This is a genomic window from Pseudomonas sp. I8001, assembly GCF_013385345.1.
Taxonomy (GTDB): Bacteria; Pseudomonadota; Gammaproteobacteria; order Pseudomonadales; family Pseudomonadaceae; genus Aquipseudomonas.
On sequence record NZ_JACAQC010000001.1, the window covers coordinates 1 to 56,426 of the forward strand.

At 61.4% G+C, this 56,426-nt stretch carries 55 protein-coding genes and 2 pseudogenes (1 of these 57 running past the window's edge); 33 read left to right on the forward strand and 24 right to left on the reverse strand.

Annotated features, from left to right (window positions below; all coding sequences use genetic code 11):
• Positions 1–36: 36 nt before the first annotated feature.
• A pseudogene (gene potE, locus HX839_RS00005) lies at positions 37–1,348 on the reverse strand (putrescine-ornithine antiporter).
• Between the two features lie 49 nt (positions 1,349–1,397).
• Positions 1,398–2,294 carry an AraC family transcriptional regulator gene (locus tag HX839_RS00010; RefSeq protein WP_177008274.1) on the reverse strand — a complete coding sequence of 299 codons (897 nt, stop codon included), beginning with the start codon at positions 2,292–2,294 and terminating at the stop codon, positions 1,398–1,400.
• 139 nt (positions 2,295–2,433) lie between these two features.
• Here HX839_RS00010 and HX839_RS00015 point away from each other — a divergent pair, with 139 nt between their 5' ends.
• Entirely contained in the window at positions 2,434–3,177 is a 744-nt protein-coding gene (locus HX839_RS00015; RefSeq protein WP_177066562.1) for an SDR family NAD(P)-dependent oxidoreductase, read from the forward strand.
• Between the two features lie 16 nt (positions 3,178–3,193).
• Positions 3,194–3,592, forward strand: coding sequence for a VOC family protein (locus HX839_RS00020; RefSeq protein WP_177066563.1), 399 nt, complete (start codon positions 3,194–3,196; stop codon positions 3,590–3,592).
• Between the two features lie 16 nt (positions 3,593–3,608).
• Here the strand turns inward: HX839_RS00020 and HX839_RS00025 are convergent, their stop codons facing one another.
• Entirely contained in the window at positions 3,609–4,040 is a 432-nt protein-coding gene (locus HX839_RS00025; protein ID WP_177066564.1) for a hypothetical protein, read from the reverse strand.
• Positions 4,041–4,188: 148 nt separating this feature from the next.
• Here HX839_RS00025 and HX839_RS00030 point away from each other — a divergent pair, with 148 nt between their 5' ends.
• Positions 4,189–4,581, forward strand: a complete 393-nt coding sequence (locus HX839_RS00030) for a RidA family protein (protein ID WP_003207956.1) — start codon at positions 4,189–4,191, stop codon at positions 4,579–4,581.
• Here HX839_RS00030 and HX839_RS00035 read toward each other — a convergent pair whose 3' ends face one another.
• Positions 4,582–5,478, reverse strand: coding sequence for a LysR family transcriptional regulator (locus tag HX839_RS00035; RefSeq protein ID WP_177066565.1), 897 nt, complete (start codon positions 5,476–5,478; stop codon positions 4,582–4,584).
• Between the two features lie 157 nt (positions 5,479–5,635).
• On the opposite strand from HX839_RS00035, the gene HX839_RS00040 reads away from it, so the two are divergent.
• Positions 5,636–6,637 carry an ABC transporter substrate-binding protein gene (locus tag HX839_RS00040; protein ID WP_003207959.1) on the forward strand — a complete coding sequence of 334 codons (1,002 nt, stop codon included), beginning with the start codon at positions 5,636–5,638 and terminating at the stop codon, positions 6,635–6,637.
• A 137-nt stretch (positions 6,638–6,774) separates the two neighbouring features.
• On the opposite strand, the gene HX839_RS00045 is transcribed toward HX839_RS00040, so the two are convergent.
• Positions 6,775–7,674 carry a LysR substrate-binding domain-containing protein gene (locus HX839_RS00045; RefSeq protein WP_003207960.1) on the reverse strand — a complete coding sequence of 300 codons (900 nt, stop codon included), beginning with the start codon at positions 7,672–7,674 and terminating at the stop codon, positions 6,775–6,777.
• Positions 7,675–7,846: 172 nt separating this feature from the next.
• Here HX839_RS00045 and HX839_RS00050 point away from each other — a divergent pair, with 172 nt between their 5' ends.
• The 7 genes from HX839_RS00050 (at position 7,847) to HX839_RS00080 (ending at position 14,399) form a co-directional block, all read left to right on the forward strand.
• Positions 7,847–8,794, forward strand: a complete 948-nt coding sequence (locus HX839_RS00050) for a branched-chain amino acid ABC transporter permease (RefSeq protein WP_003207963.1) — start codon at positions 7,847–7,849, stop codon at positions 8,792–8,794.
• On the forward strand, positions 8,791–9,876 hold the full coding sequence (locus HX839_RS00055) for an ABC transporter ATP-binding protein (RefSeq protein WP_177066566.1): 1,086 nt from the start codon (positions 8,791–8,793) through the stop codon (positions 9,874–9,876). Before HX839_RS00050 ends, HX839_RS00055 begins: the two co-directional genes overlap by 4 nt.
• Positions 9,873–10,646, forward strand: a complete 774-nt coding sequence (locus HX839_RS00060; protein ID WP_102369348.1) for an ABC transporter ATP-binding protein — start codon at positions 9,873–9,875, stop codon at positions 10,644–10,646. The genes HX839_RS00055 and HX839_RS00060 overlap by 4 nt, the downstream gene beginning before the upstream one ends.
• Positions 10,639–11,355 carry an ABC transporter ATP-binding protein gene (locus tag HX839_RS00065; protein WP_008436935.1) on the forward strand — a complete coding sequence of 239 codons (717 nt, stop codon included), beginning with the start codon at positions 10,639–10,641 and terminating at the stop codon, positions 11,353–11,355. Before HX839_RS00060 ends, HX839_RS00065 begins: the two co-directional genes overlap by 8 nt.
• Positions 11,356–11,421: 66 nt before the next feature.
• A complete protein-coding gene (locus HX839_RS00070; protein ID WP_177008268.1) occupies positions 11,422–12,561 on the forward strand; it encodes a branched-chain amino acid ABC transporter substrate-binding protein in 1,140 nt (379 codons plus the stop codon).
• Between the two features lie 114 nt (positions 12,562–12,675).
• Entirely contained in the window at positions 12,676–13,167 is a 492-nt protein-coding gene (locus tag HX839_RS00075) for an L-2-amino-thiazoline-4-carboxylic acid hydrolase (protein ID WP_003207973.1), read from the forward strand.
• Positions 13,164–14,399, forward strand: a complete 1,236-nt coding sequence (locus HX839_RS00080; RefSeq protein WP_134326867.1) for a Zn-dependent hydrolase — start codon at positions 13,164–13,166, stop codon at positions 14,397–14,399. Before HX839_RS00075 ends, HX839_RS00080 begins: the two co-directional genes overlap by 4 nt.
• Positions 14,400–14,550: 151 nt before the next feature.
• On the opposite strand, the gene HX839_RS00085 is transcribed toward HX839_RS00080, so the two are convergent.
• The gene (locus HX839_RS00085) at positions 14,551–15,339 is read right to left on the reverse strand and encodes a helix-turn-helix transcriptional regulator (protein ID WP_177066567.1); all 789 of its coding nucleotides are present in this window, start codon (positions 15,337–15,339) and stop codon (positions 14,551–14,553) included.
• A gap of 85 nt (positions 15,340–15,424) precedes the next feature.
• Between HX839_RS00085 and HX839_RS00090 the strand changes: the two genes are divergently transcribed.
• The 8 genes from HX839_RS00090 (at position 15,425) to HX839_RS00125 (ending at position 22,304) form a co-directional block, all read left to right on the forward strand.
• Positions 15,425–16,423, forward strand: a complete 999-nt coding sequence (locus HX839_RS00090; protein WP_087694198.1) for a bile acid:sodium symporter family protein — start codon at positions 15,425–15,427, stop codon at positions 16,421–16,423.
• A gap of 88 nt (positions 16,424–16,511) precedes the next feature.
• On the forward strand, positions 16,512–17,702 hold the full coding sequence (locus HX839_RS00095; RefSeq protein WP_008436945.1) for a sugar transporter: 1,191 nt from the start codon (positions 16,512–16,514) through the stop codon (positions 17,700–17,702).
• A gap of 12 nt (positions 17,703–17,714) precedes the next feature.
• On the forward strand, positions 17,715–18,083 hold the full coding sequence (locus tag HX839_RS00100) for a lysozyme inhibitor LprI family protein (protein WP_003207981.1): 369 nt from the start codon (positions 17,715–17,717) through the stop codon (positions 18,081–18,083).
• A 192-nt stretch (positions 18,084–18,275) separates the two neighbouring features.
• The gene (locus HX839_RS00105; protein ID WP_371132908.1) at positions 18,276–18,479 is read left to right on the forward strand and encodes a toxin-antitoxin system YwqK family antitoxin; all 204 of its coding nucleotides are present in this window, start codon (positions 18,276–18,278) and stop codon (positions 18,477–18,479) included.
• Positions 18,476–18,904, forward strand: a complete 429-nt coding sequence (locus HX839_RS00110; RefSeq protein ID WP_003207983.1) for a hypothetical protein — start codon at positions 18,476–18,478, stop codon at positions 18,902–18,904. The genes HX839_RS00105 and HX839_RS00110 overlap by 4 nt, the downstream gene beginning before the upstream one ends.
• A gap of 18 nt (positions 18,905–18,922) precedes the next feature.
• The gene (locus HX839_RS00115; RefSeq protein ID WP_177066568.1) at positions 18,923–19,393 is read left to right on the forward strand and encodes a hypothetical protein; all 471 of its coding nucleotides are present in this window, start codon (positions 18,923–18,925) and stop codon (positions 19,391–19,393) included.
• 435 nt (positions 19,394–19,828) lie between these two features.
• Positions 19,829–21,382, forward strand: coding sequence for a TerC family protein (locus HX839_RS00120; RefSeq protein WP_177066569.1), 1,554 nt, complete (start codon positions 19,829–19,831; stop codon positions 21,380–21,382).
• A 79-nt stretch (positions 21,383–21,461) separates the two neighbouring features.
• Positions 21,462–22,304 carry a PhzF family phenazine biosynthesis protein gene (locus HX839_RS00125; RefSeq protein ID WP_177008263.1) on the forward strand — a complete coding sequence of 281 codons (843 nt, stop codon included), beginning with the start codon at positions 21,462–21,464 and terminating at the stop codon, positions 22,302–22,304.
• Here the strand turns inward: HX839_RS00125 and HX839_RS00130 are convergent.
• Entirely contained in the window at positions 22,240–22,617 is a 378-nt protein-coding gene (locus tag HX839_RS00130; RefSeq protein ID WP_087694192.1) for a co-chaperone YbbN, read from the reverse strand. The genes HX839_RS00125 and HX839_RS00130 overlap by 65 nt on opposite strands.
• Positions 22,618–22,764: 147 nt before the next feature.
• Positions 22,765–23,001 (reverse strand): hypothetical protein, encoded by a 237-nt coding sequence (locus HX839_RS00135; RefSeq protein ID WP_003207990.1) that lies wholly within the window; start codon positions 22,999–23,001, stop codon positions 22,765–22,767.
• A 336-nt stretch (positions 23,002–23,337) separates the two neighbouring features.
• On the opposite strand from HX839_RS00135, the gene HX839_RS00140 reads away from it, so the two are divergent.
• The 8 genes from HX839_RS00140 (at position 23,338) to HX839_RS00175 (ending at position 29,968) form a co-directional block, all read left to right on the forward strand.
• On the forward strand, positions 23,338–24,186 hold the full coding sequence (locus tag HX839_RS00140) for a transporter substrate-binding domain-containing protein (protein WP_003207992.1): 849 nt from the start codon (positions 23,338–23,340) through the stop codon (positions 24,184–24,186).
• A 52-nt stretch (positions 24,187–24,238) separates the two neighbouring features.
• Entirely contained in the window at positions 24,239–24,901 is a 663-nt protein-coding gene (locus HX839_RS00145; protein WP_003207993.1) for an amino acid ABC transporter permease, read from the forward strand.
• A gap of 9 nt (positions 24,902–24,910) precedes the next feature.
• Positions 24,911–25,573, forward strand: coding sequence for an amino acid ABC transporter permease (locus HX839_RS00150; RefSeq protein WP_010173357.1), 663 nt, complete (start codon positions 24,911–24,913; stop codon positions 25,571–25,573).
• Positions 25,570–26,355, forward strand: coding sequence for an amino acid ABC transporter ATP-binding protein (locus HX839_RS00155; protein WP_169388036.1), 786 nt, complete (start codon positions 25,570–25,572; stop codon positions 26,353–26,355). The genes HX839_RS00150 and HX839_RS00155 overlap by 4 nt, the downstream gene beginning before the upstream one ends.
• Before the next feature lie 23 nt (positions 26,356–26,378).
• On the forward strand, positions 26,379–26,768 hold the full coding sequence (locus HX839_RS00160; protein ID WP_003208000.1) for a RidA family protein: 390 nt from the start codon (positions 26,379–26,381) through the stop codon (positions 26,766–26,768).
• A 179-nt stretch (positions 26,769–26,947) separates the two neighbouring features.
• Positions 26,948–27,712 carry an IclR family transcriptional regulator gene (locus tag HX839_RS00165; RefSeq protein ID WP_003208002.1) on the forward strand — a complete coding sequence of 255 codons (765 nt, stop codon included), beginning with the start codon at positions 26,948–26,950 and terminating at the stop codon, positions 27,710–27,712.
• 9 nt (positions 27,713–27,721) lie between these two features.
• Positions 27,722–28,930 carry an amino acid deaminase gene (locus HX839_RS00170; protein WP_102369341.1) on the forward strand — a complete coding sequence of 403 codons (1,209 nt, stop codon included), beginning with the start codon at positions 27,722–27,724 and terminating at the stop codon, positions 28,928–28,930.
• A 129-nt stretch (positions 28,931–29,059) separates the two neighbouring features.
• Positions 29,060–29,968 (forward strand): sugar kinase, encoded by a 909-nt coding sequence (locus tag HX839_RS00175; protein ID WP_177066570.1) that lies wholly within the window; start codon positions 29,060–29,062, stop codon positions 29,966–29,968.
• Positions 29,969–30,084: 116 nt separating this feature from the next.
• On the opposite strand, the pseudogene HX839_RS00180 reads toward HX839_RS00175, so the two are convergent.
• From HX839_RS00180 to HX839_RS00250, 15 genes and pseudogenes are all read right to left on the reverse strand, one after another.
• Positions 30,085–30,375: pseudogene (locus HX839_RS00180) on the reverse strand (peptidylprolyl isomerase); the annotation flags it as partial.
• A gap of 27 nt (positions 30,376–30,402) precedes the next feature.
• Positions 30,403–32,940: a PAS domain-containing protein gene (locus HX839_RS00185; protein WP_177019447.1), complete on the reverse strand. Its 2,538-nt coding sequence runs from the start codon at positions 32,938–32,940 to the stop codon at positions 30,403–30,405.
• Positions 32,941–33,075: 135 nt separating this feature from the next.
• Positions 33,076–35,034 carry an acetoacetate--CoA ligase gene (locus HX839_RS00190; protein ID WP_177066571.1) on the reverse strand — a complete coding sequence of 653 codons (1,959 nt, stop codon included), beginning with the start codon at positions 35,032–35,034 and terminating at the stop codon, positions 33,076–33,078.
• A gap of 108 nt (positions 35,035–35,142) precedes the next feature.
• The gene (locus tag HX839_RS00195; RefSeq protein WP_177028300.1) at positions 35,143–35,916 is read right to left on the reverse strand and encodes a 3-hydroxybutyrate dehydrogenase; all 774 of its coding nucleotides are present in this window, start codon (positions 35,914–35,916) and stop codon (positions 35,143–35,145) included.
• Positions 35,917–35,923: 7 nt separating this feature from the next.
• Positions 35,924–37,315 (reverse strand): GntP family permease, encoded by a 1,392-nt coding sequence (locus HX839_RS00200; RefSeq protein WP_003208013.1) that lies wholly within the window; start codon positions 37,313–37,315, stop codon positions 35,924–35,926.
• A 297-nt stretch (positions 37,316–37,612) separates the two neighbouring features.
• Complete coding sequence (locus tag HX839_RS00205) at positions 37,613–39,010, reverse strand: sigma-54-dependent Fis family transcriptional regulator (protein WP_177066572.1); 1,398 nt, start codon at positions 39,008–39,010, stop codon at positions 37,613–37,615.
• The gene (locus HX839_RS00210) at positions 39,007–40,578 is read right to left on the reverse strand and encodes an ABC transporter ATP-binding protein (protein ID WP_087694187.1); all 1,572 of its coding nucleotides are present in this window, start codon (positions 40,576–40,578) and stop codon (positions 39,007–39,009) included. Before HX839_RS00210 ends, HX839_RS00205 begins: the two co-directional genes overlap by 4 nt.
• 11 nt (positions 40,579–40,589) lie before the next feature.
• Positions 40,590–41,612, reverse strand: a complete 1,023-nt coding sequence (locus HX839_RS00215) for an ABC transporter permease (RefSeq protein WP_003208019.1) — start codon at positions 41,610–41,612, stop codon at positions 40,590–40,592.
• The gene (locus tag HX839_RS00220; RefSeq protein WP_003208021.1) at positions 41,612–42,673 is read right to left on the reverse strand and encodes a microcin C ABC transporter permease YejB; all 1,062 of its coding nucleotides are present in this window, start codon (positions 42,671–42,673) and stop codon (positions 41,612–41,614) included. The genes HX839_RS00215 and HX839_RS00220 overlap by 1 nt, the downstream gene beginning before the upstream one ends.
• Positions 42,673–44,532, reverse strand: coding sequence for an extracellular solute-binding protein (locus HX839_RS00225; RefSeq protein ID WP_003208022.1), 1,860 nt, complete (start codon positions 44,530–44,532; stop codon positions 42,673–42,675). The genes HX839_RS00220 and HX839_RS00225 overlap by 1 nt, the downstream gene beginning before the upstream one ends.
• A 140-nt stretch (positions 44,533–44,672) precedes the next feature.
• A complete protein-coding gene (locus HX839_RS00230) occupies positions 44,673–44,954 on the reverse strand; it encodes a peptidylprolyl isomerase (RefSeq protein WP_003208024.1) in 282 nt (93 codons plus the stop codon).
• 87 nt (positions 44,955–45,041) lie between these two features.
• A complete protein-coding gene (locus HX839_RS00235; RefSeq protein WP_250884643.1) occupies positions 45,042–45,959 on the reverse strand; it encodes a response regulator transcription factor in 918 nt (305 codons plus the stop codon).
• A complete protein-coding gene (locus HX839_RS00240) occupies positions 45,956–47,374 on the reverse strand; it encodes an aminotransferase (protein WP_003208028.1) in 1,419 nt (472 codons plus the stop codon). The genes HX839_RS00235 and HX839_RS00240 overlap by 4 nt, the downstream gene beginning before the upstream one ends.
• Positions 47,375–47,399: 25 nt before the next feature.
• A complete protein-coding gene (locus HX839_RS00245) occupies positions 47,400–48,500 on the reverse strand; it encodes a polyamine ABC transporter substrate-binding protein (protein ID WP_177066573.1) in 1,101 nt (366 codons plus the stop codon).
• A 104-nt stretch (positions 48,501–48,604) separates the two neighbouring features.
• Positions 48,605–49,099 (reverse strand): DUF1543 domain-containing protein, encoded by a 495-nt coding sequence (locus HX839_RS00250; RefSeq protein WP_177066574.1) that lies wholly within the window; start codon positions 49,097–49,099, stop codon positions 48,605–48,607.
• A gap of 108 nt (positions 49,100–49,207) precedes the next feature.
• Here HX839_RS00250 and HX839_RS00255 point away from each other — a divergent pair, with 108 nt between their 5' ends.
• The gene (locus HX839_RS00255) at positions 49,208–50,029 is read left to right on the forward strand and encodes an aldo/keto reductase (RefSeq protein ID WP_003208032.1); all 822 of its coding nucleotides are present in this window, start codon (positions 49,208–49,210) and stop codon (positions 50,027–50,029) included.
• A 55-nt stretch (positions 50,030–50,084) separates the two neighbouring features.
• On the opposite strand, the gene HX839_RS00260 is transcribed toward HX839_RS00255, so the two are convergent.
• A complete protein-coding gene (locus HX839_RS00260; protein WP_003208034.1) occupies positions 50,085–50,600 on the reverse strand; it encodes an Hcp family type VI secretion system effector in 516 nt (171 codons plus the stop codon).
• A 476-nt stretch (positions 50,601–51,076) separates the two neighbouring features.
• Here HX839_RS00260 and tssA point away from each other — a divergent pair, with 476 nt between their 5' ends.
• The 5 genes in view from tssA to tssF are tightly spaced (at most 32 nt apart) and all read left to right on the forward strand, a layout consistent with a single transcriptional unit that may run on beyond the window.
• Positions 51,077–52,630, forward strand: a complete 1,554-nt coding sequence (gene tssA, locus HX839_RS00265) for a type VI secretion system protein TssA (protein ID WP_177066575.1) — start codon at positions 51,077–51,079, stop codon at positions 52,628–52,630.
• Positions 52,631–52,662: 32 nt separating this feature from the next.
• Positions 52,663–53,160: a type VI secretion system contractile sheath small subunit gene (tssB, locus tag HX839_RS00270; RefSeq protein WP_008437006.1), complete on the forward strand. Its 498-nt coding sequence runs from the start codon at positions 52,663–52,665 to the stop codon at positions 53,158–53,160.
• Positions 53,161–53,188: 28 nt separating this feature from the next.
• Positions 53,189–54,664: a type VI secretion system contractile sheath large subunit gene (gene tssC, locus HX839_RS00275; RefSeq protein ID WP_177066576.1), complete on the forward strand. Its 1,476-nt coding sequence runs from the start codon at positions 53,189–53,191 to the stop codon at positions 54,662–54,664.
• The gene (gene tssE / locus HX839_RS00280; RefSeq protein ID WP_003208041.1) at positions 54,661–55,086 is read left to right on the forward strand and encodes a type VI secretion system baseplate subunit TssE; all 426 of its coding nucleotides are present in this window, start codon (positions 54,661–54,663) and stop codon (positions 55,084–55,086) included. Before tssC ends, tssE begins: the two co-directional genes overlap by 4 nt.
• Positions 55,076–56,426, forward strand: partial view of a type VI secretion system baseplate subunit TssF gene (gene tssF / locus HX839_RS00285; RefSeq protein WP_177066577.1) — the 5' portion only. Its footprint extends 425 nt past the window's final position; 1,351 of the gene's 1,776 nt are visible here — the first part of the coding sequence; its start codon is at positions 55,076–55,078; its stop codon lies off the right edge, out of view. The genes tssE and tssF overlap by 11 nt, the downstream gene beginning before the upstream one ends.

Here is a 56,426-nt window from a genome sequence, read left to right on the forward strand (position 1 = left end):
GGAACCAATCTCAGCCATCACCAAAATAACGGATATTCACCCGCCACTGGCCGTGATAAACCGCCGCGCCAAAAAACCATACAACAGATACCCAAACGCCAACACCAGCGTCGCACCAAACACCGCCTCCTCACCACACGCATAAATCGCATACAGCGAATACCCCACGGCAATCAGCAACACCGTGGTATTGCGTGCATAAATCGAGGCCGCCACCCGCGCTTTGTGCATCATCACCAGCAGCCCAGTCAGCGCAGTGACGTAAGGAATCAAATTAGTCACCACCGCCAGGTTCACCAACTTGCCGAACTGCGCACTGGCCGTGGGCGAGATGGTCGACAAGGCAATCAGGCTCTGCAACGCCGCACAGGCAATCAGCCCCAACACCGGCGCGTGCGCGCGGCTGACCCGGCTGAAGAAGCGCGGAAACAGGCGCTGGTCCGCCGACATCTTGGCCGTTTGCGCCAGGGTGAATTGCCAGCCCAGCAGCGAGCCGATGCACGCCACTACTGCCAGGGCCATGATGATATCGCCCACCAGCGGCGTGAAGATCTGCGCATACACCAGGGCAAACGGCGCGGAAGACTCGGCCAGTTCGGCGTTAGGCACGATGCCCTGGATCACGCTGGTGGACAGCACATACACCAGCGCCGCGCCGAGGGTGCCCAGCAGGCAGGCCAGCGGCACGGTGCGCTTGGGGTCTTCCACCGCGTCATAGCCCTGGGCCGCGGACTCCATGCCGAGGAACGCCCAGAGGGTCAGCGGGATACTCGCGCCAATCGCATCCCACAGTTGCAGTTGGTTGGGGTTCCAGGCATTGCTGAACACCTCGGCCTTGAAATAAGCCGATCACGCTCAAGCCCGCCACGGGAATGATCACGCCCCATACGGTGACCACGCCGATCCGGCCAGTCAGGCGCGGGCCGCCGAAGTTGGCCACGGTGGTCAGCCAGATCAGCCCGAGGGTGCCTATAAACAACGGGATCGGCCCGCTGCCCAGCCACGGGATGAACGACGATAGATAACCCACCGCCGAAATCGCAATCGCCACATTGGCGATGATCAGCGACAGGAAATACAGAAACGAACACAGGAAGAAACCCGACTTGCCATGGGCCTCTTCGGTGTAGGCCGACATGCCGCCGGTGCGGGTGCAGAAGAGGCCGCACTGGGCAAAGCAGTACGCGATCGCCATCGAGCCCACGGCGGTGATCAGCCACGACAGCAGCGAAATCGCACCCAATTGCGCCATGCTGGCGGGCAGCATGATGATGCCCGAGCCCATCATGTTGATCGCCACCAGGGTGGTCAGGCCCATCAGGCTCATCTTTTTGCTTGGCTCGGCCATCGGCAACTCCTTGTCGTGGGGCGTGCGATGGCAGGCTAGCACGTTGTGGTCAACGTGCCTTCGGGCTCCGGTTTTCTCCGAGGATTCGCGCGGCATCGCGAGCCGGTGGAAGGCCGAACACCCGGGCGTAATCGCGGCTGAACTGGGTGGCGCTTTCATAGCCGACTTCGAAGGCGGCGCTGGTGACGTTCCTGGCGCCGCCCACCATCAGCGTGCGCGCCTGTAGCAGGCGCACGCGCTTCTGGTACTGCAACGGGCTCAGGTTGGTGACGGCCTTGAAGTGGCGGTGAAAGGCCGACACGCTCATTGCGGCTTTCTGTGCCAGGGCTTCGACCCGGATCGGTTCGGCGAAGTCTCGGCGGATCCACTGGATGGCCTGGCTCACCCGGGCCATGGCGGTGTCCGGCGCGGCGATTTCACGCAGCATCCAGCCGTGGGGGCCTTGCAATACGCGGTAGAGGATCTCGCGCTCGTATACCGGTGCGAGGGCTGTGATCGCCTCAGGGTTGCCCATCAGCCGCAGCATGCGCAGCCAGGCGTCCATCAGTTCGGGGGTGACGGCGGCCACGGAAAAACCCGCATCGTGGTCGTAGCGCCCGGCAGGTTTGGGCAAGTCGCTCAGCAGCGTCGCGAGTACCGTCGGGTCGAGGGTCAGGCTGACCGCCAGGTAGGGTTCGCCGGTCACCGCCGGGTGCACGGTGCCCACGGCGGGCAGTTCGATGGACATCACGAAATAGGTCGCCGGGTCGTATCGTAGCGTGCGATCACCCACCGTCATGGATTTGCTGCCCTGCAGGATCAGGTTGATCATCGGGTCGTACACCGCGGCCAGCATGTGCTCGGGAATCGCGCCCTGGACCATGGCCACCCGCGGGATGCCGGTTTCAGTGCGACGGTTTTCAGCCTTGGCGGCCAGCGCGCGCAGTTCGATCAGTTGTGTGTTCATGCCGGGCATGCTGAGCGCCCAGGTGTGCCCTGTGCAAGCAAAAAGCAGAAACAGGCAGGTTTCGAGCAGGAACGGCTGCGTCGGCGCAGGCGCGCAAGCCTACTGTGGTGACTCATTTGAGCAAGCAGTGGAGCCACACATGGGCGTTATCCTCATTACCGGCGGCAGCCGTGGCATTGGTGCCAGTACCGCAGAACTGTGTGCCCGGCAAGGCATGGGCGTGATCCTGACCTACAACAATCATCCAGAGGCCGCCCAGGCGGTTGTGCAGCGAATCGTATCGTTGGGCGGCAAGGCGGTCGCGCTGCCATTGGACGTGGCCGACATCAGTTCCTTCCAAGGTTTTGGCGAGGCGGTAAAGCAGGCGTTATCGGCCACCTGGGGTGTGAGTGGGTTGAATGGCCTGGTGAATAACGCCGGTTATGGACTGTTCAATCCCTTGGAATCGGTCACCGTGGCTCAGTTCGACGGCCTGCTGAATGTGCACCTCAAAGGGCCGTTTTTCCTGACTCAAACCCTGTTGCCGCTGCTGCAAGCCCACGCCTGCATCGTCAACCTGACCAGTGCGACAACTCGCGTCGCCACCGCTGGCGTAGCACCTTACGCAGCCTTCAAGGGCGCGCTGGATGTACTCACCCGTTACATGGCCAAGGAGTTTGGCGAGCGGCAGATCCGTGCGAATGCCGTCTCTCCGGGCGCCATCCGTACCGAACTGGGCGGCGGGCTCAATGATGAGTTCGAAGCACTGCTGGCTGCACAAACCGCCCTTGGTCGGGTTGGGGAGCCAGAGGACGTGGCGCGTGTGATCGCTATGTTGCTGTCTGACGAAGGCCGCTGGATCAATGCCCAGACGATCGAGGTCGCGGGCGGCTACATCATCTGAAGAGCGAGGCGACAGCATGCTGGATCATATCTTTTTGTCGGTCAGCGACATTCAACGCTCCATCGGTTTCTACCAGGCCGCACTGGCGCCGCTGGGCATCACCACGCGCCACGACTACGACGGCAAGGACGGCCCGCCGGGCCACCCGGACCTCAAGGGGTTCGGCGCGAACGGGCGGACCTTCTTCTGGTTGCGCGAGGGCGCGGTCGAGGGCAGGGCGGTGCATGTGGGGTTCGTCGCCGGCAGCCGTGTCGAGGTCGATGCGGCTTACCTGGCGGCGATGAACGCGGGCGCCGTCGACAATGGAGCCCCTGGGGCACGATTGCACTATGACCCGAACTACTACGCGGCCAACGTGCTGGACCCTGACGGCTACAGCCTGGAATTTGTCTACAAGAACTGGCAGCACATCTAGCGGTAGCCGTCGATGATCAGCCCGCGGCCTGCGGCTGCATCCGCAACTCACCTTCCACATCCTTGACCAATCCACTGGCCAGGAACAGCGGCGCCACGCGCTTGTGCAATTGCGGCTCGACAAACTCTTTCACCGTGTCCAGCCCCAGCGCGCCGCTCAACGGCAGCTCGGCCTTGGTGTAAGACAACCAGGCTTTCTTCAGTATCAACAGCACGTCGCTGCCGGCGGTGGAGGCGAAGCGACGGTGGTTTTTTTTGCCGTCGAAATCGAAGGTGTGCTGAAACTCGTAGCCGGCCTCGCTGCCCTCGCTGGCGACGCATCGGATGCAGGTGCAGGGGCCATCGCCGAAAGCGCTGCGCAGGTAGTTGTTGAAGTCCACCACGGGCTTGAGTGACAGGCGTTTGTCCACCTCGAACAGGTCCCCGGTCATTTTTTCGTCAGTGTTCAAGGTCCATTTCCTCGCAGCGGTTTTTTCAAGGGCGGCACGATACCAGCCGAAGGGCGTGGGCGGGTAGTTTTTGGTCGCCTCAGTGGGGACGTCCATTCGCCAATGCCCTTGTTACAGTTTCCTTAAATCATCGCCCAAGGAAACCGACATGAGCAGCAAACCCACGATCTACAACCACGGCGTTTCATGGGAAGAGGGCAACAGCGTCAGCCAGGGCTACCGCGTCAATGGCACGATCTATATTGCCGGGCAGTTTTCTCACACCCTGGAAGGTGAGTTCGTTGACGGTGATGCCGCCGCCCAGACCCGCCAGACACTGGAGAACCTCGACCATGTGCTGGCCGGCTTCGGCGTTGGCCGCTCGAACATTGCCGCGGTGGATTTCTTCCTGGTGCATGCCAAGCGCGATTTTGAAGCGGTGGTCAATGTGTGGAAAGAATACATCGGTGAGCATCGCCCGGCCGCGACCCTGGTAGGCGTGAATTACCTGGCGTCCGATGCACAGATCGTCGAGATCAAGGTGATTGCCCACGCCGACTGATCAGTCCGCCAGCTCATCCACCATCAGGTCGATAAAGCGCCGTACCCTAGGCTCCAGGAAGCGTTTGCTCGGGTACATCGCCAGGATCTCCACGTCCCCGGCGTCCAGGTCGGGCAGCACCTGTGCCAGGCGTCCGGCAGCCAGGTCCTCGGCCACCACGAAGTCCGGCAGCAAGGCGATGCCCAGCCCGGACACGGCAGCGTCGCGCAGTGCTTCGCCGCTGTCCAGGCGCAGGCGGCTGCGCCCGTACGCCTTGACCCAGGTGCCATCCGATTCGCGAAAGCGCCAGCTTTGCTTGCGCGTGCGGCTGCTGAAATACAGGCAGTCGTGGTGGGCGAGGGCGTCCATGTCCCGGGGTATGCCGCGCTCGGCGAGATAGTCCGGTGCGGCGCACAGCAGCGCCTGATAACGAGCGACCACCCGGGACACCAACTGGCGGTCGGTGTTTGCGCTGCCGATGCGGATGGCCAGGTCGAAGCCGTCCTCGACGATATCGGCGGTGCGGTCGCTGAAACTGACTTCCACCTGCACCTCGGGCCAGGCGTGCAGGTATTTCTTCAACAACGGCAGCAACACCTTGCGCCCGAACGCATCGGGCAGCGTAAGCCGCAATAAACCGCGCGGTACCCCGGTGGGCTGGCCAATGCGGCTTTGGGCGTTGTCCACTGCGGCGAGGATCTCCAGACCCTGGTCATACAGCGCGCGGCCTTCGTCGGTGAGGCTCAAGGTGCGGGTGGTGCGGTTCAACAGGCGCACACCAAGGCTGTCCTCCAGGCGCGCCACGGCTTTGCCGGCGGCCGAGCGCGTCAGGCCCATCGCCTGGCCACCGGCGACGAAGCTGGCGCCATCGACCACCGCCATGAAGATCAGCATCTCGTTGAGGTTGGTGCGCAGCATGCAGAGTGGCTCCGGGGATGACATCAGGCACAGGCGCGCAATATAGCAGCGCCGGTGGGCAGTGTTTTTCGTATATCCATAGATCGCGATATTCTTTTTCGCACTGTACGTGGGCCGCTACGCTCGCAACCCTTCTCAAACTCGCGGCAGCGTTCTCATGATAATAAAACGACCCACCCTGACGCTCCTGGCAGCAGCCAGTGCGCTCCTCAGCCTTGGTGCACACGCCGAAGGCAAGATCAGCATCGCCCAGCAATTCGGCATCGGCTACTTGATCCTCGATGTGGTTCGTGACCAGAACCTGATCGAGAAACACGGCAAGGAGCAGGGCCTGGACATCAAGGTGGAGTGGAACAGTATCTCCGGCGCCACCGCGATGAACGAGTCGCTGCTGGCCGGCGCGCTGGACGTGGTGTCGGCAGGTGTGCCGCCGATGCTGACGCTGTGGGACCGCACCAAGGGCAAGCAGAACGTCAAGGCCATCGCCTCGCTGGGCTCGATGCCCAACTACCTGCTGACCAATAACCCGGATGTGAAGACCCTCAAGGACTTCAGCGAAAAAGACCGCATCGCCGTACCGGCCGCGGGCGTGGGTTTTCAGTCGCGCACCTTGCAGATTGAAACCGCCAAGCAGTTCGGGAACGACAACTACAAGAAATTCGACGATATCTCCATCAGCCTGGCGCACCCGGACGCGACCGCCGCGTTGATTGCCGGCGGTTCGGAGATCAACGCGCATTTTTCCAGCCCGCCGTTCCAGTACCAGGAGTTGTTGAATCCCAAGGTGCACAAGGTGCTGAGTTCCTACGACATTCTCGGCGGCCCGGCGACGTTCAACGTGCTGTACACCACCGAGAAATTCCACGACGAGAACCCCAAGACCTACAAGGCGTTCTATGACGCGTTGGCCGAGGCCGAGAAAATCATCAAGGCCGACAAGCCGGCAGCTGCCCAGGCTTACATTCGTGTAGAGCAGTCGAAGCTACCGCTGGCGCTGGTGGAGAAGATTGTCCAGGACCCGGAAATCGACTTCACCATCGTGCCGCAGCGTACCTATATCTATGCCGAGAAATTGCAGGAGTTGGGGGTGTTGAAGAACAAGGCGGGGAGCTGGAAGGATTACTTCTTTGAAGAGGCGCACGGCGGGAACGGCAGCTGACTCCATTCTGAATTGAAACGCACACAAAAATGTGGGAGCGGGCTTGCTCGCGAATGCGGTGGGTCAGTCGAGACATGTGCTGGCTGAACCGCCGCATTCGCGAGCAAGCCCGCTCCCACATTGGATCTGCGGTGTTTTCAGGTTCCCGCAAGGTTGTTCTTGATCCAGTCGTACAAGTGATTCCCCTCGCTCGACAACTCGCTGTTGGCCCGCCGGCACAGGTAGTACTGGCGGCCATCATCGACCTGTAGATCAAACAGCTTCACCAACTCCCCATTTGCCACATGCGGCGCAACCAGTGGCGCGCGCAGCAGTGAGCAGCCCAATCCGGTCAGCGTGGCCGTCAGCGCCAACTGACCATCCTCCAGCAGCAAACCATTCAACGCGGTCCCGTGATGCACGTCGGCGGCCTGGAACCATTGGCTCCAGGTGCCGCGCTCTTCGTCGTGCAACAGCGGTAATTCACTCAGCGCCTCAGGTGTGTCGATCGGCCCGTGTTGCTCCAGGAATGCGCGGCTGCAATACGGCGTCACCGCCCCGGAAATCAGCGGCTCGCTGTGGTACCCCGGCCAGTGCCCGGTGCCGAAGCGGATCGATAAATCGGCAGCGTCGCTGGGGTAGCTGCGGTGGTTGGCGTAGGTGACGTTGATGTCCAGCGCCGGGTGGTCCTTGAGGAACTGTGCCAGGCGCGGGATGAACAGGTTGATGCCGAACAGCGGGATCAGGCTGATGGTGACCTGGCGTGTGGCGCTTTTTTCCCGCACATGTTCGGTGGCGCTGCGCAGTACGGCGAAGGCCGAGCGAATTGCGCGGTAGTACTCGCGGCCTTCTTCGGTGAGCACCAGGTTGCGGCCCTGGCGCAAGGTCAGCGGTTGCTGCAGAAAGCTTTCCAGCAGGTGCAGTTGATGGCTGACGGCGGAGGGCGACACGTCCAGCTCGCGGGCAGCGGAATTCACTCCGCCATGGCGGGCAAACGCTTCGAAGGTGCGCACGGCACGCAACGGCGGGTCATTGGCTAACTGTTCTAAATTATTCATGTGTTGAATTAAATACTAAGTGAGATGGCAAATAAAGAGTCATAAATGCCGGATTTATGGCGGTTATAGCGCTTTATGCGTTTGGCATAACCATATGAATTTCTGATATTTGATAAAAACAGAATAGATGCTTAGTGTGCCGCCCTCGTCAGTAGTGAGGTCGATGGTTTCCATGGATGCGTTTATCCAGCAACTGCTCAATGGTTTGATGACGGGCAGTCTCTACGCGCTAGTGGCCTTGGGTTACACCATGGTCTACGGCATTTTGCGGATCATCAATTTTGCCCACGGCGATGTGTTGATGATTGGCGCTTTGGTGGGCCTCTCGGTGATTCGCCTGTTGCAGGTGACATGGCCGGCGATGCCGCCGGTGCTGGTGCTGCTGGCGGCCACTGTGATTGCCATGGCGTTCTGCGCGGTACTCGCGGTGCTGATTGAGCGGGTCGCTTACCGGCGCCTGCGCAATGCGCCGCGCCTGGCGCCATTGATCAGCGGCATCGGGGTGTCGTTGTTGCTGCAAACCATCGCCATGTTGGTGTGGACGCGTAACCCGCAGATGTTCCCGCAACTGCTGCCGCTGGAACCGATTGAAGTGCTCGCCGGAGCTTCGGCGCATCCGGCGATCACCAACGCTACCGCCCTGACCACCATTGCCGTCGCACTGTCGGTAATGGTCGCGCTGCTGGTGCTGGTGGAACGCACACGCTTTGGTCGGGCCATGCGCGCCGTGGCCGAGAACCCACAGGTGGCGAGCCTGATGGGCATCAACCCGAATCGCATCATCGTGCTGACCTTTGCCATTGGCGGCGCCCTGGCGGCATTGGCCGGGATCATGATGGCGAGCAACTACGGCAGCGCGCATTTCTACATGGGTTTCCTGCCAGGCATCAAGGCGTTCACCGCAGCCGTATTGGGCGGCATCGGCAACCTCAAGGGCGCGATGCTTGGCGGCCTGCTGCTGGGGTTGATCGAAGCCCTGGGTACCGGCTACCTGGGCGCTGCCACCCAGGGTGTGTTCGGCAGCAATTACCAGGATGTGTTTGCCTTTATCGTGTTGATCGCGGTGCTGGTGTTTCGTCCTTCGGGGCTGTTGGGCGAACGACTGGCGACCCGCGCATGAGTGTCCTGAATACCTCCCGCCAGCGCGCCAGCTTCGGCCTTGTATTGTTCGCCGTGGCGCTGGTGGCGGCGCCGTGGATTGTCGGGCATGCCGGCGGCAATACCTGGGTGCGCACCCTCGATTTCGCTTTGCTGTACATCATGTTGGCCCTGGGCCTGAACATCGTCGTGGGCTACGCCGGGCTGCTGGACATGGGTTTTATCGCGTTCTACGCAGTGGGCGCGTACCTCGCCGCGTTGCTGTCCTCGCCGCATCTGTTGCAGCAATTCCCGGCGCTGATGGCGCTGCTGCCGGCGGGCATGCACACCTCGATCTGGTTGATCCTGCCCTTGGCCGCGTTGCTGGCGGCGGGCTTTGGCGTGTTGTTGGGCGCACCGACCTTGCGCCTGCGCGGCGATTACCTGGCCATCGTGACCCTGGGCTTTGGTGAAATCATCCGCATATTGCTGCGCAACCTGGATCGCCCGGTGAACATCACCAACGGGCCCAAAGGTATTTCCCAGGTCGACCCGGTCAACCTGCTGGGGATCAACCTCGGGCGCACCCAGGAGCTGTTCGGCCTGCGCCTGCCTTCGGTCTATCTGTACTACTACCTGTTCGCCGCGCTGGTGGTGCTGATCCTGTTTGCCTGCATTCGCCTGGAGCGTTCGCGCATCGGGCGGGCCTGGGTGGCGATTCGTGAAGATGAGGAAGCGGCCCAGGCCATGGGCGTCAACACCCTGCGCTTGAAGCTGTTGGCGTTCGCCATCGGTGCCGGGTTTGGCGGCGTGAGCGGGGCGTTGTTTGCCTCGTTCCAGGGCTTTGTCTCGCCGGAGTCCTTCACTCTCAATGAGTCCATCGCGGTGCTGGCGATGGTGGTGCTCGGCGGCATGGGCCATATCCCCGGGGTGATTCTCGGCTGCGTATTGCTGGCGGCGTTGCCCGAAGCCTTGCGCGCGAGCATGGGCCCGTTGCAGCAGGCGCTGTTCGGCCAGGTGCTGGTGGACCCGGAAATCATTCGTCAGTTGTTCTATGGGCTCGCGCTGATCCTGGCGATGCTCTATCGACCGGCAGGCCTGTGGCCAAAAGGAGTGGCGCGATGAATCAGCCGCTGTTGCAGATTGACCAGGTGAACAAGCGCTTCGGCGGCGTGGCGGCGCTCACCGACGTGAGCCTGAGCATCCAGCCTGGGGAGATCTATGGCTTGATCGGCCCCAATGGCGCCGGTAAAACCACCTTCTTCAACGTGATGACCGGCCTGTATACCCCGGATTCCGGGCGCTTCCAGCTCGACGGCGAGGACTACAAGCCGGCCAGCGTGCACCAGGTGGCCCAGGCCGGCATCGCCCGGACCTTCCAGAATATCCGCCTGTTCAACACCATGAGCGCGTTGGAAAACGTCATGGTCGGCCGCCATGTGCGCACCCGCAATGGCGTGTGGGCCGCCTTGAGTCGCCATCGTCGAGCCCGGGAAGAAGAAGCGCAAACCCGCGCCCATGCCCATCGCCTGTTGGCGTATGTCGGGCTGGCGGGGTTCGCCAATTACCGCGCCGACAGCCTGTCCTACGGCCACCAACGCCGCCTGGAAATCGCCCGGGCCCTGGCCACTGAACCACGTTTGCTGGCCCTCGACGAGCCGGCCGCCGGGATGAACGCTGCCGAGAAAGTGCAACTGCGCGGCCTGCTGGAAAAGATCCGCGACGACGGCCACACGCTGCTGCTGATCGAGCATGACGTGAAGCTGGTGATGGGGGTGTGCGACCGCATCAGCGTGCTCGATTACGGCCAGGTGATCGCGGTGGGCGCGCCTGCCGAGGTGCGCCGCGACCCGGCGGTGATCCAGGCCTATCTGGGAGCCAGCGCCCATGTCTGAACCTTTATTGAAAGTCGACGGCTTGCAGGTGCGCTACGGCGCCATCGAAGCGGTCAAGTCCCTGGATTTACACATCGGCGAAGGCGAGCGAGTGACGTTGATCGGTGCCAACGGTGCCGGCAAGACCTCCAGCCTCAAGGCCCTGACCGGATTGCTGCCGGCAGCGGCGGGGCAGATTCACTTCGCCGGGCGTTCGATCCTCGGCCAGGCGCCGGACCAATTGCTGCGCCAAGGCATTGCGATGGTACCGGAAGGACGCGGGATCTTTGCGCGCATGAGCGTCCTGGAAAACCTCCAGGCCGGGGCCTTCCTGCGTCGTGACACCGAGCAGGTGAACCGCGAGATCCGCCAGTTGTTCGAGCACTTCCCGCGTCTGGAGGAGCGCCTGCAGCAGTCCGCCGGCCTGCTCTCCGGTGGCGAGCAACAGATGCTCGCGCTGGCCCGGGCGCTGCTCTCCAAGCCGCGCTTGCTGGTGCTGGACGAGCCATCCATGGGCCTGGCGCCGATCATGGTGGAAAAGATCTTCCAGGTGATCGACGACGTGTGCCGCCAGGGCATGACCCTGCTGCTGGTAGAGCAGAACGCCCGGCTCGCGCTGCAGGTCACCGACCGTGCCTATGTGATGGATACCGGGCGCATCAGCCTCACTGGCCCGTCCCATGAATTGCTCGACCACCCCGAGGTGCGCAGTGCCTACCTCGGTGAATGAATCAACCCTGACGCTACCGGACGCCCGGCGTGTTCCGACCAGCCCGTAAAGAAACAGGAACCACTGATGAAGACTTTCAAGCACACCCTAGTGATCGGCCTGGCCTTGAGCAGCCTGGCGAGTGCCATGGCCCAGGCCGACCAGACCGTATTGATCGGCCTGGCCGGGCCGTTGACCGGCCCGTCGGCGCGGATCGGCAAGGACCTGGAAAACGGCGCGCAACTGGCCATCGACGCGGCCAACGCCAAGCACCCGAAAATCAACGGCGAGGCGGTGACCTTCAAGCTGCTGTCCGAGGACGACCAGTCCGACCCGCGCACCGCCGTCACCGTGGCCCAGCGCCTGGTGGACGAAGGCGTGGTGGGCGTGGTTGGCCACTGGAACACCGGCACCAGCATTCCGGCGGCGCGGGTTTATCACGATGCAGGTATCGCGCAAGTCGCCCCGGTTGCTACCGGGCACGCGTATACCCAGCAGGGCTTCGACACCAGCTTCCGGATCATGGGCCATGACGACGATGGCGGCCAGGTGGCCGGCGACTATGCTTTGAACACCCTCAAGGCCCGGCGCATTGCGGTGATCGACGACCGCACCGCATTCGGCCAGGGCCTGGCGGACCAGTTCGTCAAATCCATCGAGGCCGGTGGCGCCAAGGTGGTGTCTCGTGAATACGTCGACGACAAGACCATCGATTTCAGCGCAGTGCTGACCAATATCCGCAGCCAGAACCCGGACCTGATTTTCTTTGGTGGCGTCGATTCCCAGGCCGCGCCTTTGGCCAGGCGTATCAAGCAACTGGGCATCAAGGCACCACTGATGGGGGCCGGTGGATTTGTCAGCCAGACCTTCCTGCAACTGGCGCAGAACGAAGGCGAGGGCGTGATTGCCCTGGAGCCGGGCCTGGCGGTGGCACAGATGCCGGGTGGCAAGGCGTTCGAGCAGGCTTACAAGGATCGCTACAAGGCGCCGATCGAACTGCACGCGCCGTTTGCCTATGACGGTGTCGGGGTGTTGGTGGCGGCGATCGAGAAGGCCGACTCGGTGGACCCGCAAAAGTACCTGCCGGTGCTGCGCGCCATCAGCTACCAGGGCGTGACCGGGACCATTGCGTTTGATGCCGAGGGCAACCTGAAGAAGCCGTCGTTCACCGTGTATCAGGTCAAGGGCAATCAGTGGCAGCCAGTGAGTGTGGCGGGCGGCAAGTAACAACCCACCCCTGTAGGAGCGAGCTTGCTCGCGAAAAATGTACAGTCAACGCAGCGATGCGCCTGGAATATCTTCGCGAGCAAGCTCGCTCCTACAGGTTTACGGAGGCACACAATGAGCAAGCTGGAAGGTGAACTGGGCATCCTGGCCCGGCGGCGGATCGAAGCCGAAATCATCAAGCCGATCTACGAGATCCTGGTGCGCGAGCAGGGCAAGGCCTTTGCGGCGGCGGTGATCGGCGAGGCGGTGGGCAATGCGGCGATCCAGGCCGGCAAGCACTTTGCCGAGCTGGAAGAGCAGGGTGCCGACCTCAAGAGCTTTGTCGAGCTGCAAGTGCTCTGGGAAAAGGACGATGCGCTGAAGGTCGAGATCATCGCCAGCGACGCCGAGCACTACGACTATGACGTGAAGCGCTGCCGCTATGCCGAGATGTATCACGAGATGGGCCTGGGCGAGATCGGTCACTTGCTGTCCTGCAACCGCGATGAACTGTTTATCGTCGGCTACAACCCGGACATCAAGCTGACCCGCACCCAGACCATCATGGGCGGTGCCCATCACTGTGACTTCCGCTACCGGGCCAAACCCCAGGAGCCGCGTTCATGAACGACTTGGCGCGGGTCAATGGCGAGCGCCTGTGGGGCTCGCTGATGGAAATGGCGCAGATCGGCGGCACCGAAAAGGGCGGCGTCTCGCGCCTGGCCCTCACGGATGAGGACCGCCGCGGTCGCGACCTGTTTGTGCAATGGTGCGAGGCGGCCGGTTGCAGCATTCGGGTGGATGCCATGGGCAATATCTTTGCCCGTCGCGCCGGGCGCCAGGATCACCTGGCCCCGGTGTTGACCGGTTCCCATGGCGATTCCCAGCCGGCGGGCGGCAAGTACGACGGTATCTACGGCGTGCTGGCCGGGCTGGAGGTGGTGCGCACCTTGAATGACCTGGGGATTGAAACCGAGCGGCCAATCGAAGTGGTGAACTGGACCAACGAAGAAGGCTCGCGGTTTGCGCCGGCGATGATTTCCTCGGGGGTGTATGCCGGGGTGTTTGACCTGGAGTACGGCCTGTCCCGGGAAGACAAGGCCGGGATCACCATCGGCCAGGCATTGCAGCAGATTGGCTATGCCGGTGCGCATCCGGTGGGTGGCCAGGCGGTGCATGCGGCGTTTGAGCTGCATATCGAACAGGGGCCGATTCTTGAGGCACAGGGCCTGACCATCGGTGTGGTCACCGGCGCCCAGGGCCAGCGCTGGTATGAAGTGGAACTGAGCGGGCGCAGCGCCCATGCCGGGACGACGCCGATGGATCACCGGCTGGATGCGTTGCTCGGATTTGCCCGGGTGGTGGAGGCAGTCAATCAGATCGGCCTGGAACAGGGCGCCGAAGGGCGGGCGACGGTGGGCATGGCGAATATCTTCCCCAATTCACGCAACGTGGTGCCGGGGCGGGTGTTTTTCAGTGTGGAGTTTCGGCATCCGGATGAAGCGGTGCTGGGGTATCAGGATCGGCAGTTGCAGGCGGCGGTGGCGCGGATCGCCGAGGGGATTGGTTTGCAGCACAGCGTGAAGCAGATTTTCCAGTACGCGCCGATTGCCTTCGACCCTGAGTGTGTGGAGGTGGTGCGGGCTTCGGCGCAAGCGTTGGGGTATAGCCATCGCGACATGATTTCCGGGGCCGGGCATGATGCCTGCTACCTGAACCGGGTGGCGCCGACGGCGATGATTTTTGTGCCGTGTGTGGATGGGTTGAGCCATAACGAGGCGGAGGAGATTCATCCGCAGTGGTCGACGGCGGGGGCGGATGTGTTGTTGCAGGCGGTGTTGGCCAAGGCGCAACGCTAACGGGATCAACGCGGGACAAAATGTGGGAGCGGGCTTGCTCGCGAATGCGGTGGGTCAGTCAATACATGTGCTGGCTGAACCACCGCATTCGCGAGCAAGCCCGCTCCCACGGGGGCCCTGTTCTCTTTTTGAGGTCTTTGTTGTCTGATGATCAGAGGAAGAACTCACCGGGTGTGGCGTCGAACTGCTGGCGGAAGGCGTTGATGAAGGCCGAGGTGGATTCGTAGCCGCAGGCCAGCGCCACATCGGTCACGCGTTCGCCTTGTTCCAGGGCGGGCAGGGCGCTCAACAATCGCAGGCGCTGGCGCCATGCGCGGAAGGTCAGGCCGGTGTCGCTCAGGAACAGCCGGCTGAGGGTTTTCTCGCTGACCGCCAGTTTCTGGCTCCACTGCCCCAGGGTGGTTTGCTGCTCCGGGTGCAGGTTCAGGCTGCGGTAAATCTGCCGCAAGCGGCTGTCGGCGGGCAGCGGCAACATCAGGTCGACCTGGGACGCGGCGGCCAGTTGGTCCAGCACCACTTGGGCCAGCCGTCCATCCGGGCCGTCCTCGGCGTATTCCACCGGCAATTCGCTGAAGCTGCGAATCAACTCGCGCAACAGGCTGCTCACCGCCAGCACCTGGCAGCGGTCGGCCGCCCAGGCGGTGACGCTGCAATCGAGGTACAGGCTGCGCATCTCGGTATGGGGCGAACTGAACACCCGGTGTGGCATGCCGGCCGGTATCCACACGGCCCGCTGGGGTGGCGCGACGAAGCGTCCTACGCTGGTCTGGATCTCCAGCACCCCGGATATTGCGTAGGACAACTGCACCCACGGGTGACTATGGCGGCGGGTCAGCGCGCGGTTGGGCAGCGATTCGGTGCGGCCATACACCGGCCTGGGCAGGCTGGAAAGCCCGGGCACGCTGCGGCGCACGGTTTTGTCATGTCCTTTTGGCGGCATTTACTGGCTCATTGGCGTTAGTCGGTAACAAGCCGTTACGTTAGAGTCGCGACGATGCTCTTGGCAACCCCTGGAAGATTGGCCTATGACCCGCCCACGCTTTTTACCTGACAACTTCACGCTGACCCTGGTGGCCACGGTGATCCTCGCGTCCCTGCTGCCCGCCAGCGGCCAGACCGCCGTGGCCTTTGGCTGGGTGACTAACCTGGCCATCGCGCTGCTGTTTTTCCTGCACGGCGCGAAACTGTCGCGCCAGGCCATTGTTGCCGGTGCGGGTCATTGGCGCCTGCACCTGCTGGTGTTCAGCCTGACCTTCGTGCTGTTTCCGTTGCTGGGCCTGGCGCTCAAGCCGGTGTTGTCGCCGCTGATCGGTAAAGACCTGTACATGGGCATGCTCTATTTGTGTGCGTTGCCCGCCACCGTGCAGTCGGCGATTGCCTTTACCTCCCTGGCCCGGGGCAATATCCCGGCGGCGATTTGCAGCGCGGCGGCGTCGAGCCTGTTCGGGATCTTCCTGACGCCATTGCTGGTGACGTTGCTGCTGAATGTGCATGGCGATGGCGGCTCCACCGTCGATGCGATCCTGAAAATCAGTGTTCAATTGTTGCTACCGTTCATCGCCGGGCAAATCGCCCGTCGCTGGATCGGCGAGTGGGTAGGGCGTAACAAATCCTGGCTGAAGTTCGTCGACCAGGGGTCGATTTTGCTGGTGGTCTACGGCGCCTTCAGCGAAGCGGTCAACGAAGGCATATGGCACCAGATTCCGTTGTGGGAACTGGGTGGCCTGGTGGTGGCGTGCTGTGTGTTGCTGGCGCTGGTACTGGTGGCGTCCACGGTGCTGGGCAAGGCTTTTGGCTTCAGCCAGGAAGACCGGATCACCATTCTGTTCTGCGGCTCGAAGAAAAGCCTGGCCACCGGTGTGCCGATGGCCCAGGTGTTGTTTGCCGGGGCGAGCATGGGGGTGCTGATCTTGCCGCTGATGCTGTTTCACCAGATCCAGTTGATGGTCTGCGCGGCGCTGGCCCAGCGCTATGCCAAGCGTCCTGAGTCGATTCCCGAGCTGATGGGGCAAGTCGATCCCTGAATCGTCGTGTTACTATTTTTTGCGCGCGGCTCAAGGCCCGGCATCGGGCCGGCTTGATCTGCGCGCAAACGAGTACGACGACCTGTAAATGAGCATTTCCGCCGCAACACCTCAAGCCAACTGGCAACCGGTCTTCGCTCTCGCGTTGGCCGCTTTCGTTTTCAATACCACCGAATTTGTACCGGTCGGCCTGCTGAGTGCCATCGGCGCGAGCTTCGACATGCCCATCGCCAGCGTCGGCCTGATGCTGACCATCTATGCCTGGATCGTGTCCCTGACCTCGCTGCCGGTGATGCTGCTGACCCGTAACGTCGAGCGGCGCAAGCTGCTGATCGTGCTGTTCGGCATGTTTATCGCCAGCCATATCCTGTCCAGCGTGGCCACCAGCTTTGGCATCCTGATGCTCAGCCGGGTCGGCATTGCCCTGTCCCATGCGTTGTTCTGGTCGATTACTGCCTCCCTCGCGGTGCGTTTGGCGCCGGAGGGCAAGCAGGTGCAGGCCCTTGGGTTGCTGGCTACCGGTACTTCCCTGGCGATGGTTCTGGGTATCCCGCTGGGCCGCTTGCTGGGCGAAGCCATGGGCTGGCGCACCACCTTCCTGGTGATCGGCGCGTTTGCCGCCGGGCTGGTGTTCTGGCTGGCGCGTACTTTGCCGCTGCTGCCGAGCCAGAACTCCGGCTCGTTGCGCAGCCTGCCGCTGCTGTTCAAGCGCCCGGCGCTGGTGGCGTTGTATGTGCTGACGGCGATGGTGGTGACGGCGCAGTTCACTGCCTACAGTTATGTTGAGCCGTTTGTTGAAGGTGTTGCCGGTATGAGTGGCAATACGGTGACCCTGATCCTGCTGGTGTTTGGCGGCGCGGGAATTATTGGTTCGTTGTTGTTCAGCCTGGTGCATCGCTTTAGCCCCCATCGTTTCCTGATCAGCGCGGTGACCATACTGGCGCTGTGCCTGGCGTTGTTGCTGCCGTTGAGTGGCGAGGTGTCGTACCTGGTGACCCTGAGTGTGTTCTGGGGCATGGCCATCATGGGTTTTGGCCTGGCGTTGCAATCGAAGGTACTGGTGCTGGCGCCGGATGCCACGGATGTGGCGATGGCGATGTTTTCCGGGATCTACAACATCGGCATTGGTGGCGGGGCGTTGATGGGCAGTTGGGTGGGCAGCCACTTTGGTTTTGCCTGGATCGGCGCGGCGGGCGGGTTGCTGGCAGCGGTGGCGTTGATTGGGTATTGCCTGGCGATTTATCGGTTTGGGCAGGGTGTGGCGCGTAGCCCTCTGTAGGAGGTAATTTTCATGGCAGTTCGTTTGATTAAACCGGCGGTATTCGCAGTGCTCGCCGGGTTTTCTGTGTTGTGGCTCAGCCCTGTGAGCCTGGCGGCCAGTTTTGACTGTGCCCGGGCGAAGGCGGCTGACGAGAAAACCATCTGTGCCACGCGCTCCCTCAATGATCAGGACGTGACCATGGCGCTGCTCTATGACCTCAACCGGCACTTCATGGCCATGGGCGGGCGCGGTTCGTTGATGGATGATCAGGCTGTGTGGCTCAAGCAGCGGCATACCTGTGGCGCCCAAGTCAGTTGCCTGAGCAAAGCCTATACGCAGCGGATTGCGATGTTGCGTAGCTTCATTGATGAGCGGGTGATGACGAAAGGGCCGTTCTGAATAACGGGCATAAACGTACAACGCCGGCTAAAGTCAGTTTTCTCAACAGAGTCTGAAAGCACATCAACACACCGCAGCAGGTTTGCCATGGACGAAAAACCAGACGCGTTACACATAGCGGAAATTCCCTACGAGACCGGTGAGGTTCGATTCAGGTATTCGCGTTACCTGTCCGAGGACGGCACGCAATGGATTCGACATGGGCTTTTTCGCGCCTACCACCCAAACGGCAACCTGGCTTCCGAGGGGAATTACGTGGATGGCGCCGAACACGGCGACTGGCGGGACTACCACGACAATGGACAGGTGGCGGCGCAGGGCGTTTATGAGCGTGGCCAGGAAGTTGGGCTGTGGTCGTTCTGGGATGCAGATGGATCTCTGGAGGAGTCCTCATGACCACTGAGCTTGCAGCGTCGCTGCACGAAGAGATCCAGTCGTTATGCAGTGCAGGTGATCAATTGGCCGATGACGGCCGTTATGAAGAGGCCATCGAGCAATACAACAAGGCCTGGATCTTGATCCCCGAGCCGAAAAATGATTGGGAAGCCTCCACCTGGGTATTGGCTGCCATCGCTGATGCATGCTTTTTATCCGGATTCAACGGCTCAGCCCGGGATGCCTTGGACTATGCGATGACCTGTCCGGGCGGTCTCGGAAATCCGTTTTTACATCTGCGCCTGGGGCAGGTTTTGCTGGATCAGGGCCACGATGATCAGGCCGCCGATGAATTGATGCGGGCATACATGGGCGCAGGGGCCGAGATCTTTGACAACGAGGATGGGCGCTATCTGCGCTTTCTTGGCACGCGGGCAAATCTCTAGACGCGAGGGCGGGTGTTGATGTCCACGTTGGCAATGATCCGGCAGCAATGTTTGCTTTTGAATGGCGCGCGCGCCGTTGAGCCTGGGTTTCTTGATGAGGTGCAGAGCCACCTTGGCCTGGAGCTTGCGGATGATTTTCGTGAGGCTGCCGAGTTCTTCGATGGCTCTGGAATCTACGTTTTGCCCTTGCACGCAATAGGGTGGGCGCCTGCGCCGAATGTCCTGGACGAAACCAGAAGTCTTCGAGAGCGTGCCGGGATTGCGCGGCAGTTTTTGGTATTAGCCCAGCCGCCGGCCAGTTTGATCGTGATGGATTGCTCGGGCGGAGGCGGTCGGGTGATTTGGTGTGATGACGTGGATGTGTGCCGCCTGGGTAGGGAGGCCTTGTTGACTGCGCCGGATTCATGGCCGACGTATACCGCGTTTCTTGAATACCTGATCAGTGAAGAGCAGCAAGATCGTGTGAATCTGCCCGACGATAAAGCTTGATGCTACAAGCCTGGCTGAAGTCCGGCGCGAGGGTGACGCGGAGCGTCACGGTATGCATTCCCACGCAGAGCGTGGGAACGATCAAATGCTCAAAATTTGTTATGGGCTGTCCCAACCATAGTGAAAAATTGTTGGCTCACGACATTCTCCCTAATATCAGAATGCTTGATCCTACAGATCTTGTAATAATTTTAGATTGTAGGAAATTCCCGTTTCGCCTGTACGATTCAAGTCCCTTTCCCACAACAGGACCTGCATGAACACCCTCTCGGAGCCTCCCAGTCGTCTTTCCTCAAGACATGCACTGTCGCTGTTCCCGCTGATCGCCTGCCTCCAGGCCAGGCACCCCGTCTTCCGATTGCCTACCCTTACCCGGTCCCTCGACCGTGCGTTGCCGTGCCCGGCATTCTGAAAAACTTGAAGAGATACTGAAAAATGGAATGGTTAGCGGATCCAACGGCCTGGCTCGGCCTGTTGACTTTGATTGTGCTGGAGCTGGTGCTGGGCATCGACAACCTGGTGTTTATCGCGATCCTGGCGGACAAGTTGCCGCCGGAGCAGCGTGACCGTGCGCGTCTGATCGGTTTGTCCCTGGCGTTGCTGATGCGTCTGGGCCTGTTGGCAAGTATTTCCTGGTTGGTGACCCTGACCCAACCGCTGTTCGAGGTGTTCGACAAGAGTTTCTCGGGCCGTGACTTGATCATGCTGTTTGGTGGTGTGTTCCTGTTGTTCAAGGCCACCATGGAATTGCATGAGCGCCTTGAGGGGCATGTGGCTCAGCGCACTGGCAACGTGGCCTATGCGATGTTCTGGCCGATCGTTGCGCAGATTGTGGTGCTGGATGCGGTGTTCTCCCTCGATGCGGTGATTACCGCCGTGGGCATGGTGGATGAGCTGGCGGTGATGATGATCGCGGTGATCATTTCCATCGGCCTGATGATCGTTGCCAGCAAGCCGCTGACCCGTTTCGTCAACGCCCACCCGACGGTGATCATGCTGTGCCTGGGCTTCCTGATGATGATCGGTTTTGCCCTGACGGCCGAAGGCCTGGGCTTCCACATTCCCAAAGGCTATCTGTACGCGGCCATCGGCTTCTCGATCCTGATCGAGCTGTTCAACCAGATCGCCCGGTCGCGCCGCAAGAAGTCGGCCCAGGGCACGCTGCCGAGGCGTGAGCGTACGGCCCACGCGGTGATGCGTTTGCTCGGCGGGCGTAATCTGGCAGTGGAGGAGGTGGGTGAAGAGGTCGCCGACCTGCTGGATAACCCCGATGCCAACGGCGGGCCGCTGTTCGACCGGCGCGAGCGGGTGATGATCAGTGGCGTGCTGCAACTGGCTGAACGCCCGATCCGTACGCTGATGACGCCTCGGGCGAAGGTGGACTCTATAGATCTGTCGGACGATCCCGACACTATCCGCCTGAAACTGATGCATTCGTCTTACTCGCGCCTGCCCTTGATCCGCAACGGTAATGTCGACGAGCCATTGGGCTTTGTGCACAAGAAGGAGTTGCTCAAGGAATACCTGGCCGGTAACGAGCCGAACCTGGAGCACCTGGCGCGCCGGGCGGTCAACTTGCTGGAGAGCTTTTCGATTCTCAATGCCTTGGAGCAGATGCGTGAGGAGTCGACTCACATTGCCTTCGTGATCAACGAATTTGGCGACTTTATCGGGGTGTTGAGCATGACCGACATCCTCGAGTCCATCGCCGGTGAGTTGCCGGATGCGAGTGAGGTCGAAGGCCCGGATATCGTCGAGGAGGAGGGTGGTTTTCGCGTCAATGGCGCCTTGAACCTCAACCTGATCCGCCAGCGCACCGGCTTCAAGGCTGTGGCGACGGAGGATTACCAGACCCTGGCCGGGCTGGTGATGAGCCTGCTGGATCGACTGCCGGTGGTCGGTGACAGCCTGGAACATGAAGGCTGGCGCCTGACCGTGGCGGCGGTGGAGGAGCGGCGGGTCACGCAGGTGTTGCTGGCCCCTCTTTAACGGGTGAATTTCATTCGACGCTGGGCTGGCCTTTGGATAGCATCGCCGCTCACTGAACCGTTAAGGAAGGGTTACCCGAATGACTTTGGACGTGCTTAAGATTTCTGCATTCTGTGACGGCAACCAGGGCGGTAACCCTGCAGGTGTTTGGATCGGTGACAGCCTGCCGGAAGCTGCAGAAATGCAGCGTATCGCCCACGAAGTCGGGTTTTCGGAAACCGTATTCGCCTGCCCGCAGGATGACGGCTGGCGCGTGCGGTACTTCGCGCCGGAGTCCGAAGTTGCGTTTTGCGGGCATGCCACCATCGCCCTCGGTGCGGCCTTGAGCCTGGCGCTGGGCGATGGCGAATTCCACCTGGCGTTGAACAATGGCGATATCTCGGTCAGCGGTCGCAGCGAAGGCGACCTGATCGAGGCCGCGCTGCAATCCCCGCCAACCCGCAGCGCACCGGCCAACGATGCCCTGGTGGACGCGGGCCTGACCCTGTTCGGTTACACCCGCAATGACCTGGACCCGAGCATTCCGCCAGCGATCATCCATGCCGGCATTTCCCACCTGGTGCTGGCGCTCGCCAGCCGCGCCAAACTCAGCCAGATGCACTATGAACTGGAAGCCGGTCGCCGCTACATGACCGACGCCGGGCTGGGTACCGTGGTGCTGGTGTTTGCCGAAAGCCCGACACTGTTCCACACCCGCAACCCGTTTGCGGTGGGCGGCGTGTACGAAGACCCGGCCACGGGTGCCGCGACCGCTGCCTTTGCCGGCTACCTGCGGGACCTGGGCTGGCCGCACAACGGGCGCATCGACATCATTCAAGGCGAGGACATGGGCAGCCGTTCGCGCTTGCAGGCGCAGATCACCGATGAAAAGGGTGCCTCGATTCGGGTTTCGGGGACGGCGCGGTTGATGTTGGAGGACTGATTCTGGTCCTGGCGAACGTCTCCCTCAGCGTTTTTTCGTCGAACCCCTCCAGCTTATTGATCATCTCGCCATTCTGGAAAACCAGCAGGGTAGGCGTGCCGGTAACCTCGGGATGCCTCGGGGTTCGGGCAGTGTCGAGCACCAGGCTTTTCACGGAGCTGGCGTATTTCCCGGCAATCCGTTCAAACAGTGGCCCGGCTTCCCCGCAGGCCGGGCAGTGCTGCGAAACAAACAGCATGAACACCGTTCTATGCGTCTTGAGCAACTGCTGATACTGCTCGGCATCGGCAATCACCGCCGTTGCAATTCCCATGATGATCTCCTTGAGCGAAAGGCCTGGCCCACGCTAATCCCGGCGATCAAAACCGTCTACTGTCAAAACTAACAGGTACCCACCTCCAACTGGCCCATTGTGGCGAGGGAGCTTGCTCCCGCTGGGCTGCGCAGCAGCCCAAAGCCTTCAGCGCTCCGCCCGCTCCCGAGCCTTCTTCGCCAACCCCACGCACTGCTTATAGTCACCCTGATCCTTGGCATCCTTGGCCCGACGATACCCATGATGATTCTGCGTGGTGTAGTTCGTACTGAACGCCGCCTTCAGCCTGACCAGCTCGGCCTTGCATTCGCGCCGGTCATCCTTGGCGAACACCTGGGTGGCAAATGCCAGCGACAACAACATAAGGACAAGACTGATCTTCATCTGAACGCGTTCCTTGGGAGGCTCGATCATCTGCCAAGACTAGCCCAGCCATGGAATTCTTCCATCCGGCCACTGCACCGCTTTCGTGCACGGTAACGACCCGCCCCCGCACCCAAATGTGGCCTGTCACCCCGGTGTGTAGCCAACGGTAGCAATCTGATTGCAGCGGCTGGCCCAGTGCCTTATCGCTGATAAAAATCTATCCCGTTGATTTAAAAAGAAATTAATCCCGCAATATTTTTATGTTACTGCGTGTGGCACACTTTCTGCTGTCTATTCCGTTGTTACATACTAAGTTCCGGTATAGCGGAATACACAACTCCTGGAGTGCTTGTCATGCATCACCGACCTTCCGTGTTCAAAGCGTGTGTTTTTCTCTTCGCCGCATCGGCTTCCCTCGCCAGCGTAGTGCAGGCGGCGGACAGCAAGCTCGATACAGTGCTCAAGCGTGGGCACCTGATCGTGGGTACAGGCAGTACCAATGCGCCGTGGCACTTCCAGGGAGCGGATGGCAAGTTGCAGGGTTTTGACATCGACATCGGCCACATCGTGGCCAAGGGTCTGTTCAATGACCCGAGCAAAGTCGAATACGTGGTGCAGTCTTCCGATGCCCGCATTCCCAACCTGTTGACCGACAAGGTCGACATGAGCTGCCAGTTCATCACCGTCACGGCAAGCCGTGCGCAGCAGGTGGCCTTCACCCTGCCGTACTACCGCGAAGGTGTGGGCCTGCTGCTGCCGGCCAACAGCAAGTACAAGGAAATCGAAGACCTGCAGGCCGCTGGCGACAGCGTCACCGTGGCCGTGCTGCAAAACGTCTACGCCGAAGAACTGGTGCACCAGGCATTGCCCAAAGCCAAGGTCGACCAGTACGACAGCGTCGACCTGATGTACCAGGCCGTGAACTCCGGGCGTGCCGACACCGCTGCCACCGACCAGTCCTCGGTCAAGTACCTGATGGTGCAAAACCCGGGCCGCTACCGCAGCCCGAGCTACGCCTGGAGCCCGCAAACCTATGCGTGCGCCGTCAAGCGTGGCGACCAGGACTGGCTGAACTTCGTCAACACCGCCCTGCATGAAGCCATGACCGGTGTGGAATTCCCAATGTACAAGGCCTCGTTCAAGCAATGGTTCGGTGTGGACCTGCCGGAGCCTGCGATCGGTTTCCCGGTTGAGTTCAAGTAATTCGTAAACCCTGGGGCGTCGCTGACGGCGCCCCAATCAGGTACTGCCGACCATGAACTATCAGTTGAACTTTGCCGCTGTGTGGCGCGATTTCCCCAGCTTGCTGGCGGGGCTCGGCCTCGGCCTTGAACTGGCACTGCTGTCCATCGCCATCGGTTGCGTGATCGGCCTGTTGATGGCGTTTGCGATGCTGTCCAAACACCGTGCGCTGCGCATCGTGGCCTCGGTGTATGTGACGGTGATCCGCAACACCCCGATCCTGGTGCTGATCCTGTTGATCTACTTCGCCTTGCCCAGCCTGGGTATCCGGCTGGACAAGATCCCTTCGTTCATCATCACCCTGTCGTTGTACGCCGGTGCCTACCTCACCGAAGTCTTCCGCGCAGGCCTGCTGAACATTCCCAAGGGGTTGCGTGAAGCGGGCCTGGCCATTGGCCTGGGCGAATGGCGTATCCGCGCGTACATCACCGTGCCGGTGATGCTGCGCAACGTGCTGCCGGCGCTGTCGAACAACTTTATCTCGCTGTTCAAGGACACCTCCCTCGCGGCCGCCATCGCGGTGCCGGAGCTGACCTATTACGCCCGCAAGATCAACGTCGAAAGCTACCGGGTGATTGAAACCTGGATGGTCACGACCGCGCTCTACGTGGCTGCCTGTTACCTCATTGCCATGCTGCTCCGTTACCTGGAACAGCGTTTGGCAATTCGCCGCTAAGGAGCGCCCATGTACGAATCCCCCAGCTGGCTGCATGAGTTGTGGATCGCCCGGGAAACCCTCTGGGCGGGGTTCCAGACCAGCGTCTACTGCTCGGCCCTGGCCATTATCTTCGGCACCCTGATCGGCATCGTTGCCGGGTTGATCCTGACCTACGGCAAATTCTGGATGCGCGCACCGTTTCGCCTGTACGTCGACCTGATCCGCGGTACGCCGGTATTTGTGCTGGTATTGGCGTGCTTCTACATGCTGCCGGCGCTTGGCTGGCAGATCACTGCGTTCCAGGCCGGTGCCGTGGGCCTGACGCTGTTCTGCGGCTCTCACGTTTCGGAAATCGTGCGCGGTGCATTGCAGGCCATTCCCAAGGGGCAACTGGAAGCGGGCAAGGCCATCGGCCTGACCTTCTATCAATCCCTGGGCTACGTGCTGTTACCCCAGGCGCTGCGGCAGATCCTGCCGACCTGGGTCAACTCGTCCACCGAAATCGTCAAGGCTTCCACCTTGCTGTCGGTGATCGGCGTGGCCGAGCTGCTCCTCAGCACCCAACAGGTCATCGCCCGGACGTTCATGACCCTGGAGTTCTACCTGTTTGCAGGCTTTATGTTTTTTGTCATCAACTACGCCATCGAATTGTTGGGGCGTTACATTGAAAAGCGGGTGGCGTTGCCATGAACCAACTCTCAAAAGAAAGCCAGCCACTGCTGAACATTCGCGGCCTGCGTAAACAGTACGGCCCGGTGGAAGTGCTCAAGGGCGTCGACCTGAGCATGCAGCGCGGCAACGTCGTGACGTTGATCGGCTCCAGCGGCTCGGGCAAGACCACGCTGCTGCGCTGCGTCAACCTGCTGGAAGAATTCCAGGGCGGCCAGATCACCCTCGACGGCGAATCCATCGGCTACAGCGACGTCGGCGGCAAGCGTGTGCGCCACCCGGAGCGGGTGATTTCCCAACACCGCGCAATGACCGGCATGGCCTTCCAGCAGTTCAACCTGTTCCCGCATTTGACCGCGTTGCAGAACGTCACCCTGGGCCTGCTCAAGGTCAAGAAGATGGGCAAGGACGAGGCGGTTGCACTGGCGGAAAAATGGCTGGATCGTGTCGGCCTGCTGGAGCGCCGCAATCACTTCCCGGGCCAACTGTCGGGCGGCCAGCAACAGCGCGTGGCGATTGCCCGGGCGATTGCGATGAACCCGAGCCTGATGCTGTTCGACGAAGTCACCTCGGCCCTGGACCCGGAACTGGTGGGCGAAGTGCTCAGCGTGATCAAGGGTTTGGCGGAAGAGGGCATGACCATGTTGCTGGTCACCCACGAAATGCGCTTTGCCTATGAAGTCTCGGACAAGATCGTCTTCATGAACCAGGGCCGCATTGAAGAACAAGGGCCGCCGAAAGACATTTTCGAACGCCCGCAATCGCCGCGACTGGCGGAATTTCTCAAGAACATTCGTTTTTAAATCATCACTTCAGGAGATCCATTATGAGCATTACTCGTTACGGCACCGGCGCCACTGCAGGCGGCGGCCAGCCTCGTCCTTTCGCCCGCGCGGTGGAAGCAGATGGCTGGTTGTACGTGTCGGGCCAGGTGCCGGCGGTGGACGGTGAAATCATCACGGGCGGGATCGTCGAGCAGACCCACCAGACCATGCGCAACGTGGTGGCGATTCTCGAAGAAGCCGGCTACGCCCTTGAAGACGTGGTGCGCGTCGGTGTATGGCTGGAAGACCCACGGGACTTCTGGAGCTTCAACAAAGTCTTCGGCGAATACTTCAACCCGGAACATGCTCCGGCGCGGGCGTGTGTGCAGGCGAACATGATGGTCGATTGCAAGGTTGAGATCGATTGCGTGGCCTACAAGAAAAAAGGCTAAATGATCGACCGCAACTTGCAGTGATGAAACTCGTTTGTGGCGAGGGAGCTTGCTCCCGCTGGGCTGCGTAGCGGCCCCAAAAAAACGGGAGCGCTTCGCACTCCAGCGGGAGCAAGCTCCCTCGCCACAGAGGACTCATCTACTGCGATTTTAAGCCTTTGACGGGACCCGAAACTGCCATGACCGAAGACACCATCAAACGCCGCGCCAAAGGCCTCGACCGGGCGTTCGATATCCTCGATTTCCTCAAGGAAATCGGCCAGCCCCTGCGCCCGAATGACATCGCCAGCGGCATCGGTAGCCCCAAATCCACGGTCTACGAATTGGTGGCCTCGCTGCTGGAACGGCGCATCCTCGAAACCGTCGGCAAGGACGGTCACGTCTACCTCGGCCGTCAGCTGTACTTCCTCGGCCAGGCCCACCTGCGCCATTTCGACCTGACCCGCGAAGCCGACCACGCCCTGCAGGAAATCGTCAGCCAAACCCACGAAACCGCCCAGATGTGCCTGCTCAATGGCCGCAAATACACCGTGGCCCTGATGCGCGAAGGCGAGCGGCATTTCCGCATTTCCTCAGACATCGGCGAGAACGCGCCGATCCCCTGGACCGCCTCCGGCCGCCTGCTGCTGGGCCACCTGAGCGACCAGCAAATCATCGACCTGATCGACTACGACGACTTCATCCTCCCGGACGGCCAACGCCTGCCTCTGGAAACCTTCCTCGGGCAAATCCGTCAGGCCACTCTCGACGGATTCTTCTCCTTCGACAGTGTCGCCGACACCTTTACCCACTGCTTTGCCGCCCCGGTCCGGGACGCCCAAGGCATCAGCATTGCGACCCTGTGCATCGTCGCCCCACGGGCCGATGCGATCAAAAACTACAACGACTACCGCCGGGTGCTGATCGACAGTGCGAACAACCTGGCCCGTCGCATCAACGAATAGGAAACCCTTATGTCTGCCTTCAATGCCGTTGAAAAAGGCGCCGCCGCCGTCGGTGCACATCTGGTCCGTGACGTCAGCCTGCCGGCCCTGGTGTTGCACCGCGACGCCCTGGAACACAACATCCGCTGGATGCAGGATTTCGTCAGCAACAGCGGTGCGCAATTGGCGCCTCACGGCAAGACCAGCATGATGCCCGCGCTGTTCCAGCGGCAGATCGAGCAGGGCGCATGGGGCATCACCCTGGCCAACGCCGTGCAGACCCGCGCTGCGTACGCCGGTGGGGTTCGCCGGGTGTTGATGGCCAACCAACTGGTGGGCGCGCCGAACATGGCGCTGATCGCCGACCTGCTGGCCGACCCCGAATTCGACTTCCACTGCATGGTCGACCACCCGGACAACGTCGCCGACCTGGGCCTGTTCTTCGCCGCCCGTGGCCTGCGCTTGAACGTGATGATCGAATACGGCGTGGTCGGCGGGCGTTGCGGTTGCCGCACCGAACAACAGGTGCTCGACCTGGCCAAGGCGATCAAGGCCCAGCCTGCGCTGGCCCTCACCGGCATCGAAGGCTACGAAGGGGTGATCCATGGTGAGCACGCCATCAGTGGCATCCGCGAATTCGCCGCCTCCCTGGTACGCCTGGCCGTCGACCTGCAAAACAGCGGCGCCTTCGACCTGGCCAAGCCCATCATTACCGCCTCGGGTTCGGCCTGGTACGACCTGATTGCCGAATCCTTCGAAGCCCAGAACGCCGCCGGTCGCTTCCTCAGCGTATTGCGCCCGGGCAGCTACGTGGCTCACGACCACGGCATCTACAAAGACGCGCAGTGCTGCGTACTCGACCGTCGCAGCGACCTCAACGAAGGCCTGCGCCCGGCGCTGGAAGTCTGGGCCCATGTGCAGTCGCTGCCGGAGCCGGGCTTCGCGGTGATCGCCCTGGGCAAGCGCGACGTCGCCTACGACGCCGGCCTGCCGGTGCCGCTCAAGCGCTACAAGGCTGGCGTGCTGCCAGCCGAGGGTGATGACGTGACCGCGTGCAAGGTCACCGCCGTGATGGACCAGCATGCGTTCATGGTCGTCGCACCGGGGGTTGAGCTGCGCATTGGCGACATCATCTCCTTCGGCACATCCCACCCGTGCCTGACCTTCGACAAGTGGCAAGTGGGTAATCTGGTGGATGAGCAATTGCAGGTGATCGAAAGCCTGCATACCTGCTTCTAGACCGAGTCGCGCCTTTCGCGAGCAAGCCCGCTCCCACATTCGACCGAGTTCCTTCAGTTGAAATGCATTCAAATGTGGGAACGGGCTTGCTCGCGAAGAGGCCCTCCAGTACATCGAGAGACCCCAGGCATGAACACAAAACCGCGCATCGCCCTGATCGGCGAATGCATGATCGAACTGCAACACCGCGCCGACGGCAGCCTGCAACAAAGCTTCGGCGGCGACACCCTGAACGCCGCCGTCTACCTGCGCCGCGAACTGGGTGAACCGAGCACCGTCGACTACGTCACCGCCCTGGGCGATGACAGCTTCAGCGATGCCATGTGCAAGCACTGGGCCGAAGAAGGCCTGGGCCTGGGCATGGTCCAGCGCCTGCCCGGGCGCCTGCCGGGTTTGTACTGCATCCAGACCGATGCCAACGGCGAGCGCAAATTCCTCTACTGGCGCAATGAAGCGGCCGTGCGCGACTGCTTCACCACACCGGCGGCCGAGCCGATCCTGGCAGCGTTGCCGACGTACGACGTGGTGTATTTCAGCGGCATCACCCTGGCGGTGCTGGGCGAAGTGGGCCGTGCGCGCCTGCTGGAAACCCTGATCGAAACCCGCAAGCGCGGCGGCAAGGTGGTGTTCGACAACAACTACCGGCCACGCCTGTGGGCCAGCGTGGACGCCGCACGCGCGGCGTATCACGCGGTGTTGGCCGAGGTGGATATCGCCTTGCTGACCGAGGATGACGAACGGGCGTTGTTCGGCTATGAAGACAGCGAGCAGGTGTTTGCGGCGTACCCGACGATTGCCGAGGTGGTGCTCAAGCGCGGGGCGGATGCGTGTTTGATTCGCTGTGAGGGGGAGCGGTTCGAGGTGCCGGCGCTGGTGGTGGAGAAGGTGGTCGACACTACGGCGGCGGGGGATTCGTTCAGTGCGGCGTACCTGGCCAGTCGGCTCAAGGGCGGCTCGCCGCAGGAAGCAGCCTTGGCCGGGCATCGGCTGGCGAGCCGGGTGATTCAGGTGCCGGGTGCACTTATTCCCCGAGACTAACGCTGATCGTTCCCACGCTCCGCGTGGGAATGCAGCCAGGGACGCTCTGCGTCCCAAGAGCGGACGCAGAGCGTCAGGTGAGGCATTCCCACGCGGAGCGTGGGAACGATCAGCCATCAATCGCGGTAAAACACTTGCACCAGGTGATACCCGAACTTGCTCTTGATCGGCCCATGAACCAGCTTCACGGGCTTCTTGAAGATCACCGCATCAATCACCCCCACCATCTGCCCCGGCCGCACTTCACCCAAATCACCGCCGCGCTTGGCGGAAGGGCAGGTGGAGTACTTCTTGGCCAACACATCAAACGCTTCGCCCTTGGCAATACGCTGCTTGAGCTGTTCGGCTTCCTCACTGGTTTTCACCAGAATGTGACGGGCTTGGGCTTTCATTGATCGGTCCTGATGTGAAACGGCGCGCGATTATGCCTGAAGTCAGGCCTCTGAGCTGATCATGCTGCGGATTTTGTTGGCCAGCAGGTCAATCGAAAACGGCTTGGCCACCATGTCCATGCCTTCCTCCAGGAACCCCTGGCGCTCGGCGGCTTTCTCGGCGTAACCGGTCATGAACAGCACCTTCAGGTCCGGCCGGTGTTGCCGGGCGATTTCCGCCAGTTGCCTGCCGTTCATCCCCGGCAAGCCCACATCAGTCACCAGCAAATCCACGCGCAAGTCGGACTCCAGCAACGGCAGCGCCGCCCGTGCATCCGCCGCCTGGTGTGCGGTGTAGCCCAGTTCATCCAGCACATTCACCACCAGCATCCGCACTGCCGGGTCGTCCTCGACCACCACCACGGCTTCGCCTTCTAGCGCCACCGGGGCTTCGCCCTGGGTAGCGGGTGTGGTCCGCTCCAGTGCCGTGCCATGCAGGCGCGGCAGGTACAGGCGCACGCAGGTGCCCTGGCCCGGTTCGCTTTGGATGGTCACGTGGCCGCCGGATTGCTGTGCAAACCCATAGATCATCGACAGCCCAAGGCCGGTACCCTGGCCGATGGGCTTGGTGGTGAAGAACGGGTCGAAGGCCTTGGCGAGGATTTTCGCGGTCATGCCGGCGCCGTTGTCGCTCACGCCGAGCATCACATAGTCGCCGGCCTTGACCGGTTCCAGGGTGGTGATGTCGGTGCCGTCGAGGTAGCTGTTGGCGGTCTCGATGCACAATTGCCCACCGTCGGGCATCGCATCGCGGGCGTTGATCACCAGGTTGAGCAGGGCGTTTTCCAGCTGGCTGGCGTCGGTGTTCACCGGCCACACGTCGGTGCCCAGTTGCACCTTGAGTTCGATGTGCGCGCCCTTGGTGCGGCGGAACAGGTCTTCCAGGGACGCCACCAATTGATTCGGGTCGACCGGCTTGCGGTCCAGGGATTGGCGGCGGGAGAAGGCCAGCAGGCGATGGGTCAGCGCAGCGGCGCGATGAGCCGAGGATACGGCGGCGTCGGTGAAACGGCCGATCTCGTCGCTGCGCCCGGCGGCGATATAGCGTTGCATCAGGTCCAGGCTGCCGATGATCCCGGTGAGCATGTTGTTGAAGTCATGGGCGATGCCGCCGGTGAGCTGGCCGACCGCTTCCATCTTCTGGGCATGGCGCAGGGCGTCTTCGGCACGCTCGCGCTCGAACATCTCGTTTTGCAGGCGCTGGTTGGCTTCGGCCAGGGCCTGGGTGCGCTGGCTGACGCGCTCTTCGAGGTTTTCGTTGAGGTGGCGCAGGGCTTCTTCGGTCAGTTTGCGCTCGGTCTCGTCGATTACAAAAATATAGAAACCGTTGACTGAGCCGTCAGCGCTGAAACGCGGCAGGTACTTCATCAGCGCGTGGCGTGGCCGCCCGTCATGGTGCGGGGTGACGGTGACAAAACTGCAGGCCTTGCCCTTGAGTGCCGCCTCGATCTTGTCGACGCGCCCGGCATAGATTTCGTCGCCCACGACTTCGCGGATGCTCTTGCCGTACAGCTCCTGCGGGGTCATGCCGTACCAGTCCAGGTAGGCACTGTTGTTCAGGCGAAAACGCTGCTCGTGGTCGACATAACCGATCAACACCGGCATGGCGTTGATGATCAGTTGCAGCTCGGTCTGGCTTTGGCGCAGGGCCTGTTCGGTGTGCTTGCGTTCGGTCAGGTCGAGGGCGGCGCCGAGAAAACGCGCCGGTCGGCCATGGTGGTCCTTGTAGCAGCGGCCCCGGGCAAACACCCAGCGCACTTCGCCGTCGGCGCGCTGCAGGCGGTATTCCTCGGCGTACTCGGTGCCGTGGGTGATGCAGTGCTTGATGCTGCGGGCCACCATGCCACGGTCTTCGGGGTGCACGCCTTGCAGGTAGTCGCTGATGGGCAGCAGGTCGGCGTCGCACGGGTCAACACCGTGCAATTGGGCGAAATGGGCGTCGGCGATAAAGCGGTCTTCGCCGATATCCCAGTCCCAGGTGCCCACGGCATCGGTGGCGGCCAGGGCCAACTGCAGGCGCTGCTCGGTGTTGCGCTGGGCCTTGAGGCTGTTCTCGGTGCGCTGCTGCAGTTCCAGGGCGATGCGCCGGCGCTCGTTGGTTTCGATGGCGGTGATCAGGATCCCGGCGACCTCGCCACGTTCGTCGCGGATCGGGCTGTAGGTCAGGTCGAGCCAGATCTCGGTGTCGCGGTCGTTGCGCTGCAGGACGAAACGCTGCTCGGTGAAGGTGCGCACCTGGCCCATGAGGACGGCGCTGTAGATCGGGTCGGTAAACGGCTTGAGCTCAGGCCAGATCAGGTCAGCCGGTTGGCCGAAGGCGGCCGGGTGCTTGTTGCCGGCCAGCATTGCGAAGCCGTCATTGTAGATCTGGGTGAGTTCGGCACCCCACAGCAACAGCATCGGCATCGGTGAATGGATCACGATGTCGACGGCTGTACGGAGACTTTGCGGCCAATCAATGGCGTCACCGAGGGGGCTTCGTGCCCAGTCCAGCCGCGCAATCAGTGCTGCGGCCTCGCTGCCGGTGGGTGATACGTTCATGTAAATGCCCTGCGCGTAACGCTTGAAGAATGACAAAAGCCGATTATCCCGCGACCCGGGGCCGGCTTTCCACCCTCGAAAAATAGCATGCTTGAGGGGTTTGTCTTCAAATGAGTGCTTAAAGGCTAAAACGTTTCATCTTTCTGCCAGCTCCGGGCGATCACGAAATTGCTCCAGCGCCTCGGGGTTGGCCAGTGCGTCGGTGTTCTTGACCGCCTCGCCATGCACCACGTTGCGCACCGCCAGCTCGACGATCTTGCCGCTGATGGTGCGCGGGATATCCGTCACCGCGAGGATCTTCGCCGGCACGTGGCGCGGCGTGGTGTTGGCGCGGATCACTTGGCGGATCTGCTGCTCCAGGCCGTCGTCCAGTTCGATGCCATCGTTGAGGCGCACAAACAGCACCACCCGCACGTCATCCTGCCAGCGTTGGCCGATGGCCAGGCTTTCCAGGACCTGAGGCACTTTTTCCACCTGGCGATAGATCTCTGCGGTGCCGATGCGCACGCCGCCGGGGTTGAGCACGGCGTCCGAGCGGCCATGGATCAGCAAGCTGCCATTGGGTCGCTGTTCGGCGTAGTCGCCCTGGGCCCACACGCCCGGGAACTGGCTGAAATACGAGGCCCGCAGTTTTTCCTGGTGCGGGTCATTCCACAGGCCGATGGGCATTGCCGGGAAGTGCCGGGTGCACACCAGTTCGCCTTTTTCGCCCACCAGCGGGTGGCCCTGGTCGTCCCACACTTCGATAGCCATTGCCAGGCTCTTGCACTGCATCTCGCCACGGCGCACCGGCAGCACCGGGTTGCCGATCACGAAGCAGGACACGATGTCGGTGCCGCCCGACATCGACGACAGGCACACCTCGGGCTTGATCTCGCGGTACACGTAGTCGTAGCTCTGGGGCGACAGCGGCGAGCCGGTAGAAATCAGGCCCTTGAGGCTGCCCAGATCATGGCTCAGCCGCGGTTGCAGCCCGGCTTTCTCCAGGGTGGCAAGGAACTTGGGGCTGGTGCCGAACACGCTGATTTTTTCCTGGTCGATCAGGTCCATCAGGCGTTCCGGCCCGGGGTGAAACGGCGAGCCGTCATACAGCACCGCCGTGGCGCCGATGGCCAGTACCGATACCAGCCAGTTCCACATCATCCAGCCGCAGGTGGTGTAGTAGAACAGGCAGTCGTCCCGCGACAGGTCGGCGTGCAGGCCGTGCTCCTTGAGGTGGGTGAGCAGCACGCCGCCGGTGCCGTGGATGATGCACTTGGGCACGCCGGTGGTGCCGCTGGAATAGAGGATGTACAGGGGCTGATCGAAGGGCACGGCGACGAAATCGGGCTCACCGCCGGGGCTGTAGAAGTCGTCCCAGAGTGCGACGTGGGCCCGGGTCTGATAATCCTCGGGACGCGCCTGCGGGCGGGCATACGGCACGATGATCAATTGTTGCAGGGACGGCAGCCGTTCGAGGATTTCATTGAGCTTGCTGCTTTGGTCGATGACCTTGCCGGCGTAGCGGTAACCGGCGCAGGTGATCAGCACCTTGGGTTCGATCTGGCCGAAGCGGTCGATCACGCCCTGGGTGCCGAAGTCCGGCGAGGAGCACGACCAGATGGCGCCGAGGCTGGTGGTGGCGAGCATGCCCACCAGGGTTTGCCAGGTATTGGGCATGCACGCGGCGACCCGGTCCCCCACGCTCACACCGGCGGAACGCAGGCTGCGTTGCAGGCCGGCGACGTGGCGGGCCAGTTCGGCGTAGGTCAGTTGTTCGCGCTGGCCGTCTTCGCTGATCGCGACTACGGCGGGGTGATCGTCGCGGCGGCGCAGCAGGTGTTCGGCAAAGTTCAGGGTAGCGCCGGGAAACCACTGGGCGCTGGGCATCTCGGCGTCTTCGATCAGCACCGCGCTGGGCGGCGTGCGGAACTGCACCTCAAAAAACTCGACAATCGACTGCCAGAAGTCCGGGCGCTGGTCGATGCTCCACTGGTGCAGGGCCGGGTAGTCGCCGATCTGCAAGGCATGGCGATCATTGATGAAGCGCCGGAACTGGTCCATCCGGGTGTTGTGGATGCGTTCGGGGGAGGGTTGCCAGAGTATTTCGGACATAAGGAAATCTCTTTTTTATTATCTGATCTATCTAACGACACCGATCAAAATGTGGGAGCGGGCTTGCTCGCTCCCACATTTGAGCTGCGGTGTCTTGGGAATCGTCGTTTACTGGGCCAGCCAGCCACCGTCGATATTCCACGCCGCGCCCCGCACCTGGCTGCCGGCTTCGCTGCACAGGAACAGCACCAGCTCCCCCAATTGCGGCGGTGTCACGAACTCCAGCGACGGCTGCTTCTCCGCCAGCAAATCCTGCTGCGCCTGCTGCGGGTCAATCCCGCTGGCAATCCGGTCATCAATCTGCTTCTGCACCAGCGGCGTCAGCACCCAGCCCGGGCAGATGGCATTGCAGGTGACATTACTCTGGGCGGTCTCCAGGCCCACCACCTTGGTCAGCCCGATCACCCCGTGCTTGGCAGCGACGTAAGCCGCCTTGCCCACCGAACCCACCAGCCCATGCACCGAGGCGATATTGACGATCCGTCCCCAACCCTTGGCTTTCATGCCCGGCAGGCTCAAACGCGTGCTGTGGAAGACCGACGACAGGTTGATCGCAATGATCGAATCCCAGCGCTCCACCGGGAATTCGTCCACCGGCGCCACATGCTGGATCCCGGCGTTGTTCACCAGAATGTCGATGCCGCCAAACTCGCGCTCGGCGTAGGCGATCATCTCGGCGATCTGCGCCGGGTCGCTGACGTCGGCCGGATGATGCCCGACCTTGCCGCCGAAGGCCTGCACCTGGGCGATCACCGCGCTGGCATCGCCGAAGCCGTTGAGGATCAGGTTGGCGCCGGCCTTGGCCAGGCTCAGGGCGATGCCCAGGCCGATGCCGCTGGTGGAACCGGTGACCAGGGCGGTCTTGCCGTTCAATGTCGTCATATCAACCTCACACAATGCCGGTGGCGTAGAAAGTACCAATCACCACGAACACCGCGAGGGTCTTGATGATCGTGATGCCGAAAATATCTTTATAGGCTTCGCGGTGGGTCAGCCCGGTGACCGCCAGCAGCGTGATCACGGCGCCGTTGTGGGGCAGGGTGTCCATGCCGCCACTGGCCATGGCGGCGACCCGGTGCAGTACTTCAAGAGGGATATTGGCCGCATGGGCCGCTGAAATAAAGCTCTCCGACATGGCCGCCAGCGCAATGCTCATGCCGCCCGAGGCGGAACCGGTGATACCGGCCAGCAGGGTCACGGTAATCGCTTCGTTGACCAATGGGTTGGGAATGCCCTTGAGCCAGTCCGCCAGCACCAGGAAGCCCGGCAGCGAGGCGATCACCGCACCAAAACCGTATTCCGAAGCGGTGTTCATCGCCGCCAGCAATGCCCCGCTGACCGCGCTCTTGCTGCCCTCGGCGAGCTTGCTGCGAATCGCCGAGAAGCCGAATACCAGCACTACGATGATTCCCACCAGCAACGCCGCCTGCACTGCCCAGATTGCCGTGAGCTTGGCGACTTCGGTCTGCACCGGCACGCTCATGCCCGGCAGGCTGAGGGTGTGGGTCTTGCCGTACCACAGCGGAATCCAGTGCGTGAACAGCAGGTTCATGATGCCCACCAGCAGCAGCGGCGACAGGGCGATCCATGGGTTGGGCAGCTTGATGTCTTCGGCGGTTTCCGGCTCGTTGCGCAGCTCGGTCCCATAGCCTTCACCGGCGCGCTGGGCCTTGTTGCGCTGGCGGGCCAGGTACAGCATGCCGGCGCAGAACACGAAGATCGTGCCGATCAGCCCCAGCCACGGCGCGGCCCAGGCGGTGGTGTTGAAAAAGGTGCTGGGGATGATGTTCTGGATCTGCGGCGTGCCGGGCAAGGCGTCCATGGTGAACGAGAACGCGCCGAGGGCGATGGTCGCCGGCAGCAGGCGCTTGGGGATATTGCTTTGGCGGAACATCTCGGCGGCAAACGGGTACACCGCGAACACCACCACGAACAGCGACACGCCGCCGTAGGTCAGCAGGGCGCACACCAGCACGATCACCAGCATCGCCTGGCGGGTGCCGAGCAACTGGATCGCGGCGGCGACGATGGAGCGCGAGAAACCGGAGATTTCAATCAGCTTGCCGAACACCGCGCCGAGCAGGAATACCGGGAAATACAGCTTGAGGAAGCCGACCATTTTCTCCATGAACACCCCGGTGAACGCGGGAGCGACGGCGGAAGGGTCGGTGAGCAGCACGGCGCCGAGGGCGGCGATGGGGGCGAACAGGATGACGCTGTAGCCACGGTAGGCGGCCAGCATCAGCAGCGCCAGAGCGGCGAGGGCAATGATCACACTCATGGTGTGTCTCCATCTGATTGTTATTTTTGTGGGGGTGAGGCGGTGGGGAGGGGCTTTAGCGAGATGTGTGCCAAGTTATTAACCTGTTGAAATATAAAGATAATATTGTTTTTTTAGGTTTGAATTTTGAAGTTTGTCTCTGATTTGAGACTGGCGCTGATCAAATGTGGGAGCTGGCTTGCCTGCGATGGCGGTTTGTCAGCGGATGAAAGTGTTGGCTGACCCACTGCTATCGCAGGCAAGCCAGCTCCCACAGTCGATTGTCTTTGATATGAGATTGTTGTCTCTTTTTGGAGACTAGGCGATGCCCAAGGCAACCATTTTCTTATACAAGGTCGACCGACCCAGCCCCAGCCGCTTCGCCGCCCCCACCACATTCCCCTCACAGTGCTTCAACGCCGCCCCAATCACCTGCCGATCAAACCGCTCCCGGGCCGCGCTGAAACTCTCGCCCTCAACGGTCTCTACCGAACTCTGCTCAACCGGGCTGAATGTACCAATTGCTGCGCGAATTTCACTGGCATCCAGCACCAGGTCATCACTCAACAGCGCCGCCCGCTCCAGCACATTGCGCAGCTCGCGGATATTCCCCGGCCACGCATGCTGCGCCAATAACGCCAAGGCCTCGCGGTCCAGCTCATGCTGGCTGCGCAACTCCTCCAGAATCGCCTCGCTCAACGCCGGCAAATCATCCAGCCGCGCGCGCAACGGCGGCACCTGGATCGGCAGCACATTCAGCCGGTAATACAGGTCCGCCCGAAACTCCCCGCGCTTGATTGCCGCTTCCAGGTCCATGGACGTGGCCGCAATCACCCGCACATCACTGTGGATCATCTCGTTGGAGCCCACCGGCTCGAACTCTTTCTCCTGCAACACCCGCAGCAATTTGCTTTGCAGTGGTAGCGGCATGTCGCCGATCTCATCCAGAAACAGCGTGCCGCCCTGGGCAATCTGCAACTTGCCGGGGCGGCCCTTGCGGTCGGCACCGGTAAATGCGCCGGGCGCGGTGCCGAAGAATTCCGCCTCCAGCAAATCATGCGGGATGGCTGCGCTGTTGATGCTGACGAAAGCTTTATGGGCGCGAGGCGATGCACCGTGAATCGCCTGGGCCAGCAGCTCCTTGCCGGTCCCGGTTTCCCCCAGCAGCAACACAGGCGACTCCGCACTCGCACTGCGCCGCGCCCGACGTTTGACTTCCAGGCTGGCCGCGCTGGTGCCGATAAAGTGCGCGAAGTTGTATTTACTCTGCCGCGACCTCAGCAGCGACCGAGTGGAAGCCAGTTCCCGCTGCATGCTCAGGTAACGCTCGATCAGCGGCGACAGGTTGCGCAGCTCATCAAACAACGCAAACCCGATGGCGCCGATCACCTTGCCGGCGTCGTCATGGATCGGCAGGCGCATCACCACCAGCGGGCCTTTGGGCGTGTCCTGAATATCCAGCAATATCGGCTGGTCGTTACGCACCACCTGGCGCAACAGGCTGTTGGAAATCACCTGCTCGCAGGGTTGCCCGATGGCTTCGTCGGCGCTTTTCAGGCCGAAGCGCTTCGCGTAGCGCTCGTTCATCCAGACGATGTTCGCGTCACCGTCGACAATCACCGTGCCTTCGCTGGACTGCTCGATGATCTCGAACAGCGACTGGATCGCCAGGCCGCGAACATATTGGTAATCCTTGAGGCTGCCGGTGGTGCTCATGGGTGCGCCGCCGCGAGGAGTTCCCGGGTGTAAGGGTGTTGAGGCGCGGCAAACACTTCATCGCTGGGCCCGCGTTCCACCACCTTGCCGTCCTTGATCACGATCATGTCGTGGGCCAGGGCCCGCACCACCGCGAGGTCATGGCTTATAAACAGGTACGTCAGGCCGTACTTTTCCTGCAGCTCAAGCAGCAGGGCGACCACCTGTTTCTGCACGGTACGGTCCAGCGCCGAGGTGGGTTCGTCCAGCAGGATCAGCGCCGGCTTGAGCACCAGCGCACGGGCGATGGCGATGCGCTGGCGCTGGCCGCCGGAGAATTCATGGGGGTAGCGATGGCGGCTGGCAGGGTCCAGGCCCACGTCTTCCAGCACGCGGATCACTTGGGCTTCGCGGTCCTTGAGGCTGCACGGGGCATGCACTTCCAGGCCTTCGCTGATGATCTGCGCCACCGACATCCGCGGGCTGAGGCTGCCGAACGGGTCCTGGAACACCACCTGCATCTGCTTGCGCCACGGTTGCATCTGCTTTTGCGTCAGGCCGTCGAGGGCCTCGCCCTGGAAGCGAATCGTGCCGCTGGAATCCAGCAGCCGCAGAATCGCCTGGCCCAGGGTGGATTTGCCCGAGCCGGACTCGCCGACAATCCCCAGTGTCTTGCCGCGCTGTACCTCCAGGCTGATGCCATCCACCGCTTGCAGGTACTGCTTGCGCCGGAACAGCCCGCCGCCCAGCGGGAACTGCACACTCAGGTTATCCACCTGCAACACCGTCTCCCGCGCCTCGTGGTTCAAGACGATGCCTGCCGGTTCAGCATCCAGCAGCAGGCGGCTGTAAGGGTGCTGCGGGGCGCAGAACAGGGTTTCGCAATCCGCCTGTTCGACAATCTCCCCGGCCTTCATCACGCACACCCGCTGGGCAATGCTGCGCACCAGGTTGAGGTCGTGGCTGATCAGCAGCAGCGACATGCCCAGGCGTTGTTGCAGGGACTTGAGCAGCAGCAGGATCTTGCGCTGCACCGTCACATCCAGTGCAGTCGTCGGCTCATCGGCAATCAGCAGTTCCGGTTCACAGGCCAGGGCCATGGCGATCATCACCCGCTGGCGCTGGCCGCCGGAGAGTTGGTGGGGGTAGGCCTTGAGGCGTTCCCGGGGCTTCTGGATGCCCACCAGTTCGAGCAATTCGAGGATCCGCGCCTGGGCCTGTTTGCCGCCCAGGCCCTTGTGCAACAGCAGGGTTTCGCCGATCTGCTTCTCGATGCTGTGCAGCGGATTCAGGGACGTCATCGGCTCCTGGAAGATCATCGCAATCCGGTTGCCCCGCAGTTTTTGCAGGGTGGCGGGCGAGGCGCCGAGCAGTTCCTGGCCGCGATAGCGCACCGAGCCGGTGGTTTCGGTGCCGGCTTCGGGCAGCAGTTGCAGGATCGAATGGGCGGTCACCGATTTGCCCGAACCCGACTCGCCCACCAGCGCCAGGCACTCGCCGGGGCGCACGTCCAGGCACAGCTTGCGCACCACGGTCTGGCCGTTGAAGGCGACACTCAGGTCGCGAATCTCGATCAGGTTTTCAGTCATCTCAACGGCCTTCATGAGCGTGGGTCGAAGGCGTCACGCAACGCCTCGCCGATAAACACCAGCAACGACAGGATCAGCGCCAGGGTGAAAAACGCGGTCAGCCCCAGCCATGGTGCTTGCAGGTTCTGCTTGCCCTGGGCGATCAGCTCACCCAATGACGCGCTGCCGGCGGGCATGCCGAAACCGAGGAAATCCAGGGCGCTCAGGGTAGAAATCGCCCCGGTCAAAATGAACGGCAGGTAGCTCAGGGTAGCGGTCATCGCGTTCGGCAGGATATGCCGGCGGATGATCTTGCCGTCCCCCAGGCCCAACGCCCGCGCGGCCTTGACGTACTCCAGGTTGCGCCCCCGCAGGAACTCGGCGCGCACCACGTCCACCAGGGCCAGCCAGGAAAACAGCGCCATGATCCCCAGCAGCCACCAGAAATTCGGTTCGACAAACCCTGACAGGATGATCAACAGATACAGCACCGGCAGCCCGGACCACACTTCCAATATTCGTTGCCCGAGCAAGTCGACCCAGCCGCCGTAATATCCCTGCAACGCACCGGCCGCGATGCCGATGGCGGCGCTGATGGCGGTGAGGGCCAGGGCAAACAGGATCGACACCCGGGCGCCGAAGATCACCCGCGCCAGCACGTCGCGGGATTGGTCATCGGTGCCCAGCCAGTTCACGCTCGATGGCGGGCTGGGGGCAGGGCGGGTCAGCTCATAGTTGGGGGTGTCGTCGCTGAACGGGATTGGCGGAAACAGCATCCAGCCACCGTCCTTCTTGATCAGGTTCTGCACGTATTCACTGCGGTAATCCGCCTGGAACGGCAGTTGCCCGCCGAACTCCTGCTCGGTGTAGCGCTTGAACACCGGGAAATACAGCTCGTTCTGGTAGCTGAGCACCAGGGGTTTGTCATTGGCGATCAACTCGCCGCCGAGGGTCAGGATAAACAGGCCGATAAACAGCCACAGCGACCACCAGCCGCGGCGGTTTTTCTTGAAGCGTTCAAAGCGCCGACGGGCCACGGGAGAGAGCTTGAGCATCAGGCGTTCCTCGCGGCGAAGTCGATACGCGGGTCCACCAGGGTGTAGCAGAGGTCACCGATGAGTTTTATCAAAAGGCCAAACAGCGTGAAGATAAACAACGAACCGAACACCACCGGATAATCCCGTGAAACTGCAGCTTCGTAGCTCATGCGACCGAGGCCGTCGAGGGAGAAGATCACCTCGATCAGCAGCGAGCCGGCAAAGAACACCGCGATAAATGCCTGGGGAATCCCCGAGATCACCAGCAGCATGGCGTTGCGGAACACATGCCCGTAAAGCACCCGGCGTTCACTCAAGCCTTTGGCCCGGGCGGTGACCACGTACTGGCGGGTGATTTCATTGAGGAACGAGTTTTTCGTGAGGATGGTCAAGGTGGCGAAGCCGCCGATCACCAGGGCGCTGACCGGCAGTACCAGGTGCCAGAAGTAATCGGCGATCTTGCCGACGGTGCTCAACTGGTCGAAGTTTTCCGAGACCAGCCCGCGCACCGGGAACCAGTTCAACGAAGTGCCGCCGGCGAACACCACGATCAGGAACATCGCAAACAGGAACGCCGGCATCGCATAGCCAATCACGATCGCGGTGCTGCTCCACACATCAAAACTGCTGCCATGGCGCACCGCCTTGCGAATCCCCAGCGGGATCGACACCAGGTAGGTGATCAAGGTGGCCCACAGGCCGAGGGAAATGGTCACCGGCATCTTTTCGAGGATCAGGTCGGTCACGCTTTTGCCACGGAAGAAGCTGTTGCCGAAGTCCAACTGGGCGTAGCTCTTGAGCATCAGCCACAGGCGTTCCGGCGCGGGCTTGTCGAAGCCGTATTGTTTTTCGATGTCCTTGATCAGTTTCGGGTCCAGGCCTCGGCTGGCCCGTGAACCGCTGCTGAGGCTTTCGGCAGACGAGCCGCCGACGCCACCGCCACCGATGCCTTGCAGGTGGGCGATGGCCTGTTCCACCGGCCCGCCGGGCGCGGCCTGCACGATAACGAAATTCACCAGCAGGATAATCACCAGGGTGGGAATGATCAGCAGCAAGCGCCGCACGATATAGGCAAACATCAGCGGGCTCCCGGGCGTTTGGTCAGTTCGGCTTTCATCTGTTCATTGGTCAGCGGCGTGGGGCTGATTTCCCACCAGGTTTCCAGGGCCTCATCGGTCTTGGCTTCCACGGCCGGGCGGCCAAAGCGGTTCCACCACGCGGCGGAGGTGCCCGGCGGGTAGTAGTTGGGGATCCACAGGTAATTCCATTGCAGCACGCGGTCCAGGGCGTGGGCGTAACTGAGCATCAGCGACTGGGTATCAGCCTTGACCAGGCCGTTGATCAGGCTGTCGACGGCCGGGTCTTTCAGCACCATGTAGTTGTTGGCGCCGGTATCAAACGCGGCGGCGGAACCGAAGTAGTTGTACAGCTCCATCCCCGGCGAGGTGGTAACCGGGAAGCCGGTGACGATCATGTCGTAGTCCCGGGCCATCAGGCGGTTGACGTATTGCGAGGAGTCAATGCGGCGGATGTTGAGGGTGATGCCGATCTGCGCCAGGTTGCGCTTGTACGGCAACAACAGGCGCTCAAGGCCGTTCTGGGCGTTGAGGAAGGTGAACTCCAGCGGCTCGCCCTCGGCATTCACCAGCTTGTCACCGTCGGGCTTCCAGCCGGCCTGTTCCAGCAGGGCCAGGGCTTGCAGCTGCTTGTCGCGGATCATCCCGGTACCGTCGGTGGTGGGGGCCTTGAACACCTGGGTGAAGACTTCGTCGGGAATCTGCCCGCGCAAAGGTTCCAGAATCGCCAGTTCCTGGGCATCCGGTAGTTGGGTCGCCGCCAGCGGGCTGTTGGAGAAGAAGCTCTGCTGGCGGATGTACATGTTGCGCATCATCTGCCGGTTGGCCCACTCGAAGTCCCACAGCATGGCCAGGGCCTGGCGCACGCGGCGGTCCTTGAACATCGGTTTTTGCACGTTGAACACGTAGCCCTGGGCCGGCTGCGGTGCCTCCTTGGCCAGGTGCGCGCGTTGCAGGCGGCCATCATCGAGGGCCGGGCCGTTGTAGCCGATGGAGTAGCCGGTGGCAGAGAATTCGCGGTTGAAGTCATAGGCGCCGCCCCGCAGGACCTGGCGCGCCACTTCGGTGTCGCCGAAGTATTCCAGGCTCAGGTGATCGAAGTTGTACAGGCCGCGGCTGATGGGCAGGTCCTTGCCCCACCAGTTCGGGTCACGCTTGAACGTGATGGTGTTGCCGGCATCCACCTTGCTGATGGTGTAGGGGCCGCTGCCGAGGGGAATCTCGTAGCCGCCGCCGTCGGCGAAGTTGCGGGTCTTCCACCAATGCTCGGGGAACACCGGCAGGGTCGCGACATCCAGGGGCAGGGTGCGGTTTTCATTGCTTGCGAAATCGAAGCGCACCTGGCGCGGGCCTTCGACTTCGACGTGTTTGACGTCGGCGAACAGCGTGCGGTAGCGCAGGCTGCCCTGGGTCATCAGCAGGTCAAAGGAGTAACGCACGTCTTCGGCGGTGATCGGTTGGCCATCGGCGAAGCGCGCCTTGGGGTTCAGGTAGAAACGCAGGGACAGACCGTCGTCTGACCGCTCCATCTTTTCCGCCACCAGGCCGTAGACCGTGTAGGGCTCGTCCAGCGAACGCAGGGCCAGGGGCGAATACAGCCAGCCGTCGACCTGGCTGACCCCGATGCCTTTGTCGCCATAAGGCAGTACATGGTCGTAGCGCCCGATTTCGATCGCCGAACGCCGCAGGCTGCCGCCCTTGGGGGCATTGGGGTTGGCGTAGTCGAAATGGGTGAAGCCGGGTTGGTATTTGGCCGGCTCGCCGTACACGGTCAATGCCGATTGCGGCGCGGCGATCACGGCGGTGCTGGCCAGCAACAGGGCCAGGGTGGAGCAAAACAGGGTAGAAAAAGCGACTCGCATTATCAGCCTTGGGCGCCGGGTGAAGAGGTAAAGGGATTTGTACGCTATGCGCGTACGCCTCGCCAGTCATCACACTGTCACAGATGCACAACGGCCCACCAAAGGGCGGGCCGTTGTTTTAAACATTAGCGCGGACTGGATCAGTCCTGACGGCTGGTTACTTCCAGCAGGTGATAACCGAACTGGGTTTTCACTGGGCCTTGCACGGTGTTGACCGGGGCGCTGAATACGACGGTGTCGAATTCCTTGACCATTTGGCCCGGGCCGAACGAACCCAGGTCGCCGCCTTGACGGCTGGACGGGCAGGACGAGTTGGCTTTGGCAACTTCGGCGAAGTCGGCGCCGCCTTCGATTTGCGCTTTCAGTTCGTTGCACTTGTCTTCGGTGGCAACGAGGATGTGACGGGCGGTGGCTTTGGCCATGAGGGGTATCTCCTTGGGTAAAAATGCTGAGCGTACCGGATTCAGGTGGTTATTTCCTGGCAAAGTTCCCCTGGGTTGCCTGGACGGTCAGGATCGGGCCATTACGCCGCTGTGGGTCAGCCAATCGATAAACAGCGCAAACAGCTCCGCCTGGGAGTTGATTTCAAGCTTGGTATACAAATGCTTGCGGTGCATGCGCACGGTTTCCGGGGAAATGCCCAGCACCTGCGCGGTGGATTTCACCGAGTGCCCACGCAATATCAGATGGGCGATTTCCCGTTCGCGCACGGTCAATACGCCGCTGCCAAAATGCATGAACGCCGCTTCAATCTGCTGATGCACCTGGGTCTGGGTGAAGGCCTCGTCGCTGATCACCTTGCACAGCCCGCCCGTGGTGCCGAAGCGGCGCAGCAGTTCGCGCACGATGGGTTGGGCGGTTCGTTGCAGTGCCAGTTGTTCGTCGCTGAACTGGCCGGCACTCAGCCCCTGGAACATGCACAACGAAATCTTGCTGTTGGGGCACAGGTCGACGATGTAGTAGCTCTCCTGGGCGCCGCCGCTGCGCAGGTAGTAGGTTTTGTAGTACTCGCTGTTGAAGAAATCGTCCGGGGCGATCTGCGCCAGGTGGTAGAAACCTTCGGCCAGGCCCTTGTCTACCGCGAGGCAGAACGGGTCCAGCAGGTAGCCCCGGGAGAAGTAACGGTTGATGATCTCTTCGTAGTGCGGCCGGGGGATGCCTTGCTGGTAGAGCAAGTGTGGCGCCTGGCCCTGGCGCTCCAGGCTGATCATCATCGATTCGATAGGGGTCAGCGCACTGAGGGCGCAGGCCAGGTGTTCAAGGAATGACGCTTCGTCGACGCTGGCGAAGGCGTGGGCCAACGCACCATTCCAGGCGTCAAGCACCTGGAAGGACGGGGCAGGGCAGTGATCGGCATGCTCGTTCATGCCGGCCAGTCTACCCGCCGGCCAGGGCCCCGGCAAAAGCACCGGGGCGCCCAGGCTCATCGGCCTTGATACTCGCCGCTCTGGCGCAGCTCTTCGGCGGTGTCGAGGATGCACTGGCGCAGGATTTCCACCACTTGATCCACCTGGGCATGGGTGATGATCAGCGGCGGCGACATCACATTCAGGTGGCCAATGGGCCGTACCAGCAAGCCTTTGGCCTGGGCCCGCAGGTGGATCTTCTCGCCGATGTTCACCGCGTCCGGCAGCAGCGCCTTGGTGTGTTTGTCGGCGACGAACTCAATGCAGGCCATCAGCCGCTGGCAGCGCACATCGCCCACCAGCGGCAGGTTGGCCAGGGTTTGCAGGCGCTGTTCGAGGTACACACCGACGTCTTCGACATGGGCCAGCAGGTTTTCCCGCTCGATGATCTCGATGTTCTTCAGCGCCGCCACACAACTCACCGGGTGGCCGCTGTAGGTGAACCCGTGGGTAAAGCAGCGGCCCTTGCCCGGCTCGCCGATCACTTGCCAGATGCGCTCCGAGAAAATACACGCGCCCAACGGCAGGTAGCCGGACGTCAGGCCCTTGGCGGTGGTGATGATGTCCGGTTGCATGTCGAACACTTCCTGGGAGGCAAAGAATTTTCCCAGCCGGCCGAAGGACGTCACCACTTCATCCGCCACGTAGAGCAGGTCATAACGTTGGCAGACTTCCCACATGCGCCGGTGGTAACCCTTGGGCGGAATGATCACGCCGCCCGAGCCCATGATCGGTTCGGCAAAGAACGCGGCCACTTTGTCGGCGCCGATGGTCAGGATCTTGTCTTCGAACTCATCCACCAGGAAATCGAGGAACTGCGCCTCGCTCATGCCCTGCGGCGCCCGGTAGTAGTTGGGGCACGAAATGTGGTGGAACAAGTCGCTCATGAAGTCGAATTCCGGCGCGCGGTCGGCGGCCTTGTTGCCGATGGACATCGTGAGGAACGTCGAGCCGTGATACGCACTGAAGCGCGAGATGATGTGTTTCTTCTCATGCTTGCCGCGACTGTTCTGATAGAACTGCACCAGACGATAGGCGGTATCGACAGCCGTGGAACCGCCGGTGGTCAGGAACACATGATCAAGATCGCCAGGGGCCAGACTGGCAAGCTTGGCGCACAGTTCGATGGCGGTGACGTTGGCCATGTCGCAGAACGGGTTGGAGTACGCCAGCTGGCGAACCTGGTTGGCGATGGCGTCTGCCATTTCCTCGCGGCCCAGGCCGATATTCGTACACCACATGCCGCCGACCGCATCCAGGTAGCGGTTGCCGGCGGTGTCGTAGATGTAGGCGCCGTCACCCGCCGCGATATTCAGTGAGCCTTGTTCACGGTGTTCGTCGAACATATGAAAACCGTGCATGTAATGGGCCTTGTCGGCGGCGTCCAGTTGGTCGTGGTCGAACTGGGCGAAAAAGTCAGGATTTGGTAGGGTCATGGCGTTTACCTTCAATGGCTGGGTTTCACTTGCCGGTCTTCACGGCGTTCCAGGTACGGGTGATCAGGCGCACGGCAGCTTGGGACTGGCTTTTCTGGGTGAACAAGCGCTGCATCGTCGCCGGGTCCGGGTAGATGGCCGGGTTGTCGCGTATATCGGCATTTACGAAGGGCTTGGAGGCCAGGTTGCTGTTGGCGTAGTGAATGGTGTTGCTGACGCCGGCGATAACCTCGGGTTGCAGGAGGAACTCGATGAACTTGTGGGCATTCGCCACATGGGGCGCGTCGGCCGGGATGTAGAAGTTGTCGAACCAGATCAGCGAGCCTTCCCTGGGGATGAAGTAACTCAGGTTGACCTTGGCCCCGGCTTCCGCCGCCCGGGCCTGGGACGTGGCGTAGTCGCCGGACCAGGTGGTGGCCATGCACAGCTCGCCATTGGCCAGGCCGTTGATAAAGCCGCTGGAGTCGAATTTGCGGATGTACGGGCGCACGGCCATCAGCACGTCCTGAGCGGCCTTGAGGTCTTTGGGCGCCACGCTGTTGGGGTCCAGGCCGAGGTAGGTCAGGGCCAGCGGGATCATGTCGGTAGGGGAGTCCATGAAGGTGATGCCACAGTCGGCGAAGCGCGAAACGATCTTGGGATCGAAGATCATCGCCAGGGAGCCGATGGGCGCATCCGGCATGCGTTCCTTGATCTTGTCGATGTTGTAGGTCACGCCATTGCTGCCCCAGGTGTAGGGCGCCGAATAGGTCACGCCCGGATCATGGGTTTCCAGGCTTTTCAGCACTTGCGGGTCGAGGTTGTTCCAGTCCGGCAGCAGCGCTTTGTTGAGGGGCTGGAAGGCCTTGGCCTTGATCAGCAGCGGCACCAGGGACGCGTTGAGCACCACCAGGTCATAACCCGAGCGCCCGGACAGCAGCTTGCCCTGCACGGTTTCGTAGGAGTCGTAGGTGTCGTAGATCACCTTGATGCCGGTGGCTTTCTCGAAGTCGGCGAGGGTGTGTTCCCCGATGTAATCGGCCCAGTTGTAGATGCGCAAGGTGTTGCCCGGGTCGTCAGCGGCCTGGCTGACGGACGTTGATGCAAGCAAGACAGCGCTGAACAGGGCGATAACGGCTTTATGCATGGCGAACCCACCTTGATGTTGTGCTTGTTGTCAGGCCGAGGGGCTGATTGCACTTTCAGGCAGGTGGCGGGTGGGGCGCCATACCCCGTTCGGGTAGGAGCCGGTCAGGGCAGTACGATGTAGTCGTTTCGCGTGACGACCGGGCGGTGTACGCCGGGTTCCAGGTGGATGTAGCGCCCGTCTACCAGGTCGATGGGCAGGCAGTCGTCGATATTTAGTACGCCGTCGGTGTGGGATTGCGTCCAGTGCGTGAGCATCTGCTGTTTGCCTTGGGCTGCCGCCTCCCTGGCCGTGCGCGCAACCACCAGCAGGTAGTGGTGTGCCTCGCCAAAGACGTTCGATTCATACCCGCCCAGGTTGATGAAGTACAGGCGCGGCGCCCCGGCGTTCGGCGCCAGGTGGCTGAGCTGGACTTTCCAGCCGTCAACGCCATCCACCGTCATCCAGGAGTCGATATGCACACCTTTCTGGCTGCCGAACCAGCCCTCGCGCAGTTGCGGGTAGGCGGCTTCCAGGGTGTCGGCGACGGCGAACACCACATCATGCACTTCGATTTTCGCCCGGGGGTGCTTACCCCCCAACATGACCACAAACAGCATTGCATGCCCTTTCTATGGCTGGGATGGAAAGGGCCACCTTCCTTCGATTGAACCCTTTTGTCCAGTCGGTGCCACACTGTTAATTCGCAAATTCATCAGGAGGTTGTCATGCGCACCATTGATCTGGCCGGCGTACCCGTCCCTGTCATCGGCCAGGGGACCTGGCGCATGGGCGAGGATCCCGGCAAGCGCAGCGCCGAAGTGGCCGCGTTGCAACTGGGTATCGATGAGGGCATGACCCTGATCGATACCGCTGAAATGTATGGCGAAGGCGGTGCCGAAGAAGTCGTCGGCGAGGCGATTCGCGGCAAGCGCGACCAGGTGTTCCTGGTCAGCAAGGTGTACCCGCACAATGCCAGCCACAAGGGCATTCCACGTGCATGTGAGGCCAGCCTCCAGCGCCTGGGCACCGACTACATTGATCTGTATCTGTTGCATTGGCGTGGGCAATACCCCCTTGAAGAAACGGTAGAAGCCTTCGAGCGCTTGCGTGAGGCAGGCAAGATCGGTCGTTGGGGTGTGTCCAACTTTGATGTGGCAGACCTGCAGGAGCTGGCTTCCCCGGCCTGTGCCACCAATCAGGTGCTCTACAACATCGAGGAGCGCGGCATCGAGTTCGACCTGCTGCCATGGTGGCAGCAACACAATTTACCCTTGATGGCCTACTGTCCCATCGCCCAGGGTGGCGAGCTGTTGGCCAGCCCGACCCTCAAGCAAATTGCCCGTCGCCACGAGGTCACACCCGCCCAGGTTTCCCTGGCCTGGGTCTTGCGCCAGGACGGTGTGATCGCGATTCCCAAGGCTGTTACGCCAGAGCATGTCCGGCTCAATGCCGCAGCGGCGAAGCTGGTGCTTGATGAGCACGACCTGGACGCGATTGACCGGGTTTTTGGGGCGCCGAAGCGCAAGCATCCGCTGGCGATGGTCTAGTGGCCGACAGAAACGGTGCCGTCCATGGCGATGCCGTTTCTGTTTCGGTGGCTGCTTAGCCGGCTACCGGGCTGCGCCAGTCATCAGAGCCAGAGGTACCGGAGACCTCATGGGTCCAGACGATTTTCCGGTAAGTGAAATACACATCCTCCAGGTGCGTGAAGTGTGCGTTGTTCGGGTCCTGGCAGTTGGGCATCCGTGACTGGATGTCCACCAGGATCGCGTCTTCCAACTCGATGGTGAAGTAGTGTTCCTGGGTTCCGGCTGAAGAGGTTCGGTACCACTCAAGCCGGCACTTGACCATTTCCCCGGAGGTCAATGCGCTGAACAGCAATGGCGACGATTTATCGAATACCTTGCTGATCATCAGGGGCTTGTGCACACGCTGGCCGGTGGGCTGGCCGGATTGCGGGTCACGGGGAATGATCACCTGATGCTGGAATGCTTCCACCAGGATCTGGTCTTCATGGCCTTCCTGGTAAATGTTGCCGACCGAGTCCTGGGTGAACGTGCCTGCCGTGATCAAGCCTTGCTTGGTGCCGGTGATGGATAGATACGCGGGTGTTGGCATGACGGGTTTCCTTGCCTGATAAATGAGGTCGTCCCGGCCGACGGACTTGCCGGCCGGGTAATGCTCGATATCAAGAAGCGTGCCGGAAAGTTCGAGCGTCAATGAAAGCAGGGGGGTAAGGTTTTATTGGTTTTCATTTTGAGCGGCATTAAAGGTTTTAATTCGATTTAGTTGTATTTGTTTGCGCAGGGGTGTGCAGTTAGTTGCTCATGTTGATGGGCGTTGTTATTCGCAGAGTTCACCTCATTCATGATGAAGCCTATCGCTTTGGCTGCGCAAATTCTTGCGCGTCGGTGATTTTTCTATTCTTGTAGGAAACTCCTTAACTGCTATTTGGTGGCTTGAACAATGCTTTTTGCATGGATAAGGTTCGTGCTCTTCTCGTAGGGAAGGCAAACTTTAATCAATGTCCTGATGTGCGCTTGAATGGCCATTAGTTCACTGAACATGCTCAGGAAAGTAAAGTGCGGCCCATAATGGTTTACTCAGACAGGCTTTCCGATTATTACCTCGAACTTGCGCAGGCACCCAACTCGAAAACGAGTTATGCGGGGGCCGATATGCGTTTTTCGACCGAGTATGAGGCGCTTGAAACTGAACTGGGCAAGGCGCACTCCATTCACGGAAACAGTCAGCCTGACTGGCAATGGGTCGTGGAAAAAAGCGAGGCGCTGTTACGCCACCAGTCCAAGGACTTGCGGGTCGCTGTCTGGTTGACCTGGGCCTTGCATCAGCGCGAGTCCTTCCCCGGGCTACTCGCAGGCCTCGGATTGCTGCGCTACCTCTGTGAGCATCATTGGGCGGTCGTTTATCCGGGCAAGCTGCGTACCCGCAGTGCCGCCTTTGGCTGGCTGGTCCCGCGCCTCGATCAGGTGCTTGCACAACCTGTTTCGCTCAAGGATCAGCGGCCCTTGTTCCACTGCATGCTCGAACACCTGGCGCGGCTGGACGAGTTGTGGACCGAACACCTTCTCGAAGATGCGCCACTGTTACTGCCGGTTCGCAGGCAGCTGTCGGACCGATTGCAACAGTCCACCGAAAGCGAACCTCCAGCAGGCGGTAGCACAGGGGTGATCGCCCATATCAGGCAGGTCGCGACTCAGTTGATGGCGCCCGAGCCCATTGTGGAAAACGAAAAGGACGCCCACAAGCTGCTGCGCACGCTGCAGGAACATGCCCGGCCCTTGTCGGCCTGGTGGCAGCGCCAGAATGCCACGGACCTGCGCGCACTGCGTCTGAACCGAACGTTGACCTGGCTGACGATCACCAGTCTTCCGGACTGTGACAGCGAACAGGTAACGCCTTTGCGCGGGCCGGCGCCCGACAAGCTCAAGCGGTACCAGGAGCGCTTTGCCCAAGGGCAGTATACCGACCTGCTGCTGGAGCTTGAAGGCAGCCTGGCCGGAGCACCTTTCTGGTTCGACGGCTTGTACCGGGTGTGGGAGTGCCTGCAGGCACTCCAGGCCGACCTGGCCATGACCGAGCTGGAAGTGCACTTCGCGCTGTTGCTCCAGCGCTTGCCGGGGCTTGCACAGCTGCGCTTCCACGACGGAACACCCTTCGCCGACGACGTCACCCGTGGCTGGATCAACACCCAGGTTGCCCGCCATTTGCAAGCCCCGGTTCCACTCAGGTCGGCACCTGATGCCCCGGCTGCGCCTTGGGACAAAGCGTTGCACGACGTCATGCCCGTGCTGCGCAAGGACGGGTTCAAGGTGGCTGTGCGGTCCCTCAAGCAGGGCATGCAAACCGCAACAGGTGATCGTGCCCGGTTTCATTGGCGGCTTGGCCTGGCCAGGTTGTGTTTGCTGGCAGGCAAGCATGACCTGGCCAAAGTCCAGCTCGATCACCTGGACCACGAGCTGCAGCACTCAGGCCTGCTGCGCTGGGAGCCCGAGCTGGCGGTTGAAGTGCTGCAGCTCTTGCATGGCTGCTGTGACGTATTGCCCCAAAGCCATTCCGTGCGTGAGCGCAAGGAAGATGTCCATCGCAGGCTGTGCCACTTCGATCTCGAAGCGGCACTTGAATAGGCTTTCGAGCCCCCCGAAAAAGGAGAAACACTATGGCGAAAGAAGGTTCGGTAGCCCCCAGGGAACGCATCAATATCACGTTCAAACCCGCCGTCGGCACTGCGCAGGAAGAGGTCGAGCTGCCGTTGAAATTGCTGGTGCTTGGTGACTTCACCCAGCGTGAAGACCTGCGCAAGCTCGAAGACCGCAAGCCCGTCGGCATCGACAAGAACAGCCTCGACGAGGTGCTGGCCAAGCAGGCCTTGAGCCTGGCCTTGAGCGTCCCCAACCGGCTGCAGGATTCAGCCGAACCTGACGAGTTGGCGATCCGGGTCAGGATCAATTCGATGAAGGACTTCAATCCTGCACAGCTGGTTGAGCAGATACCCGAGCTGAAAAAGCTCATGGACCTGCGCGATGCACTTGTGGCGCTCAAGGGGCCGCTGGGCAACACGCCGAGCTTTCGAAAGGCCATTGAAAATGCCCTCGCCGATGACGATTCGCGCAAGCGGGTATTGGCTGAATTGGGGCTGGACAGCTCCGCCGTATGACGCTCTCAGTTAAAAGGACACTGACACCATGACTACCAGCCAAAGCCCGTCGCATGCGCCCATCACGGATGAGTACAGCATTCTCGACAACATCATTGCCCAGACCCGCCTCAGCGCCGACGACGAGGCCTACAGTATTGCAAAGCGCGGAGTCTCGGCATTTATCGAGGAGCTGATCAAGCCGCAAAACGAGGGCGAGCCGGTCAAGAAGCGCCTGGTTGACCGGATGATTGCCGAGATTGACGCAAGGCTCAGCCAGCAAATGGATGAAATCCTGCACCATCCCGACTTCCAGGCACTGGAGTCTTCCTGGCGTGGCTTGCAGTTGCTGGTTGATCGCACCAATTTTCGTGAAAACATCAAGATCGAACTGCTCAGCGTCTCCCGCCAGGACCTGCTGGATGACTTCGAGGACTCACCGGAGGTGACTCAGTCCGGACTCTACAAGCACATCTACAGTGCCGAATACGGTCAGTTCGGCGGCCAGCCCGTAGGGGCAATCATCGCCAATTATTTCCTTTCCCCCAGTGCTCCCGATGTCAGGCTGATGCAGTATGTTTCCAGCGTGGCCTGCATGGCCCATGCACCGTTCATTGCGGCGGCCGGCCCTGGCTTCTTCGGCCTGGAGAGCTTTACCGGCCTGCCTGACCTCAAGGACCTGAAGGACCATTTTGAAGGGCCGCAGTTTGCCAAATGGCAGAGTTTTCGCCAGAGCGAAGATGCCCGCTACATCGGCCTCACCGTACCGCGCTTTCTATTGCGTACGCCGTACGATCCCGTTGATTGTCCGGTCAAGACGTTCGCCTACCAGGAACATGTGGCCAGCAGCCACGAACACTATCTGTGGGGTAATACGGCCTATGCCTTTGCTACCCGCTTGACGGACAGTTTCGCCCGGTATCGCTGGTGCCCGAACATTATTGGCCCGCAGAGTGGTGGTGCAGTGGAGGACTTGCCGCTGCATCACTTTCACAGCATGGGCGAGATCGAAACCAAGATTCCTACCGAGGTGCTGGTATCCGACCGACGCGAATACGAGCTGGCGCAAGAGGGCTTCATTGCCCTGACCATGCGCAAGGGCAGTGACAATGCAGCGTTCTTTTCCGCCAGTTCGGTGCAAAAACCCAAGTCTTTTGGAATCAGTGCCGAAGGCAAGGCTGCCGAGCTGAATTACCGGCTCGGTACCCAATTGCCGTACATGATGATCGTCAATCGCCTGGCCCACTATCTCAAGGTGCTGCAGCGTGAACAGCTGGGGTCGTGGAAGGAGCGCACCGACCTTGAGCTGGAACTCAACAAATGGATTCGCCAATACGTAGCCGACCAGGACAACCCCAGCACCGAAGTGCGTGGACGGCGCCCGCTTCGGGCTGCGCGCATTGTTGTCAGTGATGTCGACGGGGAGCCCGGCTGGTATCGCATCAACCTGAGCGTTCGCCCGCACTTCAAGTACATGGGGGCAGACTTCACTCTGTCGCTCGTCGGCAAGCTCGATAAAGAATGAGCCGCCGCCACGTGATTACCCAAAACCGCAGCCTTTTCGAGCGCCTGGAGTCCGGCGTGGGGCGCAGCCCGCAAGGTTGCGTCGTGGAATCCGTGGCGGGTCATCTGGCGAAAATGCTCAGCACCCGTGCGGGCAGTGTCCAGACGCTACCTGATTACGGGTTACCTGATCTGAATGACATGCGCCTCAGCCTGCATGACGCGTTGAGCCAGGCTCGGTTCCTGATTGAGCGCTTTATCCAGGCCTACGAACCCCGTCTGAAGGATGTCCGTGTCAAGGCATTGCCACAGGACCGTGACCCGATGGTGCTGGCTTTTTCCATCGAGGGGGCCATGGAAGTCAATGGCATGACGCAAGCGGTCGCCTTTTGCGCCAGCCTGGCTCACGGCGCACGGGTCGAGGTCAAACCGAATGTCGTTTAACCGCTACTACCAGGGCGAGCTGAGCGCACTACGACAGTTGGGGCGACGCTTCTGCGAGCGCAACCCGGCACTCGCGCCGTTTCTTGGGGACGCTGGCCAGGACCCGGACGTAGAACGGTTGCTTGAGGGTTTTGCATTCCTCACCGGTCGCCTGCGGCAGAAGCTTGATGATCAATTGCCGGAGTTGAGTCACTCGTTGATGCATCTGCTGTGGCCCAACTATATGCGGCCGCTGCCGTCGTTCAGCATGCTGCAGTTTGATCCGCTCAAGCGCACAGGGCCGGCCATCAGGGTCGAGCGGGATACACCGGTGGAAAGCATTGCGATCGACGGTGAATGCTGCCGTTTTCGTACCTGTTACCCGACGCAGGTCTTGCCGCTGCAACTGGCCGCCATGGAGTACTCGGTACAGGGCGAGGGCGCTTTGCTCTGCCTGCGTCTGGAGATGACGGCCGAGGGCAACTTCAGTGAGCTGGAACTGAACTGCCTGCGTTTGCATCTCGCGGGGGAGCAGCCCGTCAGCCAGGCGCTTTACCTGGGGCTTTTGCGTCACCTGGACGGGTTCGAGTTGCAGCCTTTCGGGCGCGACGGGCTGCCGGTCATCGGCGCCGACGGCAAGCCTGTTTCATTGCGTCTGTCCAGCAACGATATCAGTCCTGTGGGCTTTTCCGAGGATGAGGCACTGATCCCTTATCCGTTGAATACCTTTCGTGGCTATCGCCATTTGCAGGAGTACTTCGCCTTTCCCGACAAATACCTGTTTGTCGATGTGAGTGGCCTTGGCGCGCTGAGCAGGTTGCCTATTGACGTACTCAAGCAGGTACATGGCGTGACGTTACGCTTCGACATGCGTGGTCGCGGTATTGAGCGAATGGCGCCTACCCTGGACAACGTGAAGCTGTACTGCACGCCCATCGTCAATCTGTTCAAGCACGACGGCGTACCGATTCGCCTGGACGGCAAGCAGGACGAATACCTGTTGTTGCCTGGCGAATACGCCAGGGGGAACTGCGGTGTATTTTCCGTCGACAAGGTCACGGGATGGCGGCCGGGAGGCCTCGGGTACCAGGAATATGTACCGTTCGAATCGTTTGAGCACGATTTTGGCAGCGCCGCGCCCAGCTATGGCGTTCGCCAGCGGCCATCCCTGCAACATGCCGGCCTGGATACCTGGCTGAGTTTCGACCGGTGTCCAGTGCATGAACAGGAAACCCTGTCGATTGAACTGACCTGCACCAACCACAACCTGCCACGCCTGCTGCAGGTGGGCGATATCAATCAGGCGTGCGAACAGACGCCCGAGTTTCTCTCGTTTCGCAACATCACCGCGGCAACCCCCA

Coding starts and splice junctions, on each gene's coding strand:
- HX839_RS00150 (WP_010173357.1), top strand. CDS start 24,911: ATGTACGAATCCCCCAGCTGGCTGCATGAGTTGTGGATCGCCCGGGAA.
- HX839_RS00040 (WP_003207959.1), top strand. CDS start 5,636: ATGATAATAAAACGACCCACCCTGACGCTCCTGGCAGCAGCCAGTGCG.
- HX839_RS00135 (WP_003207990.1), bottom strand. CDS start 23,001: ATGAAGATCAGTCTTGTCCTTATGTTGTTGTCGCTGGCATTTGCCACC.
- HX839_RS00080 (WP_134326867.1), top strand. CDS start 13,164: ATGAACGACTTGGCGCGGGTCAATGGCGAGCGCCTGTGGGGCTCGCTG.
- HX839_RS00065 (WP_008436935.1), top strand. CDS start 10,639: ATGTCTGAACCTTTATTGAAAGTCGACGGCTTGCAGGTGCGCTACGGC.
- HX839_RS00250 (WP_177066574.1), bottom strand. CDS start 49,099: ATGCTGTTTGTGGTCATGTTGGGGGGTAAGCACCCCCGGGCGAAAATC.
- HX839_RS00225 (WP_003208022.1), bottom strand. CDS start 44,532: ATGCGAGTCGCTTTTTCTACCCTGTTTTGCTCCACCCTGGCCCTGTTG.
- HX839_RS00190 (WP_177066571.1), bottom strand. CDS start 35,034: ATGTCCGAAATACTCTGGCAACCCTCCCCCGAACGCATCCACAACACC.
- HX839_RS00230 (WP_003208024.1), bottom strand. CDS start 44,954: ATGGCCAAAGCCACCGCCCGTCACATCCTCGTTGCCACCGAAGACAAG.
- HX839_RS00210 (WP_087694187.1), bottom strand. CDS start 40,578: ATGACTGAAAACCTGATCGAGATTCGCGACCTGAGTGTCGCCTTCAAC.
- tssC (WP_177066576.1), top strand. CDS start 53,189: ATGACTACCAGCCAAAGCCCGTCGCATGCGCCCATCACGGATGAGTAC.
- HX839_RS00070 (WP_177008268.1), top strand. CDS start 11,422: ATGAAGACTTTCAAGCACACCCTAGTGATCGGCCTGGCCTTGAGCAGC.
- HX839_RS00100 (WP_003207981.1), top strand. CDS start 17,715: ATGGCAGTTCGTTTGATTAAACCGGCGGTATTCGCAGTGCTCGCCGGG.
- HX839_RS00095 (WP_008436945.1), top strand. CDS start 16,512: ATGAGCATTTCCGCCGCAACACCTCAAGCCAACTGGCAACCGGTCTTC.
- HX839_RS00170 (WP_102369341.1), top strand. CDS start 27,722: ATGTCTGCCTTCAATGCCGTTGAAAAAGGCGCCGCCGCCGTCGGTGCA.
- HX839_RS00140 (WP_003207992.1), top strand. CDS start 23,338: ATGCATCACCGACCTTCCGTGTTCAAAGCGTGTGTTTTTCTCTTCGCC.
- HX839_RS00060 (WP_102369348.1), top strand. CDS start 9,873: ATGAATCAGCCGCTGTTGCAGATTGACCAGGTGAACAAGCGCTTCGGC.
- HX839_RS00185 (WP_177019447.1), bottom strand. CDS start 32,940: ATGAACGTATCACCCACCGGCAGCGAGGCCGCAGCACTGATTGCGCGG.
- HX839_RS00255 (WP_003208032.1), top strand. CDS start 49,208: ATGCGCACCATTGATCTGGCCGGCGTACCCGTCCCTGTCATCGGCCAG.
- HX839_RS00205 (WP_177066572.1), bottom strand. CDS start 39,010: ATGAGCACCACCGGCAGCCTCAAGGATTACCAATATGTTCGCGGCCTG.
- HX839_RS00090 (WP_087694198.1), top strand. CDS start 15,425: ATGACCCGCCCACGCTTTTTACCTGACAACTTCACGCTGACCCTGGTG.
- HX839_RS00125 (WP_177008263.1), top strand. CDS start 21,462: ATGACTTTGGACGTGCTTAAGATTTCTGCATTCTGTGACGGCAACCAG.
- HX839_RS00245 (WP_177066573.1), bottom strand. CDS start 48,500: ATGCATAAAGCCGTTATCGCCCTGTTCAGCGCTGTCTTGCTTGCATCA.
- HX839_RS00160 (WP_003208000.1), top strand. CDS start 26,379: ATGAGCATTACTCGTTACGGCACCGGCGCCACTGCAGGCGGCGGCCAG.
- HX839_RS00045 (WP_003207960.1), bottom strand. CDS start 7,674: ATGAATAATTTAGAACAGTTAGCCAATGACCCGCCGTTGCGTGCCGTG.
- tssE (WP_003208041.1), top strand. CDS start 54,661: ATGAGCCGCCGCCACGTGATTACCCAAAACCGCAGCCTTTTCGAGCGC.
- HX839_RS00085 (WP_177066567.1), bottom strand. CDS start 15,339: ATGCCGCCAAAAGGACATGACAAAACCGTGCGCCGCAGCGTGCCCGGG.
- HX839_RS00175 (WP_177066570.1), top strand. CDS start 29,060: ATGAACACAAAACCGCGCATCGCCCTGATCGGCGAATGCATGATCGAA.
- HX839_RS00120 (WP_177066569.1), top strand. CDS start 19,829: ATGGAATGGTTAGCGGATCCAACGGCCTGGCTCGGCCTGTTGACTTTG.
- HX839_RS00155 (WP_169388036.1), top strand. CDS start 25,570: ATGAACCAACTCTCAAAAGAAAGCCAGCCACTGCTGAACATTCGCGGC.
- HX839_RS00200 (WP_003208013.1), bottom strand. CDS start 37,315: ATGAGTGTGATCATTGCCCTCGCCGCTCTGGCGCTGCTGATGCTGGCC.
- HX839_RS00195 (WP_177028300.1), bottom strand. CDS start 35,916: ATGACGACATTGAACGGCAAGACCGCCCTGGTCACCGGTTCCACCAGC.
- tssA (WP_177066575.1), top strand. CDS start 51,077: ATGGTTTACTCAGACAGGCTTTCCGATTATTACCTCGAACTTGCGCAG.
- HX839_RS00030 (WP_003207956.1), top strand. CDS start 4,189: ATGAGCAGCAAACCCACGATCTACAACCACGGCGTTTCATGGGAAGAG.
- HX839_RS00055 (WP_177066566.1), top strand. CDS start 8,791: ATGAGTGTCCTGAATACCTCCCGCCAGCGCGCCAGCTTCGGCCTTGTA.
- HX839_RS00260 (WP_003208034.1), bottom strand. CDS start 50,600: ATGCCAACACCCGCGTATCTATCCATCACCGGCACCAAGCAAGGCTTG.
- HX839_RS00075 (WP_003207973.1), top strand. CDS start 12,676: ATGAGCAAGCTGGAAGGTGAACTGGGCATCCTGGCCCGGCGGCGGATC.
- HX839_RS00035 (WP_177066565.1), bottom strand. CDS start 5,478: ATGCTGCGCACCAACCTCAACGAGATGCTGATCTTCATGGCGGTGGTC.
- HX839_RS00130 (WP_087694192.1), bottom strand. CDS start 22,617: ATGGGAATTGCAACGGCGGTGATTGCCGATGCCGAGCAGTATCAGCAG.
- HX839_RS00015 (WP_177066562.1), top strand. CDS start 2,434: ATGGGCGTTATCCTCATTACCGGCGGCAGCCGTGGCATTGGTGCCAGT.
- HX839_RS00240 (WP_003208028.1), bottom strand. CDS start 47,374: ATGACCCTACCAAATCCTGACTTTTTCGCCCAGTTCGACCACGACCAA.
- HX839_RS00220 (WP_003208021.1), bottom strand. CDS start 42,673: ATGTTTGCCTATATCGTGCGGCGCTTGCTGCTGATCATTCCCACCCTG.
- HX839_RS00165 (WP_003208002.1), top strand. CDS start 26,948: ATGACCGAAGACACCATCAAACGCCGCGCCAAAGGCCTCGACCGGGCG.
- HX839_RS00115 (WP_177066568.1), top strand. CDS start 18,923: ATGTCCACGTTGGCAATGATCCGGCAGCAATGTTTGCTTTTGAATGGC.
- HX839_RS00050 (WP_003207963.1), top strand. CDS start 7,847: ATGGATGCGTTTATCCAGCAACTGCTCAATGGTTTGATGACGGGCAGT.
- HX839_RS00235 (WP_250884643.1), bottom strand. CDS start 45,959: ATGAGCCTGGGCGCCCCGGTGCTTTTGCCGGGGCCCTGGCCGGCGGGT.
- HX839_RS00020 (WP_177066563.1), top strand. CDS start 3,194: ATGCTGGATCATATCTTTTTGTCGGTCAGCGACATTCAACGCTCCATC.
- HX839_RS00110 (WP_003207983.1), top strand. CDS start 18,476: ATGACCACTGAGCTTGCAGCGTCGCTGCACGAAGAGATCCAGTCGTTA.
- HX839_RS00145 (WP_003207993.1), top strand. CDS start 24,239: ATGAACTATCAGTTGAACTTTGCCGCTGTGTGGCGCGATTTCCCCAGC.
- tssB (WP_008437006.1), top strand. CDS start 52,663: ATGGCGAAAGAAGGTTCGGTAGCCCCCAGGGAACGCATCAATATCACG.
- HX839_RS00215 (WP_003208019.1), bottom strand. CDS start 41,612: ATGCTCAAGCTCTCTCCCGTGGCCCGTCGGCGCTTTGAACGCTTCAAG.
- HX839_RS00010 (WP_177008274.1), bottom strand. CDS start 2,294: ATGAACACACAACTGATCGAACTGCGCGCGCTGGCCGCCAAGGCTGAA.